The organism is Photobacterium sp. DNB23_23_1 (assembly GCF_052873815.1).
This window is the reverse complement of sequence record NZ_JBNNXT010000007.1, coordinates 115,344-173,014: the sequence shown is the minus strand read 5'-3', so window position 1 is coordinate 173,014 and position 57,671 is coordinate 115,344. Positions and strand designations below refer to the sequence as shown.

39 protein-coding genes and 1 other annotated feature (2 of these 40 cut by a window edge) are annotated in these 57,671 nt (G+C 51.4%); of the genes, 12 read left to right on the top strand and 27 right to left on the bottom strand.

What is annotated here, in order from left to right; genetic code table 11:
• From ACVA53_RS07030 to hemL, 12 genes are all read right to left on the bottom strand, one after another.
• A protein-coding gene (locus ACVA53_RS07030; protein ID WP_446504781.1) for a beta-N-acetylhexosaminidase crosses the window boundary here: on the bottom strand, positions 1-1,388 show its 5' portion. It extends 544 nt beyond the left edge of the window; the window shows 1,388 of its 1,932 coding nt (coding positions 1-1,388); it begins with the start codon at positions 1,386-1,388; the stop codon falls past the left edge of the window.
• Positions 1,389-1,395: 7 nt separating this feature from the next.
• Positions 1,396-2,271, bottom strand: coding sequence for a BadF/BadG/BcrA/BcrD ATPase family protein (locus tag ACVA53_RS07025; protein WP_446504786.1), 876 nt, complete (start codon positions 2,269-2,271; stop codon positions 1,396-1,398).
• Positions 2,272-2,275: 4 nt separating this feature from the next.
• Positions 2,276-4,009: a glycoside hydrolase family 9 protein gene (locus tag ACVA53_RS07020; protein ID WP_446504780.1), complete on the bottom strand. Its 1,734-nt coding sequence runs from the start codon at positions 4,007-4,009 to the stop codon at positions 2,276-2,278.
• Between the two features lie 10 nt (positions 4,010-4,019).
• On the bottom strand, positions 4,020-5,015 hold the full coding sequence (locus ACVA53_RS07015) for an ABC transporter ATP-binding protein (protein WP_255042967.1): 996 nt from the start codon (positions 5,013-5,015) through the stop codon (positions 4,020-4,022).
• A 22-nt stretch (positions 5,016-5,037) separates the two neighbouring features.
• On the bottom strand, positions 5,038-6,009 hold the full coding sequence (locus ACVA53_RS07010) for an ABC transporter ATP-binding protein (RefSeq protein ID WP_255042966.1): 972 nt from the start codon (positions 6,007-6,009) through the stop codon (positions 5,038-5,040).
• Entirely contained in the window at positions 6,009-7,031 is a 1,023-nt protein-coding gene (locus tag ACVA53_RS07005; protein ID WP_446504779.1) for an ABC transporter permease, read from the bottom strand. The genes ACVA53_RS07010 and ACVA53_RS07005 overlap by 1 nt, the downstream gene beginning before the upstream one ends.
• A 2-nt stretch (positions 7,032-7,033) precedes the next feature.
• On the bottom strand, positions 7,034-8,020 hold the full coding sequence (locus ACVA53_RS07000; protein ID WP_255042964.1) for an ABC transporter permease: 987 nt from the start codon (positions 8,018-8,020) through the stop codon (positions 7,034-7,036).
• Positions 8,021-8,153: 133 nt separating this feature from the next.
• A complete protein-coding gene (locus ACVA53_RS06995) occupies positions 8,154-9,833 on the bottom strand; it encodes an ABC transporter substrate-binding protein (protein ID WP_446504778.1) in 1,680 nt (559 codons plus the stop codon).
• Positions 9,834-10,440: 607 nt separating this feature from the next.
• Complete coding sequence (locus ACVA53_RS06990) at positions 10,441-13,833, bottom strand: response regulator (RefSeq protein ID WP_446504777.1); 3,393 nt, start codon at positions 13,831-13,833, stop codon at positions 10,441-10,443.
• A 308-nt stretch (positions 13,834-14,141) separates the two neighbouring features.
• Positions 14,142-15,161: a 16S rRNA (guanine(1207)-N(2))-methyltransferase RsmC gene (gene rsmC, locus ACVA53_RS06985; RefSeq protein ID WP_255042961.1), complete on the bottom strand. Its 1,020-nt coding sequence runs from the start codon at positions 15,159-15,161 to the stop codon at positions 14,142-14,144.
• Between the two features lie 101 nt (positions 15,162-15,262).
• Positions 15,263-16,348 (bottom strand): AI-2E family transporter, encoded by a 1,086-nt coding sequence (locus tag ACVA53_RS06980; RefSeq protein ID WP_255042960.1) that lies wholly within the window; start codon positions 16,346-16,348, stop codon positions 15,263-15,265.
• A gap of 322 nt (positions 16,349-16,670) precedes the next feature.
• A complete protein-coding gene (hemL, locus tag ACVA53_RS06975; protein WP_255042959.1) occupies positions 16,671-17,969 on the bottom strand; it encodes a glutamate-1-semialdehyde 2,1-aminomutase in 1,299 nt (432 codons plus the stop codon).
• 280 nt (positions 17,970-18,249) lie between these two features.
• Between hemL and clcA the strand changes: the two genes are divergently transcribed.
• Together clcA and erpA are read left to right on the top strand one after the other, a co-directional pair.
• Positions 18,250-19,653 carry a H(+)/Cl(-) exchange transporter ClcA gene (clcA, locus tag ACVA53_RS06970; RefSeq protein WP_255042958.1) on the top strand — a complete coding sequence of 468 codons (1,404 nt, stop codon included), beginning with the start codon at positions 18,250-18,252 and terminating at the stop codon, positions 19,651-19,653.
• Positions 19,654-19,712: 59 nt separating this feature from the next.
• A complete protein-coding gene (gene erpA, locus ACVA53_RS06965; RefSeq protein ID WP_107350759.1) occupies positions 19,713-20,054 on the top strand; it encodes an iron-sulfur cluster insertion protein ErpA in 342 nt (113 codons plus the stop codon).
• A 114-nt stretch (positions 20,055-20,168) separates the two neighbouring features.
• Here erpA and ACVA53_RS06960 read toward each other — a convergent pair whose 3' ends face one another.
• The gene (locus ACVA53_RS06960; RefSeq protein WP_446504776.1) at positions 20,169-21,488 is read right to left on the bottom strand and encodes a peptidoglycan DD-metalloendopeptidase family protein; all 1,320 of its coding nucleotides are present in this window, start codon (positions 21,486-21,488) and stop codon (positions 20,169-20,171) included.
• Positions 21,489-21,615: 127 nt separating this feature from the next.
• Between ACVA53_RS06960 and tyrS the strand changes: the two genes are divergently transcribed.
• Positions 21,616-22,803 carry a tyrosine--tRNA ligase gene (tyrS, locus tag ACVA53_RS06955; protein WP_255042956.1) on the top strand — a complete coding sequence of 396 codons (1,188 nt, stop codon included), beginning with the start codon at positions 21,616-21,618 and terminating at the stop codon, positions 22,801-22,803.
• A 110-nt stretch (positions 22,804-22,913) separates the two neighbouring features.
• Here the strand turns inward: tyrS and ACVA53_RS06950 are convergent, their stop codons facing one another.
• The 9 genes from ACVA53_RS06950 to gltB (ACVA53_RS06910) form a co-directional block, all read right to left on the bottom strand.
• Positions 22,914-23,330 (bottom strand): VOC family protein, encoded by a 417-nt coding sequence (locus tag ACVA53_RS06950; protein WP_255042955.1) that lies wholly within the window; start codon positions 23,328-23,330, stop codon positions 22,914-22,916.
• A gap of 197 nt (positions 23,331-23,527) precedes the next feature.
• A complete protein-coding gene (locus ACVA53_RS06945; RefSeq protein WP_255042973.1) occupies positions 23,528-24,139 on the bottom strand; it encodes a TRIC cation channel family protein in 612 nt (203 codons plus the stop codon).
• Between the two features lie 120 nt (positions 24,140-24,259).
• A complete protein-coding gene (btuF, locus tag ACVA53_RS06940) occupies positions 24,260-25,084 on the bottom strand; it encodes a vitamin B12 ABC transporter substrate-binding protein BtuF (protein ID WP_255042954.1) in 825 nt (274 codons plus the stop codon).
• A complete protein-coding gene (locus ACVA53_RS06935; protein WP_255042953.1) occupies positions 25,085-26,041 on the bottom strand; it encodes a cobalamin biosynthesis family protein in 957 nt (318 codons plus the stop codon). It lies immediately after the preceding gene.
• Position 26,042: 1 nt separating this feature from the next.
• Positions 26,043-26,741 (bottom strand): 5'-methylthioadenosine/S-adenosylhomocysteine nucleosidase, encoded by a 699-nt coding sequence (gene mtnN / locus ACVA53_RS06930; RefSeq protein WP_446504775.1) that lies wholly within the window; start codon positions 26,739-26,741, stop codon positions 26,043-26,045.
• Between the two features lie 105 nt (positions 26,742-26,846).
• Complete coding sequence (locus ACVA53_RS06925) at positions 26,847-28,259, bottom strand: FAD-dependent oxidoreductase (protein WP_255042951.1); 1,413 nt, start codon at positions 28,257-28,259, stop codon at positions 26,847-26,849.
• Between the two features lie 12 nt (positions 28,260-28,271).
• A complete protein-coding gene (gene gltB / locus ACVA53_RS06920) occupies positions 28,272-32,735 on the bottom strand; it encodes a glutamate synthase large subunit (RefSeq protein WP_446504774.1) in 4,464 nt (1,487 codons plus the stop codon).
• Positions 32,736-33,077: 342 nt separating this feature from the next.
• Entirely contained in the window at positions 33,078-34,553 is a 1,476-nt protein-coding gene (locus ACVA53_RS06915; RefSeq protein ID WP_446504773.1) for a glutamate synthase subunit beta, read from the bottom strand.
• A complete protein-coding gene (gene gltB, locus ACVA53_RS06910) occupies positions 34,546-39,093 on the bottom strand; it encodes a glutamate synthase large subunit (protein ID WP_446504772.1) in 4,548 nt (1,515 codons plus the stop codon). Before gltB (ACVA53_RS06910) ends, ACVA53_RS06915 begins: the two co-directional genes overlap by 8 nt.
• A gap of 613 nt (positions 39,094-39,706) precedes the next feature.
• On the opposite strand from gltB (ACVA53_RS06910), the gene ACVA53_RS06905 reads away from it, so the two are divergent.
• The 4 genes from ACVA53_RS06905 (at position 39,707) to ACVA53_RS06890 (ending at position 45,727) form a co-directional block, all read left to right on the top strand.
• Complete coding sequence (locus ACVA53_RS06905) at positions 39,707-40,651, top strand: TIGR01212 family radical SAM protein (protein ID WP_255042947.1); 945 nt, start codon at positions 39,707-39,709, stop codon at positions 40,649-40,651.
• Positions 40,652-40,740: 89 nt separating this feature from the next.
• Complete coding sequence (locus ACVA53_RS06900) at positions 40,741-42,660, top strand: sensor domain-containing diguanylate cyclase (RefSeq protein WP_446504771.1); 1,920 nt, start codon at positions 40,741-40,743, stop codon at positions 42,658-42,660.
• 128 nt (positions 42,661-42,788) lie between these two features.
• The gene (arcB, locus tag ACVA53_RS06895; protein WP_255042945.1) at positions 42,789-45,149 is read left to right on the top strand and encodes an aerobic respiration two-component sensor histidine kinase ArcB; all 2,361 of its coding nucleotides are present in this window, start codon (positions 42,789-42,791) and stop codon (positions 45,147-45,149) included.
• A 2-nt stretch (positions 45,150-45,151) separates the two neighbouring features.
• Entirely contained in the window at positions 45,152-45,727 is a 576-nt protein-coding gene (locus ACVA53_RS06890) for a hypothetical protein (protein WP_255042944.1), read from the top strand.
• Positions 45,728-45,820: 93 nt separating this feature from the next.
• On the opposite strand, the gene arcA is transcribed toward ACVA53_RS06890, so the two are convergent.
• A complete protein-coding gene (gene arcA / locus ACVA53_RS06885; RefSeq protein ID WP_255042943.1) occupies positions 45,821-46,540 on the bottom strand; it encodes a two-component system response regulator ArcA in 720 nt (239 codons plus the stop codon).
• A gap of 394 nt (positions 46,541-46,934) precedes the next feature.
• On the opposite strand from arcA, the gene ACVA53_RS06880 reads away from it, so the two are divergent.
• A complete protein-coding gene (locus tag ACVA53_RS06880) occupies positions 46,935-47,336 on the top strand; it encodes a DUF3293 domain-containing protein (RefSeq protein WP_446504770.1) in 402 nt (133 codons plus the stop codon).
• Between the two features lie 71 nt (positions 47,337-47,407).
• Positions 47,408-47,917 (top strand): putative 4-hydroxy-4-methyl-2-oxoglutarate aldolase, encoded by a 510-nt coding sequence (locus tag ACVA53_RS06875; RefSeq protein ID WP_255042942.1) that lies wholly within the window; start codon positions 47,408-47,410, stop codon positions 47,915-47,917.
• A gap of 220 nt (positions 47,918-48,137) precedes the next feature.
• Here the strand turns inward: ACVA53_RS06875 and ACVA53_RS06870 are convergent, their stop codons facing one another.
• On the bottom strand, positions 48,138-48,596 hold the full coding sequence (locus ACVA53_RS06870; RefSeq protein ID WP_255042941.1) for a hypothetical protein: 459 nt from the start codon (positions 48,594-48,596) through the stop codon (positions 48,138-48,140).
• Between the two features lie 114 nt (positions 48,597-48,710).
• Positions 48,711-50,447 (bottom strand): bifunctional isocitrate dehydrogenase kinase/phosphatase, encoded by a 1,737-nt coding sequence (aceK, locus tag ACVA53_RS06865; protein ID WP_446504769.1) that lies wholly within the window; start codon positions 50,445-50,447, stop codon positions 48,711-48,713.
• 308 nt (positions 50,448-50,755) lie between these two features.
• Positions 50,756-50,875 (top strand) — a sequence feature (Thr leader region).
• Between the two features lie 71 nt (positions 50,876-50,946).
• Between aceK and thrA the strand changes: the two genes are divergently transcribed.
• Genes thrA through thrC form a run of 3 tightly spaced genes read left to right on the top strand, consistent with a single transcriptional unit; the run spans position 50,947 to position 55,650 of the window.
• On the top strand, positions 50,947-53,406 hold the full coding sequence (thrA, locus tag ACVA53_RS06860; protein WP_446504768.1) for a bifunctional aspartate kinase/homoserine dehydrogenase I: 2,460 nt from the start codon (positions 50,947-50,949) through the stop codon (positions 53,404-53,406).
• Between the two features lies 1 nt (position 53,407).
• Positions 53,408-54,364 carry a homoserine kinase gene (gene thrB, locus ACVA53_RS06855; protein WP_446504767.1) on the top strand — a complete coding sequence of 319 codons (957 nt, stop codon included), beginning with the start codon at positions 53,408-53,410 and terminating at the stop codon, positions 54,362-54,364.
• Positions 54,365-54,366: 2 nt separating this feature from the next.
• Entirely contained in the window at positions 54,367-55,650 is a 1,284-nt protein-coding gene (gene thrC, locus ACVA53_RS06850) for a threonine synthase (protein ID WP_255042937.1), read from the top strand.
• Positions 55,651-55,724: 74 nt separating this feature from the next.
• Here thrC and ACVA53_RS06845 read toward each other — a convergent pair whose 3' ends face one another.
• Positions 55,725-56,933 carry a dicarboxylate/amino acid:cation symporter gene (locus ACVA53_RS06845; RefSeq protein ID WP_255042936.1) on the bottom strand — a complete coding sequence of 403 codons (1,209 nt, stop codon included), beginning with the start codon at positions 56,931-56,933 and terminating at the stop codon, positions 55,725-55,727.
• A gap of 477 nt (positions 56,934-57,410) precedes the next feature.
• Positions 57,411-57,671, bottom strand: partial view of an autonomous glycyl radical cofactor GrcA gene (grcA, locus tag ACVA53_RS06840; RefSeq protein WP_255042935.1) — the 3' portion only. It continues 117 nt past the right edge of the window; 261 of the gene's 378 nt are visible here — the last part of the coding sequence; its start codon lies beyond the right edge, outside the window; the stop codon is at positions 57,411-57,413.

Sequence of the window (57,671 nt, the reverse complement as noted above, 5' to 3'; positions counted from 1 at the left end):
TCCTCATAACCATGTTTTTCCATTAGAGCACGGCAAGCGGGACTATCAGCCCATACGCCCGAAGGTACTTCATCGGCACCGATGTGAAGGTATGGGGCAGGGAAAAGATCACAGATTTCATCCAGGACATTGGCAATAAAGGTATAGGTGCCCTCCAGAGCTGGCGACAGGATATTGTCGTTGTAGCCTTGGATGCTGCGGTAAATCGACTTGTCATCGGGATCGGTCAGCAGGGCTGGCAACGACTTGATGGCTGCTCGGCTGTGTCCCGGTATGTCTATTTCAGGTATTACCATGATGCCGCGGTCGGCGGCGTAACGAATAATGTCGCGGGCTTCTTGTTTGCTGTAGTAGCCGCCATAACGCTGGCTAATGGTGGTAAATTGCGGCTGGATAAGCTCGTTGGGCCCTCGCCAGGCGCCCGTCTGGGTCAGTTCTGGGTAGGCATCTATCTCAATCCTCCAGCCCTCATCATCCGTAAGGTGCCAATGGAAGATGTTGAATTTGAAGCGCGCTAGCTGATCAAGTAAAAATTTGATCCTCTCGACGGGATGAAAATGGCGGGCGCAATCAAGCATCATGCCGCGGTGGGCAAAGTGTGGCTCGTCACAGATTTCCACCATAGGAATATGATAGGCCATGTCTGCCTGATGACTGGGTTGTGACGGCAGCAATTGCAACAAGGAAGCGGTGGCATGGCTGAAGCCGCTTTCGGTACTGGCCATGAGCCAAATATCGTCTTGTTCAACCAGTAGTTGATAGGCGCTGTCCGCGAGGTGTTCGCGGTATTGATAATGGATGCTACCCGCGGCGTGAACGGCCACCTTTTCATTAAGCAGGTTTTCAAGCTCTGTGCTTATCCAGCGGCTGCTCCCCTCAGCAAGAGGAGTGTCAATCTCAATAGCAGTGTGTGGGGTCAGGGCAAAAAGCCCTCCCAGTGGCTTGAGGTGCTGCGGGGCAGGAATAATATTGATTTCTGCTGCGGCCTCAAGTGCTGTGGTATGACGTTTGAGTTGAGGGTGTTGCAAGCCAAAAGCGGTGATCTCGACGGGCAGCGGATTAATCAACGACGTCGAATTACCGCTGCAGATAAAGGCATCGATGATCCCGTCATCCAATAGGCTGAAAGGCTTGGTACCAACAGTAAACTCGGTATAGAAGTGGCCATTTGGCTTCAGTGCTTCCTTGCGGCCGGAAGTTAAAATATTGTAGCTTCCGGTTTGTTCCAGCTTGCCATGAGTCAAGCTGGAGGAATCAATCCAGCGGCCAAACGTAAAATGCAGTGACCACTGAGCCAGCGGTTTATCTGATAAGTTGTGCAACGTCAGGGCCAAGCGGGACTGATCTTGCTGCTGTTCTATGACGACAAAATCGAGACGAAAACTCATAGCAACCTCACAAAGGGTAAAGGTTGTGGTTAGCGCGGGCCATTGCCAGCGCACCATCCATAGCATCACCCTGAGGAGCGGTGATACGCTGTTGCAAAGGGGGGATCAGCCAAGGTGTGATCCGCTCGGCAATGCTGCCCATCAGGCAGATTTTTTCGGCACCACGGTTGGTGAGGGCCTTCATCCACATTTCAATATCGGATGCTGTTTGATTGAGTAGCTCGATGCCGAGTGTATCTCCTTGATAAGCATGTGAAAAAATAGTGGGTGAAAACTGCCCGTAATCACAAGGACGGGCTGTTTTTGACCAGCTGACGATAGAATCGATATCTTGATTGAAATGGCTAATCACATGCTCAGCCAGTGGTGTGATTGGACGGAGTCCATCATGTGCCAGCAGGGTCTGCTGGATCAGGCGAAGCCCCATTACGGCACCACCACCTTGATCTGAAATAGGAAACTCGCGGCCGCCAACCACATGTTGCTCATTGTCTTTGAGTAGGATCCCGCATGATCCCGTACCGGCGATGAGAATGGCACCGTCCTCTCCTCCCCAAGCACCAAGGCAGGCCCCGTAGGCATCAGTATTGAGGGTAACGGTCGCAAACGGATGCGGTAGCGACATGAATTCATACCAAGCCGATTGCTGTTCGGCACCGGCAAGGGCCAGGCCGACGGACATGGATGAGAAGCTGTCTTTACCCAGCCCAGCCGAAGCTGCGGCAGTGGCAATAGCATCGACGATGGAGGCCATGGCGAGCTTGGTACCAAGTATGATATTGGCGCTGCCCGTTTTGGCCTCGCCCAATACGTGGCCGTTGTTGTCTGTGATCCTGGCACGGCAAGAGGTACCCCCACCGTCGACCCCGACGAAATAGAGAATTGAATCAGTCATTGTGTCGCTCCTTATACTGCAGCGCTACGGCCAACAAATACCAAGCTGCATGAGGAATCCATTGTTCTCCCCAACGCCAGTTTTGCAATATATCCTGATGTTGAGGGGCTGGGTTGAATGCGATGTCATGTTCGTTGTCAAATCCCGAAGTGATACCGTTGCATACCCCACCACGGGCATTGAAGAAACCCTGCTCCGGTAGGTAGTCCGGGTTGTTGCGGCCATGACCATCAAGCATCGATATGTCAAAAGGATTTAAGCCCAGCAGCCAATCCAGCAATTGCTGGCCATAGGCTTTTAATTGTGGTCGCAGTGACTGGCATGCGGCGTTGCCCGCAGCGAGGAATGCCATGCTGGCAAGGGAAGCCAAGCGGGCATTTTCACCCTGCCACCAGTAGCCAGTCTCGTTGTGGTGGGGAATGAAAAATGCTGACGCTTTACTGCCATCCAGTGGCTTGGTGTACTGGCGCGGATAGCCAAAGGGGTTGGTGACTTCATGGGTAATATCTAATTCGAATGCGACGGCATTGGCAACCACACAGCTCAATGTTTGTTGGCGTTTTGCTTCCGGCTCAACCGCCAAGTAATGAAGTAGGCTGATCACCGGTAACCCGGCTTCAGCCGCGTGAAAGTAGGGGCGAGAGCCATCACCGTTGGCGGACCAATAATGATTTTGCTGCGAATCGCTGTGTTGACGCTGGGCCAGCTTGTCGGCCCACAGGCGAGCTTGCTTGAGGAAGTCGCTATTGTCGGTGGCACGGAATAACTCTACCGCCGCCAGCAGAGCACAATATTCATCAATGATATTTTCACAGCCGTCATCGAGGTATTGTTGGTTGCATTCGATCAGGTGCCAATAGCCATGTTCGGCTGCCGTGAGGTAACGGGCGCTGTTAACCGCAGGATAACCGATTTGTGATGCGGCAGGGCCTTGTAGGATCCGGCAAGCAGCGGCTAGAGCGGCTATGGCTACGCCTGCTCCTTGGCGGAAGCCTGCTTGGTAGTCAGTCGTTTTGTTACCGCTTTGATGGGCATAGCTACAAATCTCACGTTGGTCGGTTTGCTTGCTCCATTTATCGAATACCGTGGTATAGAAGAAGCCTCGTTCAGATTGCATATTCATCAGAAAATCGGCGCCATGTAGGGCTTCTTCCAGTAGGCGAGTGCGGGTGAAAGCGGAAAATGCTGGTTCCTCGGACAAGGCGTCGAAGGCGGTCAGCATATTCCAGACCACCATAGGGATTTGCTGGGGGTTAAAATAGTTGCTGAAAGAGAGGTGGCTGAGGTACTTGCTAACATCGCCTGAAGCATCATACCAGCCACCACGGACATCGACCCGGGTGTCGGTGCCCAGTAGCGGAATCGTTTGGTCAGCAAGATCAAACTTACCGCCACAGCGTTGGGATTTAAAATAGTGCAGGACATCGCTGAAGGTGCGAGTCATCAATAGCCCCTCGGCGATAGCAAATGGTTCAGACAAGTTGTCACCGACACGTAGTTGGTATTTCCCACACTCGGTGAGTGCGGAGAAATCGACTGTGTAGGTGAGCCCTGTATGCCATTGATCGACCGGACCACAGGTCTCAAGAGGCAGCTGCATAATAGGTTGGTGGCTGCGACGACATAACAGTTCGGCATGCAAGACATCAATCGCTGATGCCGATTGGATAACCGCCTGCTTGTGGCCATATTGCTCGTAGCCTAAATGATTAATTAACAGCTGCATGTTTCCTCCATCAATTCTCGTACAGGTAACAACGTACGAAGTGGTTGTCGGAGAGTTGGGTGATCCCGGGTAGCTGTTCGCGGCACTTGTCTGTTGCATGTGTGCAGCGGCCGGCAAATGGGCAGCCAAGACTCTCTGGTGTCCATAGAGGAATTTCCCCTTTGTTGCCTTTGAGCTTTTCGTGGATCGATTTCTTCGGATCCGGTACCGCGGACACCAACAGTTGGGTATAAGGGTGCTGTGGATCGTGGATGATTTCTTCTGTGTCTCCCCACTCGACCATATGACCGACATACATGACGGCCAGATCTTCGGCGATATAGCGGGCTGTTGCGATATCGTGGGTGATATACAGCAGTGCCATCTCACGTTCGAACTTCATTTCTTCCATCAGGTTGAGGACGCCGGCGCGGATAGAGACATCCAGCATGGAAGTTGGTTCGTCAGCCAGCACAACTTCGGCGCCGACGGCAATATTCCTTGCTAAGTTAACGCGCTGGCGTTGGCCTCCGGAAAGCTGATGCGGGTATTTCGCCGCCGTTTCCTTTGGTGGGATCAGGCCGACCTGTTCAAGCAGATCGTAGACCCTTTCTTCCAGCTCCTTTTTGTTGCCTTTGCTGACCTTGTTATGGATCAGCAGGGGACGGGCAACATGGTGGAAAATGGTATGTGTTGGGTTCAACGAGCCGAATGGGTCTTGCCATACCATCTGGATCCCTTGGCGGTACTGCATGAGATCGGCTTTTTTCTCAATGGTAGCTATATCGCGCCCGTAGTACTCGATTTTACCGCCAGTTGGGGCGTACATCTTGGCTATCATCTTGGCCGTGGTCGACTTGCCTGAGCCAGATTCCCCGACGACGGCCAAACCGCGACTTTTATACATTTTGAATGACACGTCGTTGATGGCACGCATCATGGATTTTTTTAGCGAGTTGCTGTTAACCGAGAAGTCCTTGATTAGGTTCTTCCCTTCAATAATTGGTTGTCCGGTTGGTTTGCTCATAATGCTTCCTATTCCTTAATATCTAACTGCTTTTGTTAAATAGGTGGCAGTTACTAAAACGGCTGGGTTCCAGCTGACGGAGCTGAGTCGCTTGACTGAAACAGGCATCATGGGCCTTGCTGCAGCGGGCCTGGAAGCGACATCCAGTAGGAACTTCCAACAAGTTGAGCGGGTTGCCTGGGATCCCTTTCAGGCGGGGTTTTGGTCCGGTCAGTGGAGGGAAAGAGCTCCCCAGTCCTTCGGTATAAGGATGGAAAGGGTCTTCGAGGATCTGCTTGGATGGCGCGACCTCAACCAACTCACCGGAATACATGATGCCGATACGATCGGAGAACTCGACCATCAACGACAGATCATGGGTAATGAACAGGATGGAAAAGCCAAACTCTTCTTTCAGGGCGTAGATCTTCTGCAGGATCTCACGCTGTACCACCACATCGAGGGCCGTGGTCGGCTCATCCATGATGATCATCTTCGGATTCAGAGCCAAAGCAATGGCTATGACCAGGCGTTGGCGCATACCACCGGAGAACTGGTGCGGGAAGTCACGCAATCGGCTTGGGTGAATGTCCACGATTTCCAATAGACCTTCTGCTCGGCGAACTGCCTGCTGGCGGGTCATAGCGGTATGGCGCATGATCACATCACAGAACTGCTCTTCCAGCGTTAGGACCGGGTTCAGGGCGTTCATCGCACTTTGAAACACCATCGAGATCTCACTCCAGCGGAAGGCGGACATCTGCGCTTCGTTGAATTTCAGAATGTCGCCATGACCGTCGAAGATAACCTCGCCACCGGTAATGAATGCTGGCGGCTTATGCAGGCGCATCAAGGAGAAGGCAACGGTGGATTTACCACAGCCCGATTCGCCTGCCAGGCCAAAGATCTCGCCTTTGCCGATATCAAAGCTGACGTTGTTTACTGCGCGTACATCACCGGCATCGGTAATGTAGTCAACACACAGGTTGCGGATAGAAATTTGTGGGTTGCTCATTATTTCTCTCCCCCTTCAAGGGCTGGCTGAGGTGTGATAGTTGCCTCAGCTTTCTGGTTTTCTTTTGCCATGTTTTTCCAACGGCGCATGCCTTTGTGCGAGCGCAGCTGCGGGTTGGCGATTTCATCAACGGCGAAGTTCAGCATTGCCAGGCCGATAGCTATGAATGTCAGGGCCAGACACGGTGCCAATAGTTCCCACCAAGCGCCGACTAGCATGGATGACGAGGTTTGTACGTTGTAGAGCATGATGCCCCAGCTGATGGAGTTCGGGTTGCCAAGGCCAAGAAACGACAGCGTAGCCTCCATCATAATGGCGAGCATGACGGAACCGATGAAGCTTGCACCGACAATGGAAATCAGGTTCGGAAGAATTTCGACAAAGATAATGCGAGCTGAAGACTCCCCCAGCACTTCTGCAGCCTTGACGAATTCTTTTTCACGCAAGGAGAGTGTCTGCGCCCTGACGACACGGGCACCCCATGCCCATGAGGTCATCCCGATCACGATGGCGATAGTCAGCGGTCCGGCTTGGCCAATAAAGGCGGCAATCACGAACAGCAGCGGTAGCTGGGGGATCACCAACATGATGTTCATAGCTGCCGACAGGATGTCATCGACCCGACCACCGAAGTAACCAGCAGAAACCCCAATGACGGTTGCTAAAAAGCACACCATAATACCGGCACCGAAGCCTACGGCGAGTGAGGTACGGGCACCGTAAACCACCTGCGACCAGACATCACGGCCCATACGGGTTGTGCCGAGGACGTGGTCCGCATCCTTTGACATGCGCAGGGTACGTTTGCTGTCAGCCAGGTTTGTGGCAACCCAGCCGTCAGGGTTATTTTGGGCTGCCTTTACGACAAAAGCTGGGTATTCGTGCGGGTTACCGGTGCGCTTGTCCGGTGCATAATCAGTGATGACTGGGGCAAATATCGCACCAAAAAGAAAGGTGGCGATAACGATCAGGCCAAACAGGGCCTTAGTATTACTGGAAAGTAGCTTGATGAGTCCATTCATGATTATTTGCCTCCCTTACGCAGGCGCGGATCCAGAGCAACAATAAGAATGTCGGCCATAAAGTTGAAGAACAGCATGAACATAGTCATGATCAGCAGCTGGCCTTGCAGTACTTGATAGTCGCGTTGATTAATAGCGTTTAGCAATACGGTGCCAAGGCCTGGGTAGTTGAAGATCATTTCGATGATCAGCTGTCCGCCAATGGCCATACCGATAGCCATCGACAGGGCGGTGACACTTGGCAGCATGGCGTTCCGGGCAGCGTACTTGAAGACTATGCGGTTTTCACTCAGGCCCTTACCTTTTGCCATCGTGATATAGTCTTCATTTAGCAGGTTGATCATGTTGTTACGCATATTGATCAGGAAGCCGCCAATCTGGATGATCGTGGCACAGAACAGTGGAAGCACGGCGTGGTAACCCACATCTAAGTAGAAGTCCCAACTGGTCCAGTCAGGCGTTCTTCCTGGGGTATAGGCGTAAGTCGACGGGAACCATTTGGTCCCGATCGCAAAGGTGTAGAGTACCAACATGGCAACGACTACGGGCGGCACTGCCTGTACAACCAACATACCCGGTGAAATGAAGGCGTCGTATTTGCTGCCGCGCTTCCAGGCTGCAAAAATTCCCAATGTTGAACCTAGACAGAAAGCTAAGATCACAGCGGTACCGGCTAGGAACAGCGACCAGCCAACGGCATTGCCCAGCATTTCGTTAACGGTCTGCGGGTAGGTTTGGATTGATATCCCTAAGTCCCATGACAGGATACCTTTGACGTAGATAAAGTACTGCTGGTACATCGGGCCGTCGACAAAGCCCAATAGCTCTTTCATCGCAGCAATACGTTCAGGGGTCACTTGAACTGCCGCATTGGCAAACATCATGGTGACCGGATCACCCGGCATTGCCCGGGGAATGATAAAGTTAATTGTTATTGCGAACAGGAGCGCAATAAAATAAAAACTAAGTCTTCGTACAAAAAATCCCATAACTCACACCTTAAAATATCCAGCTTCTTCAACCAGATTTCAGACACACTCTTCCCTGACCACTGGCCATCGTTATTTCTAAGGGGAAGGTTGAAGGGGCGGTGCGCAAGGTGCGCACCGCAAATTGCGAAAATTACGATTTAGGTTTTAGGTCAAGCACTTGCAGTAAACGCTCTTGGGTGTTGGTGATTGGCATTGGACGTCCTTTCGGATTGCTCTCGTTCCACCAACCAGTAAAGCGTGCTGTGTTGTACTGAGAGGTGTAAGCTCCTGACATCACTGGGATCGTTACCTGATTCTCGGCAATGATCTTCTGGATAGCGTGAGCCATCTTCACCTGCTCGTCGCGGTCAGCTGTTTTGTAGAATCCAGCTAACAGGTTATCCAGTTTCTCGTTATTCCAGTAGTGCAGGGCGAAACGAGGCATGCCTTCGTTTGCCTGGAAGCGAGAGTGGTATGCACTATCCCAGTATGTGTATGGATCCGCACCGTGGAAGTAGTTGGTGTATGCGACATCATATGTTGCATCTAGCATTGCTTGGTTGTAGACCGAGAAGTCAGGTGTGCTAGCCTTGGCATTGATACCCACTTCTTGAAGCATTTCAACACTTAACTGAACCGTATTGTTGAAATCTGTCCAGCCGTTTGGTGACTGAATCGATAGTTCGATGTTCTTGCCTGTCGGCGTTTCGACAAAGCCGTCGCCATTGGTATCTTTGAAGCCTGCTTTTTTGAGTAGTGCTTTAGCATTGGCGACATTGTAGGTCATGTATGGCTTGTACTTTTCGTACACAGCGTTATCAGACCATGAAGCAAATGCCTGGCCTAGACCTGACGCGTAGTCGTTCACAACACCGCCGCCGTAGAAGGCGATATCGATGATAGTTTCACGGTCGATAGCCATAGAGAAGGCACGGCGGAAATCAATGTTGTTGATTGCTTCGTGGTTGCCTTCTTTTGGCGAATTGTAGTTCATCACGAATGCTTGCGAACCGCCGGCAGGATACCAGTACTTGTTATCTGGGCTTGCTGCTGCGTATGTGCTGTCGACATCTGGAATGAAAGCGTATGTCCAGTCAAACTGGCCGCTTAGTACTTGACCAAGGAACTGATCGTTACCGCCAACCTGTGGTACGCGTAGGCAGTCAACCTCTAGGTTATCGTTATCCCAGTAGTTAGGGTTGCGGCACTGGGTGTATAGTTGAGGTGTGAAGGTGTCAATTTCAGTAAACGGACCGGTACCTACAGGGTTCTCGTTGGTGAAGCGCGTTGGATCCTCTACTTTGCTCCAGATGTGCTGTGGAACGATCGCTACTTTGGAAATCAAGTAAGGAACGTTGGAGTTAGCTTCTGCCAGACTGAAGATCACCTTGTTGCCTTTCGCTTCGACGTCTTTCAGGCGGGCATTGATACCCGTGCGGTCTAGCTCTGGGTTCTTTTTCAGCAATTCAAAGCTATATGCAACATCTTTAGCAGAGAACGTTTTGCCGTCAGACCATTTTACGCCATCACGAATTTCAAAGGTCACCTGCATCAGGTCGTCAGACATGTAATAGTCTTTCGCTAAACGCATAACAGGTTCGTTACCTTTTAGCTCATTAAATACCACCAATGGCTCGAACAAGAAGTCATAGGAGGTGTCCAATTGAGTCTGTAGGTAAGGGTTAAAGTTACGTACAAAAGTTGGATAGAATTTAGAAACAATGGTTAGTTCACTGCGCTCTGCAGCAGTCACCATCGGGGCGGCTAACATGGTTGACGCGGCTGCGACAACGGCTAGCGCTAACTGAGTTTTCTTTATATTGGCAAGCATAGCTGTTCCTTACTCTTTGCTTTTAGTTTCACTTATGGACAAAAACCCGTACCTACGGGGAGGAAGAACCTGCTTTATTCAAGCTGAGTAACGCACTCGAACAAATGGCCTTGCAGGCTCTGTGTGCCTTAAGGAAACTCCTGATTGGCAAAACGGTCAATCAGGCTGCCCGTCAAAAACGTTAAATTCGTTTAATCTTCCGTAAAAAACGTTAATAACGGACTGTGATCTAACGCTTGCCTATCTATTACGTGTGCTTAAGATCGCAATTTACCTATCGGCGTTTCATACTGATAAATTTATTCATTATTATTTAATTGCTTTAAATCAGGTGCTTATGTGTTTAAATTTCGATGGGTTATGTAACGGAGTTAAAATCCCCCCTTAATTACGTGCGGAAAATTTATGGGTTGAGTTTGTTGTGATAACCTTCTCATAAACCGAAACTTTTCGGTAAAACAGGGGGGATTAGCCTGGCCTAAGGCGATTTTTGCGGAGTTTTTGGCCAGTGTATCACCGCTGAATATCGCTTTTTTTGCGTTTTTAGAGGGATAATTTGAGGCAAAAAAAAGCCTGCCCGAGGCAGGCTTTACACGTTCAGGTATTACTACTGGTTGATGATATGCTGCAGTTGCTCTTTCATTGTCAGCAGGTCTTTATAAGCAGCGGTATTGCGAGGGCTGCGCTCCAAGACAAAGTCAATGGTACTGAGCACGGTTCGCCAGCGCGGCGTTTTCGGTAGTGTTTCCAAGTGCAGGTATTTATCTAATGTGCGGGTTTGCAGGGTGCTGCGGTCGAGGTATACCCGCCACAGGCCACTTTCTTCAGCCAGTTCAAACTTGGTTTTCTGGGTTGACTCTTCCCACTGTGCCAGGGTTACCTTCATGATTTCGACTAACAATTCACGCAAGGCGTCATTCTTGCTCTTGCCGTTGTTATTGCCTTCCAGCTTATCGGCCAGTGAGCAGAACTCGTCACCGAGGTGGCGTAGCTTTTGTAAATTATCCTTATTGCGGTTGAAAGCAAAGCCTGACAGGACGTCGACGGCATTTTCGAGCACTTCTATTCGGTGGCTGCTGGTTTGGCCCTGATTATCAAAGATAAACATCCGCTGCAGTCCCGACTCTTCTGGCAGGTTAATGACATCGGTATCAAGTGATATTAGGCTGTCGCCAACCTTGAACATCAAGCTGCCATGGAAGTGGTGGCTTCGGCTGATATCCTGGGGGAGGTGGGTGGCCAGAATATCTTCGATATGGTGGCGTTCCACTTGCTCCGGAGAGCGATTGAAAAGCTTGCCAGCAGCGGTGTTAGCATAGCGAATACGCCCTCCACTTTGAACGCAGAGAATGGCTTCATTGGAGGACTCAAGCAAGCCAAGTAGGCGGTTCTGGGTTTCCAATAGGCTATTCTCCACTTGTTCCCTACGCTCGATCTCTTCAGCAAGACGTTGGTTCTCTTGTTGTTGTCGCTCGGTTTGTCCTGCCTTGAGGTGGGCACCAATACGGGCGGTCAGCTCTTCTTTGTTGAAGGGTTTGGTCAGGTAGTCATTAGCCCCGGATTCAAATCCGCGGATCCTATCCTGCACTTGTCCAAGCGCCGAGAGCATAATGATCGGCAGCTCCAGCATACTGTAGCGCTGCCGCAGTTGCTCACAGACCTCGTAGCCTGACATTTCGGGCATCATGATATCCAGCAGCATCAATGCCGGTTGGTGGCTTTCAACTAGCGTCAGGGCTTGCGGGCCACTTTCTGCGGTGATCACCCGGTATCCTTCCAGGCGGAGAAAGTTATGGAGAACCTGCAGGTTCACTGGCTCATCGTCGACAATGAGGAGTAGATCGCCATCAGGGCTCTCTTCAATCTCTTCCAGTTCACAGGCGTATGTTTCTGGTGATGGGATTTGGAAGTGGTTGTTGCGATTGGACACTTCTCTGCTGGCAATATCGCTGTCGGATGCCAGGTTCAGTGTGAAGCTGAATGTGGTGCCAATCATCGGTTGGCTACTGACATAAAGCCGTCCACCCATTAGTGCAATAAGCTGGCGGCTGATCGACAGGCCCAGGCCTGAGCCTTGGCGGTAGTTACCTGATTGGGTGTTGGCTTGGATCAGCGGCTCGAAAATATGCTCTAGCTGTTCGGCAGGGATCCCTTGGCCGGTATCAACTACCTGAATCCGGATCTGGGACTCCAGCATAGTCGCAGACAGGATGATTTTTCCTTCAGAGGTATATTTGATGGCATTACCGACCAAGTTATAGAGGACTTGCTCCATTCGCTGCTCATCCCCTTGTACCAACGGCAAATCATTGGGGATTTGATTGATGATCCGAACCGGTTTGCTGCCAAGCAGGTGGCTCGAGAGTTCAAGTACCAGCCTGGCGGCAGAGGCGACATCCACCGCTTGCTTCTGGATATCAAGATCTCCGTATCGCATCTTGTGGTAGTCGAGCAGGTCATCGACCAAGTTAGTCAACCGCTGGCCGCTGTTGATCATGATTTCAAGCTGTCGGCGTTGTGAGTGCTGGACCGGGCCGTTGGCCCCTGCCAGCAGTGATTCTGCGATACCCACCATACCATGCAGCGGGGTGCGCAGTTCGTGTGAGGTGGTGGCCAGGAATTCATCTTTGAGCTTATCGGCGGTTTGCAGCTCTTTGTTTTTTTGCTGGATGATTTGGAGGTTTTGCTCCAGCTCATTGTTTTGTTGGCGGATCAGGCTCATTTTTTCCCTGACGGATGACTGCATCCGGGCGAAGCTTACCGCCAGACGACCTATTTCGTCACAACGTTCGGTCCCTTCGATTTTTTGATCCATATCCCCGGCCGAGACTTGTTCAGCTGCCCAGGTTAACCGGAGCAGGGGAGCTGTGATGGAATTCGACAGCCAATGCGAGGCGATGATCACCAGCACGATAGCCGTTAGCATGGCGACAAAGAAAATGACCTCCAGCTGACGGATCCTGGCAAACGCTTCTTCCTCGGGCAGTTCGACGACCAGTGCCCATGGGCTATCCAAAATGGTAAGCGGGGCAAAGGCACTAAGGACTGGTACACCATTGAAGTTGGCAAAGCTACCGACCCCGCTGTCTCCTTCTAGAGCCCGGTTGATACTGTTACTGGAGAAAGACGCAGGGTCGTCATCGGAGGTAGGTAGTCGGGAATGGTGATCTTGGCCAACCAGAAGGGTTTGTACCGAATAGGAATTATTGCCGGTATCGCTGAGGAAGTCTTGGATTGACTGGTTGCTTAACTTGAACAACACGTAGCTGTGCAAATAGCCCTGCTGGATGATTGGAGCGGCGAACCAGGCTGAGAGAGTTTCTTCACCTTGTGCTGGGCTGAAATCAGTAAAGGCCACTGGTACTTGGTCGGCCATGTCTTGGGCGCGTTCAGTTTTTTGCTGGATCGCTGAAAATGTCTGACTCAGCGCCGGGTAGGTTTGCGAAGCCTGAGGCAGATTGATACCGAAGATATCCGGGTTGTTGGCTGCATAGACAATGTTGCCGTTGATGTCGACCAGTAGAATATCACTGAAATTGGATCGCTTTAGGTATTCTTCGTAAGCCCAGTTGTAGCGCTTGTACATCAGCCGGTAGCGTTCGTGGCCGACATAGTTGCCGGTACTTTGCTCGCCGAGTGATTTGTTGGCCAGAGTTTCGGTGTAGTATCGGCTTCTGCCTGTAGTGTCTAGAACTTCCGAGATGTCCCCGAGCTGGTGGTAGGCGCCGACGAGGCCATAAAAGCGACCACCACTGGCGTTGGCCAGCTCTGAGCGGGCAAAGCTTTGTACCTCAGATTCCCGAGCAACAAAGAAGTTGTTGAGCTGTTTCTTTTTATTGTCGAGAAGGGAGGCAAGGTGGTTGGTACTTTGTTCGGCCAGATCTTTGGTATGTGAATGGAGAAAGAATAGGGCCGACAGTATTAACGGGGTAATACTCAATACTAAAAAAGCCAGCATCAAGGTGTGTTTGAGCCGCTTGAAACGGGTACTCTGCTGCATTCCGGTGCCTGAAATTACTTGTGATACAAAGCTGCAATCAAGGTATGCCCTTGATATATAGATGTTGAACTGGATGTTGGTGCTTTACCGGTAATTGACAAAATTAACGGGTCGCTAGTGCGGATTGAACACCATAACTGCCAGTTATACTGTGTTTTTTTTTAGAGGCAAGAAAGTGGATGTGGAAGCGTGTTCCGACACACAGATTTGACGTTTATGACGTCAGAAATGGGGTGGTTATTGTCCTAAATATACAGGTGTGTAAGTTAATGTGGTCAATGGCCGGGGGAAGCCCCGGCCTTAGTCGGTTATTTTTTTGCGGCGTAAATGCTGAACTTGTTGTTTTTAGCTGTTGTTTCGCAGTTACCCAAACTTTCTTCGATTAGCGGCGGGTAACGGAGGAAGCTGTTGGCAACAATGATCAATTGACCATCTTGGCGAAGGTACTGTGGTGCCTTGGCGATAAAGTCTTCGGTGGCCGCATAGAAGGTCTTCAGCCCGGCATGGAACGGCGGGTTGCTGATCAAATAGTCGTAAGGGCCTTTCAGCGCTGCAAAAACGTCAGTTGCAGTAAAGGTGGCTTCGAGCTGGTTGACCCGGAAGGTCTCCTCGGCTGACGCAATGGCCAGGGCGCTGATATCACACAGTTCCAGCTCGATAGACGGGTTCTTTGTTTTCATCACGGCACCAATGACCCCGGCACCACAACCGAAGTCCAGAACGCGGCCACGCAGTGACGGCAGGGTTTCCAGCAATAGCTTTGAGCCCTGGTCAAATTCACCGTGGCTGAATACGCCCGGCAGCGAGCGGATGGTTAGTTCGGTGCCTGCAATTGACAGCGGATAGCTGCGGAACCAATCTTTAATTTCGAATGTTGATGGCGCTTGTTCACACCGTCCCCAGTAAAAGCTGCAGCGGCGAGCCGAGTCATACTTGGTTACCGCACCATATGAAGCGAACATCTTTTCGATACTACGAACACCACTGCGATTTTCGCCCACCACACAGATTTCAGTTTCCGGCCCAAACTTTGCCAACAACATGGCCAGTAGGTATTCGGCTTCGGCTTTGGCTTTCGGCCAATACAATAGGATCATGTCGATGTCGGCATCGTCGCTGAACTCTGCACCGAAAACGGTTCGAATGGCAGTGTGAGCTGACATGCGGCGGGCGTAGCCGAAATTGGTGGTGAAGATCGTTACCGACGAGGCGGTTTGCGATAGCTCGACGGGAAAAGTGTCGGCTAGCTCACCGGCCACCAAAACCTTGCGGTTTTCAAAAAATTCCAATTGGCGGGCAGCAACCTGACTGGCAGCACTGTATGACATAACGACCTCAAGAATGGATGAAAGCAGTGTTGGGGCGCGAATTGTTCCACAAATTCACTCATAAGAAAAGCGAGCTGGGGCTATCGCCCCAGCCAAATAGGTTAGTGCTGGTCTTGGTTGTGCAGGAAGTCTTGGAATTCGGCCTCATAGAGCTTGAACAGTACCAAGGTGACGGCAAAGATGATCGGACCGTAGATCAGACCGATTAAACCAAACATATGCAAACCTCCAATGATAGAGAAAAAGATCAACAGTGTACTCATGCCTGAGCTGCCCTGCATCAGTAGTGGGCGCAGGAAATTGTCGATTGAGCCAACCACGATGGCGCCCCAGCCAATCAGGAATACAGCCCACTCCCACTGACCTATTAGCAGTAGGTAAATACTGGCCGGTAGCCAGATCAGCGCGGTGCCGACCACAGGGATCAACGAGGCGAAAGCCATCATCGAACCCCAGAATAACCCCTGGAAGCCCGCCATCCACATGGCGAAACCACCGGCAAAGCCTTGGGCAAGGGCGGTTAGGAAAGAGCCTAATACCGCGGACTTGGCCACTTGCTCGACTTCATTGAGTACTGCATCTTCCTGGCTGCGTGACAGTGGCAGTACATGGCGGATAGTCTGAACTATCTTGTCATGGTCGCGGAGCAGGAAGAACAAGACAAACAGCATCAGCATAAAGTTGATCAGGAAATTGGTGGCATCACCTAGTAAGCGGGCGCTGACATTGAGCAATTGGGCGCCAAACTTTGATGAGGCTGCTGCTATTTTCTGGACCATTACCTGGGTATCGACCGGCTCGAACGGTGAGTATTTTTCAACAAGGGTAAGTAACTTGACCACATAGGGATGGGCCAAGACTTCCTGAACGCCACCGGAGGTCAGCCACGTATAGCTTTCCTTGGAAAAGGTGGTGCCCTGATGGATGATTGAGCTGAATACCACCAGCATTGGGATCACGATGATAAAAGTCAGCAAGGTACAAGACAGTACCGATGACAGATTGGGCGAACGAGGCATCACCCTGTCCAGCTTTTCATGCAGTGGGTAATAAAGCAGTGAAATAATAAAAGCCATCACGATAGGGCCGATATAGGGTTCTATCAATGTATAACTGGCGTAGGCGGCCATAGCCAACGCGGCGACAAGCATCCAGTGGCGCGATTCAATTTTGAATGGTTTGGGCACTGTATATCCCTTTTTGATTGTTTTAGTGGGGCTGTTGTTGTTGCAGTTTGGGTATTATGATTGCACCACATTGCCTGTATAGCAATCATATTGGTGATAATATCTGTCTGATTTTACAAGCGGGGAAGCGTGTCTATGGGGTGTTGTGATTGTGGCTGTGAGACCAAGAAAAAACGGCGGGCTCCATTCGCTGCTTGGGTGTTGCTGGCACTGATACTGCTAGCATTATTCTTTTGGCAGTAGTCATTGTCGAGGAAGCAACAAGCCGCTCAGAAAGCGGCTTGTGTCTATGGTCGCTGGCAGTATTTATGCTTACTGTGAATTACGCAGCAGCTTCTTCTGCCAAGGTCTTGAAGGCATACTCAGCTGCACTTAGCGTAGCTTCAATTTCCTTGTCACCGTGGGCTAGGGAAGTAAAGCAGGCTTCGAATGCTGATGGGGCTAGGTAAACACCTTTCTCCAGCATCAGGTTAAAGAAACGTTTGAAACGCTCGACATCACATTTGGCTACATCGTCATAGCAGTTCACTGCGTCCTGATCGGTAAAGAAGAAACCGAACATCGCACCCACTTGATTGGTGTTCAGCGGGATACCGTATTTGTCAGCCAGTGCCTGGAAGCCTTCCGCTAGGCGCTGGGTGGTGTTGGCAAGCTGTTGTTCATGGCCTTCTTGAGTTAGAACGGTTAGGCAGGCGTGACCTGCAGCCATAGCAACAGGGTTACCAGACAGTGTACCCGCTTGGTAAACCGGGCCTGTCGGGGCGACATATTTCATCACTTCACGACGTCCGCCGAAAGCACCGACTGGCATACCGCCGCCGATGACTTTACCCAGCGTGGTTAGGTCCGGTTTGATGTTGTAGTAACCCTGGGCACCGCCGTGTGAAACACGGAAGCCCGTCATCACTTCATCAAGGATCAATAGCGCGCCAAACTCGTCACAGATCTCACGTAGGCCTTCAAGGAAACCCGGTACCGGTGGGATACAGTTCATGTTGCCAGCGACTGGTTCAACAATGATACAAGCGATTTGTTCTGGATTCTCGACAAAAGCTTCGCGTACTGAGTCTAGGTTGTTGAAGGTACAAGTCAGGGTGTGCTTGGCAAAATCAGCCGGTACACCTGGAGAGCTTGGCTGACCCAGTGTCAGCGCACCAGAGCCTGCTTTTACCAATAGGCAGTCTGCGTGGCCGTGGTAGCAACCTTCGAACTTGATGATCTTATCGCGGTTGGTGAAGCCACGGGCCAGACGGATGGCGCTCATGGTTGCTTCGGTACCCGAGCTCACCATACGAACCATTTCCATAGATGGAACTAGTTGGGACACCATCTCTGCCATGGTGATTTCCATCTCGGTTGGCGCACCAAAGCTCAGGCCTTGCTGTGCTGCCTTGATCACCGCATCGCGGATCGCGACATGGTTATGACCAAGAATCATCGGACCCCATGAGCCAACATAGTCAATATAGGCTTTGCCATCGGCATCGAAGATATAGGCGCCGTCTGCGCGCTCGATAAATAGCGGGCTGCCGCCTACCCCTGCAAAGGCACGAACTGGTGAGTTAACGCCACCCGGGATGGTCTGTTGTGCTTTGGCAAATAAATCAGCTGACTTGCTCATTATGATGTCCTGTTATTGAAGGTTGTCCTATTTGAACTGTCGGCATTGTACCTAGGCTCTGTAGGGCTTTCAATTGGTGGCGCAGGAACTCTGATCTGGCGCAAGGCTGGTGGGGGGATAAAAGTGCTGTGCATCACTGCAAAGCTAGTTTCCAACATTGAATATGTAAAAAAAACAATCGGTCAGCTATGCTAGTTTGAGGCGCCTTCCCCATATTTTAGAGCGCCCCTTTCTAACGCTCCCCCGGCTCCGGGATGATTTCACGATTACGGCATTTTTGATGACAGAGAAAAACCAAGGTACTCCTGCGCCTGAAAGACTGCAACCTAGCGGGCTGGTACGGCGCTTTTTATCGCGTGACAAAACCCCTGTATCCGTCCTTTTCCTTTCTGCGCTGGTGGGGCTGGGGGCGGGCTTATTATCGACCTTGTTTGAAATTGCGGTGCACTGGGTGTCGGAGCAGCGCACAGAATGGCTGCGCCATGAGATCAGCGGTATGCTGCCGCTGTGGTTGTCAGCGTTTCTGATCAGCGCCCTACTGGCTTTGGTGGGCTATTTCCTTGTCCACCGGTTTGCGCCGGAGGCGGCAGGATCGGGGATCCCGGAGATCGAAGGGGCGATGGATGACATTCGGCCGGTACGCTGGTGGCGGGTATTACCGGTTAAGTTCATTGGTGGTCTGGGGGCGCTGGGTTCGGGTATGGTGCTGGGCCGGGAAGGGCCATCGGTACAGATGGGGGGGAACATAGGTCGGATGGTGTCAGACTTATTCCGACTTAAAGATAAAGAAGGCCGCCATGCACTATTGGCCTCGGGCGCCGCAGGCGGCCTGGCCGCGGCGTTCAATGCACCGTTGGCTGCCATTATGTTCGTGGTTGAGGAAATGCGGCCGCAATTTCGCTACAGTCTGATTTCGATTAAGTGTGTGATGATCTCGGCCATTGTGGCCAATATTGTGTTCCGCAGTATTTCTGGCCAGCAAGCTGTGATCACCATGCCGCAATACGATGCACCGTTGCTGCGTTCGCTGTGGTTGTTTTTGTTGCTCGGGATGGCCTTCGGCATTTTCGGTGTGACTTTCAATAAGCTAATCACCCTGAGCCAAGATATGTTTGCCCGTATCCATTGTAATGATCGTCGCCGCTATTTACTAACCGGTACCTTGCTCGGCGGAACATTCGGTTTACTGTTGCTTTATGTCCCGGAGTTGACCGGAGGAGGGATCAGCTTGATCCCCAGTGCGACAAATGGTGAGTACGGGATCAGTGTACTGTTGATTCTATTTCTGGCTCGAGTGGCAACCACGTTGCTGTGTTTTGGCTCTGGGGCGCCCGGTGGGATCTTCGCTCCGATGCTAGCTTTGGGCACCTTGTTTGGTACTTTCTTTGGCGCTATCGCCCAGCATTTATTTCCGGATCTCGGTCTTCAGCCGGGTATGTTTGCGATTGCCGGCATGGGCGCGTTGTTTGCCGCTACCGTCCGGGCCCCGATCACCGGGATTTTGTTGGTGATCGAAATGACCAATAACTACGATTTGATCTTGCCATTAATTATTACGACCCTTGGGGCAACGATGCTGGCACAGGTATTGGGTGGTCAACCCATTTACTCCCAACTTCTGCATCGGACTATAGAAAAGGAAAAAAAGGCTCAACGAGAGCAGTCTACGGTGGTCAATACTTGAACGAGATAGTCAGGTATTAGATAATGGCGGGCATAACCGAAAGTATTGAGAGGTTTTAAATGAGCGATGCTAATCTGCCGCTGAGTTTTTCCGATGTTGCAGCAAATAAAGTGAAAGCGCTTATTGCCGAGGAAGAAAACCCGGAGCTGAAGCTGCGTGTTTACATCACCGGCGGTGGTTGCAGTGGTTTCCAATACGGCTTCACATTTGACGAAAAAGTCAATGAAGGCGATACCACGATTGAAAATAGCGGAGTCACACTGGTTGTTGACCCGATGAGCCTGCAGTACCTGATCGGTGGCACGGTTGATTACACGGAAGGGCTGGAAGGTTCCCGTTTCTTCGTGAACAACCCGAACGCGACAACCACTTGTGGTTGCGGTGCATCGTTCAGCGTTTAATTGCGCTTGAAGCAGTAATGCTGCTTGAGTAATAGCTGAAAAATGGCGATTAGAAAGCCGCTCCTATTGGAGCGGTTTTTTTTATTGGGTAATGTGGATCTCAGCCACAACCGGTTAGGTGCGGTTGCCTAGCAGCGGACTGTTGTCGGCAATAAACTGGCTGAAGTGGTTCAGCTGCGCCATACGTTCTTTGGCAAATTTCTGGAATTGGGACTTTTCCTTGCCGCTCAGTGAGCGGGCCTGAGGCAGTTTTACCGTTCTCGGATTTTTGTGTACACCGTTGACCAAGAATTCATAATGCAGGTGGGCACCAGTCACGCGGCCGGTACTGCCCAAGGTACCGATGGTTTGTCCCTGCTTGACACGCTGGCCGGTTTTGACTTTACGTTTGGTCAGGTGCAGGTACTTGGTGATGTAGGTAGAGCTATGGCGGATGAATACATAGTTACCATTGAATTTGTTGTAGCTCGATTGCATCACTACCCCATCGCCTGCCGCCCAAATCGGGGTGCCGACCGGGGCGACGTAGTCAGTACCGCGGTGGGCGCGAACTTGCCCGGTTACCGGGTGGAGACGATTAGGGTTGAAGTTCGAACTGACGTAACGGAAATTGATTGGCGAGCGTAGGAAGGCCTTGCGCATTGCCTGTCCTTTTTCGTTATAGTACTGACCGTCTTCGCTGCGAATCGCTGTGAATGTTTGACCTAGGTTGGTGAAGGTCGCAGCCAGAATGTTGCCCCGGCCAATTGGTTCACCTTCAACTAAGCGCTCTTCAAAGAGTACCGAGAAAGTATCACCGGAGCGTATGTCCAAGGCAAAGTCGATATCCCAACCGAAGATCCCGGCAATTTCCATTATTTGGTTGGCGGTTAGCCCGGCTTTGTCGGCGGCATTCCAGAAGCTGGAAGTGATCACGGCCTGAGCAAAATTGATCTGTAGGTCGACGTCCTTGATCTCTTTATTCGAGTAGAAGGTGTCAGCGGTGCGGGTGATCACCAAGCTATCGGTCGCACTTTTCGGCTGGATCAGCTGAACGAGCTGGTTGTCTTCGTCAAAACCGAAACGCAGTTTGTCGCCCGGACGTAGGGTCGTTAAGCTCTTGGTGCCCTCGTCGGCATTGACCAAGTGGTAAAGTGTCGCTGGAGACAGGCCAACCTTATTAAATACCACCGCGAGGCTTTCGCCAGACTGCACTTCGTGCTCTTTCCATCTCAGTGCCGGGATAGCTGGCTTTTCGTCGCTCGCCATAGGTCGCAGCTGATTAGTATCGAGGGAGATCTCGAGCGGGTAGAGTTTACCTATTTCGAATTTTCGCTCGGGGTGGCCGCTGCTTTCTGAACTCGGCCATAATAGTAACACCACGAGCAGCGCGCTGATCACGGTGATAAGAGTTTGGTGCATCTTTGGCAACTGGCGGAGTATCGGTACTTGCATGTGGTGTTTTTTTGCTATTTCGTAAAAAATAAGACACCCCTTAGTCTAACTGGTTTCAAATAACATCGCTATTCAAGTAAGATTGAGGATTATTACTTTTTTGCCAATTCTGTGGGAGCGAACAAGAATGGCCAGCATTGAACAAGCTTTAGCTGAGATTAAGCGTGGTGTGGATGAGTTGATTCCGGAAGAGGAGCTGATTGCCAAGCTGAAAGAGAACCGTCCTCTACGAATCAAACTGGGTGCCGATCCAACTGCACCGGATATTCACTTGGGTCACACCGTGATCCTGAATAAACTGCGCACGTTCCAGGAGCTAGGCCATGATGTCACGTTCCTGATCGGTGACTTCACCGGTATGGTAGGTGATCCAACAGGCAAAAATACTACCCGCCCACCGCTAACTCGCGAAGACGTTCTGCGTAACGCTGAAACTTACAAAGAGCAGGTATTCAAAATTTTGGATCCGGCCAAGACCAAGATTGAATTTAACTCGAGCTGGCTGTCTGAGCTAGGCGCGGAAGGTATGATCCGTCTGGCTGCAAACCAAACTGTTGCCCGTATGCTTGAGCGTGATGACTTCAAAAAGCGCTACAACGAAGGCCGTCCTATTGCGATTCACGAGTTCATGTACCCATTGCTTCAGGGCTATGACTCCGTCGCGATGGAGACCGATGTTGAGCTGGGTGGTACTGATCAGAAGTTCAACCTGCTGATGGGTCGTGAGCTGCAGAAAGCCAATGGCCAAAAGCCGCAAGTTGTTCTGACCATGCCACTATTGGTGGGTCTGGATGGCGTTAAAAAGATGTCCAAGTCAGCACATAACTACATTGGTGTGACGGATGTACCTAGCGAGATGTTCGGTAAAATCATGTCGATTTCTGATGATCTGATGTGGAACTATTTCGAATGTCTGTCTTTCCGCCCGCTGGCAGAAATTGACCAGTTCCAAGCGGATATTGCTAGTGGCAAGAACCCACGTGATGTGAAGATCTTGCTGGCGAAAGAAATCATTGCCCGCTTCCACAGCGAAGCTGATGCTGATGCTGCCGAGCAAGAGTTCATCAACCGTTTCCAGAAAGGTGCGATGCCAGAGGAAATGCCAGAGTTCGAATTCGAAGCTGGTATTGCAATTGGTAACCTGTTGAAAGATGCGGGCTTGGTTAACTCCACGTCTGATGCGATGCGTATGATCCGTCAGGGTGCAGCGAAAATCGATGGCGACAAGGTTGAAGATACCAAGCTGGTTCCAGCGGCTGGTACTGCGGTTTACCAGGTTGGTAAGCGTAAGTTTGCCCGTGTAACCCTGAAGTAATCAAGGTCTACACGAACCCATATTAAAAAGGCGCCTCAGGCGCCTTTTTTGATCAAACTGCCAATAGCCAATAGCCAATAGCCAATAGCCAATAGCCAATAGCCAATAGCCTATATGCTATAGTCGTTACGCTGAGTGTCATCCTGGCTCAGGTATTCAATGAACTCCCACTCTATCCCATTGGGATCCCAAAAATAAATGCGCTTTCGCCAAGGGTGCGACGTCTCCATCTCATTTTCTTTATACCCGGCGGCCAGTAAGCGTGCTTTGACACTTTCGATATCATCAGTCACCAAACCAATATGATTAATGCCACTGTCTCGGTACGGTGTGCGATCGACTGACTCTCGTTCGACAACTTCCTGCAGGGCAAGGTAGCTTAGTTCGGTACCGATATGGCACCAGCGGTAGAGATCGCCTTGGCCGCAATGGCGGATGGCGAATGACGGTAGGGCGGTTTGGATAAATTCGACAGTGCGGTCTATATTACCGACGGTAATATTGGCATGTTCTACATAGGGGAGCATAGGCACCTCGGCTTTTCGTTAAATAAGGCCTTTGTTAAATAAAGTTTTTTGCTTATTTAAATGTAGCTCGCCCTCTGGGTAAGTAAAGTTATTTGCTTACTTAATGGTTTGATTCATTGTGATCAGGCAAAAAAACCGCCAGAGTGACGGTTTTTGTGAAATTGCATAAGCTATTTAACTTGATGTTTCTATTTATATCAATGCCTTATGGCGAAGGTTGGCAGTGAAAGGTGCCAGCGTATCGCTGCCAGGCGGATCGTCAGCGTGGTGATAATGCCTGCTAGGGTTGCAACCGCACTGTCGACATTTGCTGACAGGGACACAGTGTGGATAATCCCGCCGAGGATACAGGCAGTGGCATACACCTCGGTTCGCAATACCATTGGGATCTCCCTGGCCAGTACATCGCGGATCACCCCGCCGCCACAACCAGTCATGACGCCCATGATCACCGCGACCATCGGTGTCGCACCGAAGCGCAGTGCCTTCTCGACACCAATAGCCACAAATACCGCAAGGCCGATGGCATCGGATACTGGCAATATCCACCACGGCATCTGTCGTGGACGGCGAATTGCCAGCATGCTGATCAAGCAGGTAATGAAAATCACCCAGAGGTAGTTGGTATCGGTGATCCAGAAAACAGGCGTGGCCCCCAGAGCCATATCGCGGATAGTCCCCCCGCCGATTGCGGTGACGCTGGCCAGCACCACGACCCCGAACGGGTCCATCCGGAGTCTGCCTGCCAGTAATACGCCCGAGGCGGCAAATACGGCCGTTCCGAACATATCGAGAACATAAATGAGCATCATGATACCTGCTGAGTCAGAGAATATAGGGTGATCGCGCAGATTGTACGACGAATAAACTGGCTGACAACTCGCTGATACCGCTTTGTGAGGTGACTCACATTGATTGTTGATAGCGTGTTACAAGCGGCTCTGTCGTACCTGATCTAGGTACTGGCAGATCTCCTCGGCAGCCATAATTGTCCGGGGAGTTGGCCGGTTCAGCCAGTCTGATGTAACCGTAAAAATGTGCTGTTTTTCAACGGCGGGTAACTGTTGGCGCCAATTGTCCCATACTGAAGGATCGGCTGCGGCATGCGAGGTGCCGAAGATTACCTCCGGCTGGCGGACAATGACCTGCTCGGTTGAGATCTGCGGATAGGCTGCGGCACTGTTGGCAAAGATGTTTGACCCGCCACAGACGGCAAATACTTGGCTTGGCCAGTTGTCACCCGCTATGGTGATCATCGGGTTGTTGCTGAGCTGGTAGAAATAGCTGACTGTGTTTTTTTTCTGATACGCTAAACGCAGAGTGTTTAGCCGTTGGCGGAAGTCATTGGCATTGAGCTGGGCCTGCTTGGGTGAATCGGCATATTGCCCCAACTGTTCTAGGGTGCTGGCAATATCTTCTAGTGACTTGGGGTCGGAATAGAATACTTTGAAGCCCAGCTGTTCCAGCCTGGTCATTTCGCGGGTAGGGTTTCCCCCTTTCCAGGCCAAGATCAGATCCGGCTGCAGGGTGACGATCCGCTCCATTTTGATACCGCGATAGTTGGCCACTCGTTCGAGGGACCTGGCGGCTTCCGGATAGTCACTGTAGTCGCTGGCAGCGATGAGCTTATCACCCAGCCCCGCAGCATAGGCCATCTCGGTCGTGTGTGGCGACAGGCTGATGATGGTTTTTACGGGCTGGGCCGCTGTGAGGAAGGCCGGAATTAACAGTAGACAGAAAACAGCTAATCGCACTTAAACAGCTCCTTGTAGCATTAGCAATAGCAGGCTTTGGACGGAAATCCAGATCCATAGTCGCTGGTTAGCGAGGCGATCAATTTGACTCAGGTGCAATGCTGCTGGGGCTATTTTGCCACCCAGTTTGGGCCGCTCCATTTTTATCTGATCATAAATAACCGGGCCGCCCAGTGACAGCGACAGTTTGTGGCCAGTCGCCGCTAATAGCCAGCCTGGGCCGGGAAGTTGCCAGCTTTCCCCTTGTTGTCTGAGCCCCCGCAATGCCACTCTCCCGTTGTGGCCAATCATCAGAAATAGCGCAAATAGGCGAAGTGGAACAATATCCAGTATGGCAAGGGCTGTGGTAGCCGGTTGGCCAAAATGGCGGAACTGCTGCCTGCTGGGGGACCAGCAGCGGCTTAGTTCGACGGCTAAGCGATACAAGATAGCCCCGATCCCGCCTGCCAGGGCGTACCAGAACAAGACGCCAATGACCAAGCGCCCGTATCCTACCAACAAGGTTTCGGCGCCGGCTTTACCCAGCCCTAGCAATGACAGGTTGCCGGTATAGCGGTTTAATTTGGAGTCAAGCAGCGCCCGGCATTGCAGCTTGTCCTCTCGGCTATAGGCGTGGACAAACTGTTTGCTGAACTTATGCATATTGCGCCAGTCCAGAGCAACCCACAGCAATAATAAGTGGAAAGTGACATCTATCCAGACCAACTGGTAAAGGCAAATAAGGACAATCAACACGGTCAGCCATAGCAGCGACCAAGAGAGCAGGCCAGACAAGCGCTTTTGTTGCGGGGCATCACTAGGTTTATTGACTTTGCTGGCAAGAGTTAAAGCAAGCTGGCGCCAGATTTGCAATGGGCTGAGCTGTGAGGGAATCGGAAAGAGCCATTGCAATGCCAGTGCACCCCACAAAGCGAGTAGGGTGCTGTTACCGGCGATAAGTGCAATGGCGTCGGTCATCTTAATGGTTCAGTAGGTCAACCATCTTGGCAACCATTACCGATGAGCTTTGTGCTGCTACCGGTAGGAACTCTTCAAAGCTCATTGGCGATTCTTTGTCGGCGACATCAGAAATTGCACGAACAACCACGAACGGCACGTTGAACTGGTGACAAGCCTGGGCAATCGCCGCCGCTTCCATCTCAACTGCGATAACTGTAGGGAAGTTGTCACGGATGAAGGCTTGTTTTTCTGCTGAGCAGACGAAGGCATCGCCAGTGCAGATCAGGCCACGTACTGCGTGGATATCGCCCATGGTTGCCAGTGCTTGCTCGGCCACGTCCATCAACTTGGTATCAGATACGAAAGCGGCTGGTTGTTGTGCCATTTGACCGATTTCGTAACCGAATGCCGTGACGTCGGCATCGTGGTAACGGACCTCTGTCGAGATCACTACATCACCGACGTTCAAGCTGCTGTCGAAACCACCGGCAGAGCCTGTGTTTAGCACGACATCTGGCTGGAAGATCTCTAGCAGTACAGCGCTACCCACAGCGGCAGCAACTTTACCGATGCCAGATTGAAGCAGAACCACATCATGTCCATTGAGTGTACCGGTGTAAAAAGTACAGCCTGCCTTGTGGTGAGTGTTGCAGTTAGCCAGTTGATCTTTAAGGATGGCAACTTCTTGCTCCATCGCGCCGATAATGCCGATTTTCATCAATACAGTCTCTTATTTGGTAACAAGCCCCCATTGAGGGGGCGTGGGAGTGGCTCAATTGTAACATGGTGGACAGCCACAATGCCAAGCTGCCAACCCGGTTAGTTACACATTGAGGTAGTCGAGGATCCCATCTGCGGCGCGGCGTCCTTCGTCAATGGCGGTTACCACCAAATCCGAGCCACGGACAGCATCACCGCCGGCAAAAATCTTCGGGTTGGTGGTTTGGAAGGCATAACTCCCGTTTTCAGGTGCTTGGATCCGGCCCCACTGATCGAGATCAACCCCGAACTCGGATAGCCAGGGCATGGCGTGGGGTTGGAAGCCGAAGGCCATGATAACCGCATCGGCGGGTAGGGTATGCTCACTGTCCGGCACGGGCTCTGGACGGCGGCGGCCTGCGTCATCGGGGTCACCGAGAGCCGTCTTGACCATCTTGACGCCGCAGATATGGCCATTGCTATCGATTTCCAAACCGGTCGGCTGCAGGTTGAACTGGAATTTCACGCCTTCCTCGCGGGCGTTTTTTACCTCACGTTTTGAGCCAGGCATATTGGCTTCATCGCGACGGTAAGCGCAGATAACCTTGTTGGCTCCCTGGCGTACCGAGGTCCGGACGCAGTCCATGGCGGTATCTCCCCCTCCGAGGACCACCACGTTTTTACCTGCCATATCAATAAACGGTTGTTCGCCCTCAAGCCCCATTACCCGGTAGGTGTTGGACACCAAGAACGGCAGCGCATCGAAGACACCTGGCGCCTCTTCGTTGTCCAGGCCTGCTCGCATGTTTTGGTAGGTCCCGACACCGAGGAATACGGCATCATACTCAGCAATCAAATCGGCTAGCTCGATATCTTTACCAACGTCGGTATTGAGGCGGAACTCGACCCCCATGTCGGAGAATACCTTACGGCGGTTGATCATCACCTTTTTTTCCAGCTTGAACGACGGGATGCCGAAGGTCAGCAGTCCGCCAATTTCCGGATAGCGGTCGAATACCACGGGTTTGACCCCGTTGCGTACCAAGATATCAGCACAGGACAGGCCTGCAGGGCCAGCCCCTATGATCGCTACCTTCTTGTCGGTCCACTCGACATGGGACATGTCCGGCTTCCAGCCCATCTCGAATGCTTTGTCAGTGATATATTTCTCAACATTACCGATAGTGACGGCACCGAAGTCATCATTCAGGGTGCAAGACCCTTCACACAGTCGGTCCTGCGGGCAGACCCGGCCACAGACTTCGGGCAAGGTGTTGGTCTGGTGCGCTAGCTCAACCGCTTCGATGATCCTGCCTTCATTGGCGAGCTTGAGCCACTGGGGGATATAGTTGTGAACTGGGCACTTCCATTCACAATACGGGTTACCGCAATCGAGGCAGCGGTCTGCTTGGGCGCTGGCCTGTTGCTGGGTGAAGGGCTCGTAGATCTCGACAAACTCAATCTTGCGCACTTTGAGTGGCTTCTTGGGTGGGTCGATACGCGCAACATCGATAAATTGGTATATGTTCTGGCTCATCGGACTCCCTCCCTATTGTGCTTGTACGCGCAGCTCGGCGGCTGAGCGACTTTGGTGGCCGAGCAAGGTGTTGACATCGGCAGCCTTTGGTTTCGCCAGATAGAAGCGCGGGATCCATTGGTCGAATTCGGCCAATATTTCCTGTGCCCGATCTGAGCCGGTTAATTCTAAGTGTTGGTCAATCAGTCCGCGAAGATGCTCCTGGTGTATCTTCAACTTGGCTAGCGGCAGGGCTTCGACCAGCTCAGGATTGACCCGTCCGGCAAAGTCGCCGTCTTCGTCCAGGATGTAGGCAAAGCCACCGGTCATCCCAGCCCCGAAGTTGACTCCGGTCTTGCCGAGAATCGCCACAATCCCCCCAGTCATGTATTCGCAGGCATTGTCTCCAGCGCCTTCGATAACGGCAATGGTGCCTGAGTTCCTGACCGCAAATCGCTCACCGGCTTTACCGGCGGCAAACAGCTTACCGCCCGTTGCGCCATACAGGCAGGTGTTGCCGATGATGGTCGCGTGGTTGGACTTGAATGCCGAGCCAATAGGCGGGCGAATCACGATTTTTCCGCCGGTCATCCCTTTACCGACATAGTCGTTGGCATCACCGGTTAGGAGCAAGTTAAGTCCGCCAGCATTCCAAACGCCGAATGACTGGCCAGCGGTGCCGGTCAGGTGGAGGTTGATTGGCGTTGAGGCCATGCCTTGATTACCCCAGCGCTTGGCAATTTCCCCCGACAATCTTGCCCCCACCGAGCGGTCGGTGTTGCGAATATCCTCGAAGATATCGGCACCGCTGCGCGCTTCGATCGCAGGCAGCGCCTGCTCGAATAGGGTGATATTGAGCGGTGCATTGTCGAATGGCGTGTTACTTTCGCTACAGTATAGCGTCTTGCCTTTCAATGGCTCTGAGGTTGCCAATACCGGGGTGAGATCCAACTTGCTCTGCTTGGCGGTATAGCCGTCGATGACCTCGAGCAGCTCGGTGCGGCCAATCAAGTCGGTCAGCTTTTCGACGCCCAGTTCGGCAAGGAGCTCTCGGACTTCTTGGCCCAGGCCTATGAAGTAGTTCATGACTTGCTCTGGCAAGCCTTTGAAAAACTCACGGCGCAGGGTTTCATCCTGCGTCGCAACCCCGGTGGCACAGTTGTTGAGGTGGCAGATCCGCAGGTATTTACACCCTAGCGCTACCATCGGCGCGGTACCAAAACCAAAGCTCTCAGCCCCGAGAATAGCCGCCTTAACCACATCCAGCCCGGTTTTCAGGCCACCATCCACCTGCAGGCGGATCTTGTGGCGCAGACCGTTGGCAACCAAGGCCTGTTGGGTTTCGGCAAGGCCCAACTCCCACGGGCTACCGGCATATTTGACTGAGGTCAGTGGGCTGGCACCGGTACCGCCATCGTAGCCGGAAATGGTAATAAGATCGGCGTAGGCCTTGGCGACCCCGGTGGCGATGGTACCGACTCCGGGCTCGGATACCAATTTGACCGAGACCATGGCGGTAGGGTTAACCTGCTTGAGATCGAAGATCAGCTGGGCCAGATCTTCAATTGAGTAAATATCATGGTGGGGCGGTGGCGAGATCAGGGTGACACCCGGCACCGCATAACGGAGCTTGGCTATTTCGGTGGTGACCTTGTGGCCCGGCAGCTGTCCGCCTTCACCGGGCTTGGCACCTTGTGCCACTTTGATCTGGATAACATCAGCATTGACTAGATAGTGTGGGGTGACGCCAAAGCGACCTGACGCCACCTGCTTGATACGGGAATTTCGCTCGCTGTTGAAGCGACGCGGATCCTCACCGCCTTCACCTGAGTTGGAGCTGCCCCCCAAGCGGTTCATCGCAATGGCCAGCGCTTCGTGCGCTTCTGGACTCAGGGCGCCGATGGACATGGCAGCAGAGTCAAACCGCGGATAGAGCGCCGACGCTTCTTCGACCTTGTCGATAGCAATAGGGGCTTGGTCCGGTTTGAGTTTGAGTAAGTCGCGAATCGCGGCGACAGGCCGCTCGTTCACTTGCTTGGCAAAAACTTGGTAGTCGTTATAGTCACCTGATTTGACAGCGTGTTGTAAGGTGCCGATAACATCCGGGTTGTAGGCATGGAATTCACCGCCGTGGACGTATTTCAGTAAACCACCATGTTCGATAGGCTTGCGTTTGAGCCATGCTCGGCGAGAAAGATTGAATAAATCTTGCTGGAAGTCGGCAAACCCTGCGCCCTGGATCCGGCTTGATACGCCGTGGAAACAGAGATCGACAATGTCATCATCAAGGCCTACTGCCTCGAATAGCATGGCGCAGCGGTAGGAAGCAATGGTCGAGATCCCCATTTTGGACATGATTTTGTACAAGCCCTTGTTGATACCATTGCGGAAGTTGAGCATCACGTCGCGATATGGCTTGGTAATAGCATTACTATCAACCAATTGGCCAAGGGTCTCATAGGCAAGGTATGGGTATACTGCGGTGGCCCCGAAGCCAAGCAACACGGCAAATTGGTGTGGGTCGCGCGCAGTAGCGGTTTCGACAACAATGTTGGTATCACAGCGCAGCTGTTGGGTGACCAGTCGATTTTGGACCGCTCCCACAGCCATCGCGGCCGGAATGGGGAGCTTGCTGGCATTAATGCCGCGGTCTGACAGGACAATGAGTACCGTACCGCTGCGGACCAAGCGTTCAGCCTGATCGCAGATATCAATGATTGCCTGCTTGAGATCTTTCTCGTCGGGGTTGAAGTTGATGTCGATAATACTGTTGCGGTAGTGCTGGTTGTCGAGCTCCAGCAGTTGCACCAAGTCGGAATAGAGCAGTACTGGCGAGCCAAAGGAGACCCGGTAGGCGTGACTATCGGTTTCACAGAAGACATTGATTTCACGGCCGATACAGGTTGCCAGTGACATCACGTGCTTTTCTCTGAGCGGGTCAATCGGTGGGTTAGTGACCTGAGCAAACATCTGACGGAAGTAATCGGTGACAGCCCGTTCGCGTGACGACAATACTGCCATCGGCGCATCATCGCCCATTGAGCCAGTGGCCTCCTGCCCGTTTTCACCGATCACCCGTAAAACCTGATCAATTTCCTCACGGTTCATGGCAAATTGTTTTTGGCTGGTGCCGAGTTCGGTATCATCGAACGAGCGACTGCCGACTTGTTCGTCGCCTAGCTCTTCGAAAGGAACCAAACGTTTGACATGACTATCCATCCATTCTTTGTAAGGGTGGCGTCCCATCAGGTCGTTATCAATGTCGGCAGAATGCCAGATTTTACCGAACTTGGTGTCGATCACCAATAACTCACCGGGGCCTACCCGGCCTTTTTCGGCGACTTCATCGGGGGCGTAGTCCCAAATCCCGACCTCGGATGCGAGGGTGATCAACTTGTCTTTGGTGATGATGTATCTTGCCGGACGCAGGCCGTTACGGTCGAGATTACAGGCCGCATAGCGACCGTCGGACATCACGATACCGGCTGGACCATCCCATGGCTCCATGTGCATGGAGTTAAAGTCATAAAAAGCCCGTAATTCGGGATCCATGTCCGGGTGGTTCTGCCAAGCCGGCGGGACGAGCATCCGCATCGCGCGGAACAGATCCATGCCGCCGGACAGGAACAGCTCGAGCATGTTATCAAGGCTAGAGGAGTCCGAGCCGGTTTCGTTGACAAACGGAGCTGCGGTTTGCAGATCCGGCAGTAACGGCGAGGCGAATTTGTAGGCGCGTGCCCGGGCCCATTGGCGATTACCGGCAATGGTGTTGATCTCACCGTTGTGGGCCAGATAGCGAAACGGCTGTGCCAACGGCCAGCGAGGCTGGGTGTTGGTTGAAAAACGCTGGTGGAACAGGCAAATCGATGACTCGAGCCGGATGTCTCCCAAATCCTGGTAGAAACGGGGCAGATCCGCTGGCATGCATAACCCTTTGTAAACCGTCACTTGGGTCGACAGGCTACAGATATAAAAGTCGGGGTCGGCGGTGATGCGTTTTTCGATCCGGCGCCGGGCAATGTAAAGCCGACGGTCGATATCGCGTGGCTTCCAGCCTGCAGGGGCATTGATGAACACCTGCTCGATATTGGGGAGAGTTTCGGTCGCGATTGGGCCCAGTACTTGTGGGTTGATGGGGACTTGCCGCCAGCCAGCCAGTGACAAGGTTTCCTTGGCGAGCTCTTCGCTGATAATGGTCCGGGCCTGTTCGGCAAGTACCGGATCCTGACTGAGGAACAGCATGCCGAGGGCGAATTCACGCGACAGTTTCCAACCTTTTTCATCGGCAACAATACGGTAAAAGCTTTCGGGCTTTTTCATCAGCAGCCCACAGCCATCACCGGTTTTGCCATCGGCGGCGATCCCGCCACGGTGGGTCATACGGTCAAGGGCGGAAATGGCGGTCCGGACAAGCTTGTGGCTGGTTTCTCCTTCGATGTGGGCAATTAACCCAAAACCACAGTTATCTTTATCCAGCATGGGGTTATACAGTGTCATTGCAACTCTCCCTAGCATCTGCCTGAATAAGCAGGAATACTGCATTTTTTGACGGTCATCCTGACCATCGATGACAACCTTTGCGCGCACCACTGGTGGTTTCTTTTGATTATCGGGGCAGCAAAGGCACCTTTTGCTTCCAGCGACCTTTCAAGTTAACGGCTATTTACATAAAGGTCAAACTATAAACATTAAATTAACATTGTAAGCGGGCACCGATATTGCGGGGAAATTAGGGCGGGTTACAGTGAATAATTATGATAGGGGGATCTTCTAGGGAATAAAAAACCGGCCACTTGGGCCGGTTTGGATTACATATTCTGAAAATAGTTCGCGTTAGCCCTAAGAGGCATCCGATAGCATCAAGGAATCAGCCTTGGCTTCAAGGTTGCTGTTACCCATTAGGTAGGTATCAATCTCTCGGGCTGACTCGCGGCCTTCGTTGATACAACGAACAACCAGTGACTGGCCTGTACGCATATCTCCGGCAGCAAATACGCCTTTTTGGTTGGTCGCAAACCCTTGCGTTGCAACATTACCACGGTCATCGAGTTTGATATCCAGTTGGGCGAGGACACCGGTTGGTTCCGGGTGCAGGAAGCCCATTGCCAAGAACGCCAGATCACAAGGGATGATACGTTCAGAGCCGGCAACTTCTGTAAAGCCCGGACGCTCACCCGGTTTTGCTTCTTCCCACTGGATATCGGCAATACGCAGTGCTTTCACGTTGCCAGTATCATCGCCGATGAATTCCTTGGTCAGGATATTCCAGTGACGATCACACCCTTCCTCATGGGAGGTAGAGGTTTTCATGATCATCGGGTAAGAAGGCCATGGCTGGTTGGCCGGTCGCTTCTCTGGCGGGATAGGCATAATTTCGACTTGGGTAATGCTTGCCGCCCTGTGACGGTTAGAGGTACCGACACAGTCAGATCCGGTATCCCCCCCCCCGATCACCACCACATGCTTGCCGTTGGCATGGATTTCATCGGTTTTCAGATCCATGTCGTTGGCGCGACGGTTGTTCTGAGCCAGAAACTCCATCGCAAAGTGCACGCCTTTGAGCTCACGGCCTGGAATAGGCAGGTTGCGTGGTACGGTTGAGCCACCGGTTAGCAGTATGACATCAAACTCCTGACGCAGTTGCTGGGCGTTAATGTCCACACCGATATGGGCGTTGACTTCAAATTTGATCCCGGCATCCGCCATCAGGCCAATTTTGCGATCAATGATGTCCATGCCCAGCTTGAAATCAGGAATGCCGAAGCGCAGTAGGCCGCCGACTTTTTCATCACGTTCGAAGACAGTGACGCAGTGGCCAGCGCTGTTAAGCTGTTCCGCCGCGGCAAGGCCGGCAGGGCCAGAGCCGATAATCGCAACGGTTTTTCCGGTACGAGAGCGTGGTGTCTTGGGTTTGGCGTATCCTTCGCGGTACGCCGTTTCGACAATAGTCTTCTCGATATTACAAATTGTGATTGGGTCTTGGTTGATACCCAGTACACAGCCACTTTCACAAGGGGCTGGGCACACACGGCCAGTAAATTCCGGGAAGTTATTGGTCGAACTCAAGATATTCCACGCTTCCTCCCAGCTGTCGCGGTAAACCGCGTCATTGAACTCCGGGATGATGTTACCGATCGGGCAGGAGTTGTGGCAAAACGGAACGCCACAATCCATACAGCGTGAAGCCTGCGTATTGATCTTGTCGCCGAACTCCTCGTTGAGAACAAACTCCTTGTTGTCCTCTATGCGGACGCTCGGATCCAGCTTCTTTGGCAGCTCGCGGCCAAACTCTAAAAATCCTGTAGGCTTACCCATTGACGGCCTCCAACTCTTCCTTGTTTAGTGCTTCTTCCTTGCGCTTCTGTAGCACTGCCTTGTAGTCCCTCGGCATGACTTTCACCATCTTCTCGAGATTGGCCTCGAAGTTAGACAGGAAGGTTTCTGCCACAGTACTACCGGTTAGTTCAGCGTGCTTGGTGAGCATGTCGAACAATAGCTCTTTGTCTTCTTGCTCAAGCGGGTCGAGATCAACCAGCTCTGGGTTGAGCTTGGTGTCGAAGTCTTCGAACTGATCCCAAACATACGCTACACCGCCACTCATACCGGCTGCGAAGTTACGGCCTGTTTGGCCAAGAATAACGGCCACACCGCCAGTCATGTATTCACAACCATGGTCACCCACGCCTTCAACGACAACTTTGGCACCGGAGTTACGAACACAGAAGCGCTCGCCAGCCATTCCGCGGATGTAAGACTCGCCCGAGGTCGCGCCGTAGAAACAGACGTTACCCACCACGATGTTATCTTCCGGGATGATGTCAGACTTGGCATCAGGATAAAGTACCAGCGTACCGCCCGACAGGCCCTTGCCCCAGTAGTCGTTGGCATCGCCTTCGACCTCGAACTTAACGTTTTTAGCCAAGAAGGCACCGAAGCTCTGGCCAGCTGAACCGGTGAACTTAACGTTCATCGGCTGCGGTAGGCCTTTATCTTTGTAAATCTTGGAGATCTCGTTCGACAGCATGGTACCGGCACTGCGGTCGGTATTAATGATGTCAAATTCGGCATCCACTTGCTTGCCTTCATACAAGGCAGGTGCTGCTGCTTCTATCAGCTTGCGGTCGAGTACCGCTTCGAGGTTGTGGTTCTGCTCACGCTGGTTGTATACGCCGTCTTCGTTACGGGCTGGTTCGACAAACAGTACCGGGCTCAGGTCCAAGTTCTGGTACTTCCAGTGGCCGATGTTATCACGGATCTTCAGCTTGTTTGACTGGCCAACCATCTCTTCAATAGTGCGGAAGCCAAGCTCTGCCATGATTTCACGCAGACCTTGTGCCATGTACTGGAAGAAGGTGACGACATCTTCAACACGGCCGTCGAAACGCTCGCGCAAGGTCTTGTTCTGAGTGGCGATACCAACTGGGCAGGTGTTTTTGTGACACTTACGCATCATGATACAACCTTCAACCACGAGGGCTGCGGTTGCGACACCCCATTCCTCGGCCCCCAACAGGGTTGCGACGGCAAGGTCACGCGGTGTCTTCATCTGGCCATCGGTTTGAACCACGATACGGTTACGCAGACCGTTCTTTAGCAGTGTCTGGTGGGTTTCGGCCAAGCCAAGCTCCCACGGTAGACCGGTATGGCGAATCGATGACATTGGTGATGCACCAGTACCGCCATCGAAGCCAGCAATGAGCACGACATCTGCTTTCGCCTTGGCAACACCAGAGGCAATCGTACCGACACCGGCTTCCGATACCAGTTTGACGTTGACTCGGCCGGCACGGTTGGCGTTTTTCAGATCATAGATCAGCTGCGCCAAATCCTCGATAGAGTAGATATCGTGGTGTGGCGGAGGTGAAATCAAACCGACGCCCGGTGTTGAGTGACGGGTTGCCCCGATCCAGTCATCCACCTTGTCGCCTGGTAACTGACCGCCTTCACCCGGCTTGGCACCCTGTGCCATCTTGATCTGAATTTCGTCAGAGTTGGTCAGGTAGTAAGAGGTCACACCGAAGCGGCCAGACGCCACCTGCTTGATGGCTGAACGCTCCCAGTCACCGTTGTCTTTTTTCTCGAAGCGAGCAGGATCTTCACCGCCTTCGCCCGAGTTAGACTTGGCACCGATACGGTTCATTGCCACTGCAAGGGTCGAGTGCGCTTCGTAAGATATTGAGCCAAAGCTCATGGCTCCGGTCGCAAAACGCTTGAGGATGCTCTCGATTGGCTCGACGTCTTCCAGTGGAATAGAGCCGGCTGGATTCTTGATAAATTCAAGTTGGCTACGCAACGTGGCCGCATCGTCGCCCTGGGCGTCGACGGCATTGGCGTATTCTTTGAACTGGGCAAAGTCCTTGTTACGGGTTGATTGCTGCAGCAAAGAGATGGTTTCTGGGTTGAACAGGTGTTTTTCACCACGCTGTTTCCACTGATAGACACCACCGACATCCAGCATCTGGATTGGCACTTCGCGTGTTGGGTAGCCCAAACGGTGACGAATCAGGACTTCCTTGGCGATGTCATCGATGGTCAGGCCCTGGATACGGGAAACCGTACCGGTGAAGTACTTATCGACAACTGATTTGCTGATACCCAGTGCTTCGAATATTTGTGCGCCGTGGTAGGACTGCAGGGTTGAGATCCCCATTTTGGAGAAGATCTTCAGCAGGCCACCATTCACCCCTTTGCGGTAATTGTTGAACAGCTCTTCGGTGGGGACTTCCGGATCAAGTTTACGCTTGCGCTGTAGGTCAACAATGGTTTCCGTCACTAGATACGGGTTCACGGCATTGGCGCCATAGCCGATCAGAGTGGCAAAGTGGTGAGTTTCACGAGCATCACCGGTTTCGACCACGATGTCACACTTGGCACGCAGGCCTTTACGGATCAGATGGTGGTGGACAGCGCCGACAGCCAGCATCGCAGGAATAGCGGCGTGGTTTGAGTTTACGGCACGGTCGGTCAGGATGATGACTGAGTAACCGTCAATCACTGCATCTTCCGAATACTGGCAGATACGCTTCAGCGCACGCTCCAGTTTGCCTTCCTCACCGCTGGCACGGAATACGATATCCAGCGTCTTGGCCTGCAAGTACTCGTTATCGATAGCACGGAGCTTTTCAAGCTCGGCATTGCTCAGAACCGGCGATTCAATTTCAACCTTTTGGCAGTGCTCTGGTGTCTCGGTCAGTAGGTTGTGATCTTTACCCAGGTAGGTGTTGAGTGACATCACCATGCGCTCGCGGATCGGGTCGATCGGCGGGTTGGTGACCTGGGCAAACAACTGCTTGAAGTAGTTCGACAGGTGCTGTGATTGGTGTGATAGCACGGCCAGCGGCCAGTCGGCACCCATGGCGCTGAGTGGCTCGTAGCCAGTTTTTGCCAGCGGCACGATGATTTCGTTGACTTCCTCCGAGCTCATCCCGAAGGCTTGCTGGTGGTGCAGCAGGCGCTCAGGTGTTGGCTGGTGGTGCATATTGTCCGCTTCCGGCAGGCTTTTCAGCGTCAGCAGGTTGTCTTTGACCCACTGTTCATAAGGTTGAGCAGAAGCAATAGTGTCTTTGACCTCTTCGTCAGAGATAATACGACCTTGTTCTAGGTCGGCAACGAAGATACGGCCCGGCTGCAGGCGGCCGCGGAACTGCACATTCTCAGGCTCGATTTCAACTACGCCCGATTCTGATGCCATGACGAGGAAGTCATCTTTGGTCACGGTATAGCGCGATGGGCGCAGGCCATTACGGTCAAGGGTTGCACCAACCTGAACGCCGTCGGTGAAACAAACAGACGCCGGGCCATCCCAGGGCTCCATGACATTGGCATGGTACTGGTAGAAGGCACGGCGCTTCGGATCCATCTTTTTATTTTCTTGCCATGCTTCCGGGATCAACATCATCAGCGCATGTGGCAGGCTACGGCCAGACAGAACCAAGAGTTCCAGTGCCATATCGAAGTTGGATGAATCCGAGCTGCCTTCCTGACAGATTGGCAGCAGCATGTCGATTTCTTGCTGGCTAAATAGCTCTGACTCAAGAATCGCTTCACGGGCCTTCATCCAGTTTAGGTTACCGCGTACAGTGTTGATTTCACCGTTATGGGCGATGTAACGGAAAGGTTGGGCTAGACGCCACCTTGGAAAGGTATTGGTCGAAAAGCGGGAGTGTACCAGCGCCAGTGCGGTGACCATCGATGGGTTCTGTAGATCAAGGAAGTACTGCGGTACTTGCTCGGTCGTTAGCTGGCCCTTATAGACTAATGTCTTGTATGACAGGGAGTTGATATAGAAGTCATCACCGATGTTGGAGATGCTCTCAAGGCAGACTCGAACCGTGTAGTTACGCAGTACGTAAAGCTTGCGCTCAAGTACCGCTGGCTCCATGCTGGCACCGCCAGTAATAAAGACATGTTCAAACTGGGGCTCGGTGCTTAGCGGATCTTCGCCAATCATTGAATTATCAACGGGCAGCACACGGTAACCAATCACTTCTAGGTCAAGTCGTTTGGCATTACGCTCCAGGATGTCACGGCATTGCTGACGTTTGTATTCATCTTTGGGAAATAGCACCACACCCACGCCGTATTGCTCGAATGCTGGCAGACGGATCCCTTGCTTGACGGTTTCTTCAAGCAGGAATTCATGGGGCTTTTGCAGCAATATACCGGCACCGTCACCACTGCACGGGTCACAGCCTTGACCGCCTCGGTGTTCCATCCGAGCTAGCATATCAAGGGCTTGGGTGACAATTTCGTGGGACTTACGGTTCTTTAGGTGGGCCACAAAGCCGATACCACAGGCATCGTGCTCCATTTCAGGCACATAAAGTCCCTGAGCATTCAGCTCTTGATCTGTCATAGATACTTCCTTCCAGTTTCAACAGGTACCAATCCTGGCACCTGAGTTATCCCTAATTTTGGTTATACATCCTTTTGGCCTAAGTGGACTCCTGTCCGGCCGTTGAGGATGGGTTTGCTGTGGGATGATGTAGTCAATCAATAGCAAACTTCATTCTGTAGCACTCATGCTCTGGTATGCAAAAGCGCTGCAGTTTTGAGGGGGAGCAACATAAACCACTAAATATTTGCAGAGTTTAGTTACTTTTGTTGTTCATAAATTGCACACAGCTGTAACTATCCTACAATTTTGATTGGTTAATTACCAACAAAAATTATCCATTGCCAGTAACATCTCAGCATCAGTATGAATTAATTGCTTAATTGGATGCGTATCTATTCGAAAATAGCTATCTATGTGCATAGCGAAACTTTGGATCTTGGTTTTTGTGTGGTTACTTGAATGAGTGCTAGACCAAAGTAGTACAAGGTGATGTTGTTGCTAATTTTCATTCTTTTTCTCAGCCTAAACGTGGTGAAAAAAACGCCTTTATTGTTCTCGCACAACTTTTGACAAAACCAATGGTGCTAACCTGTGCCGCTTTTTTCGACCCCTTAAATGACTAGGTGACAAGATGCAGCTGCATGAGCTCGTGAACACATTAGGCCAAGACCTACAGCGTCGCTACGGAGAAAAGGTGCATAAACTGACCTTGCATGGTGGCTTCAGCTGCCCAAACCGTGACGGTACTATTGGCCGTGGCGGTTGCACCTTTTGCAATGTAGCCTCTTTTGCTGATGAGCAGGCTCAGCACAAACCGATCACCGAGCAGTTGTCTCAACGTGCAGGCGAAGTCGACCGTGCCAAGCGTTACCTCGCCTATTTCCAGGCCTATACCAGCACCTACGCAGAGGTGCAGACATTAAAAGCCATGTATGAAGAAGCCTTGGAAGCCGCTGACATTGTTGGATTGTGTGTCGGTACCCGACCTGACTGTGTGCCTGATGAAGTGCTTAAGCTACTGGCGGGTTACCGTGAACAAGGTTATGAGATCTGGCTAGAGTTGGGCTTGCAGACCGCCAACGACAAAACCCTCAAGCGGATTAACCGAGGCCATGACTTTGCGTGCTACGAGGCCATTACCAAGCGGGCGCGGGCATTGGGGCTGAAAGTCTGTGCCCATCTGATTGTCGGTTTGCCGGGGGATACCCGTGAGGATAACCTCGATACTGTTCGTAAGGTGGTTGATGCCGGTGTGGATGGTATCAAGCTGCACCCACTGCATATTGTTGAGGGGAGCATTATGGGACTGTCGTGGAAAGCCGGTCGACTGGCCGAACTGAGCCTTGAGGATTACACCGAAATCTCGGCAGAAATGATCCGCCTGACCCCGCCTGAGGTGGTTTACCACCGGGTCTCAGCCAGCGCCCGTAAGCCAACGTTACTTGCCCCCGAGTGGTGTGAAAACCGTTGGTTGGCGATGACAGAGATCGGCCGTAATTTGGATCAGCATGGTGGCCAGGGTACTGCGCTGGGTAAGCCATTTGAATATACGCCGCCGGTACGTCAAACAAGCTAAAACATGGGGCCAGACGGCAGGGCTGTCATAGCGGTTGCAGCAGTAAGTGTGTTAGATTACGAGTAAAATGATGTTAACTACGAAAATCAATGCATACTTCCTGTCAGGAACGCTCTGTTAGTCCTTTGTCGCTTACAATGTTAACCCTACTGGCCCGCTGCGGGGGATGCCAGCTGTGGGGATTTATCGGCCGCTTGGCGCCCACGGGCTTGGCGGTTTTTGCGCCAACCTCTTATGCTTCATCCTCTTCCCATTGGTTTCAGGCCGATAACTCGGCTTTGCTTTTTTCGTTGTTGATCCTCGTACTGGCTATCGGTGGTGGCTTGCTGGCCTTGCTGCTGCATCACCTTGAAGCTGGCTCTTTCCGCCGTTTACACGGTCAACTGACCCTCATGCCCATTGCCGTTGCTGTAGTCCGTAAGAAAGACGGCCACTTGGTTTATGGCAACAAGCCCTGTCGCCAGTTACTCGGGGTCCGTAAGCTCAACGATCGTTACCTCTACCCTGATGGCCTCTGTGATCAGATGGTGTGTGACCGCCTTCGCCCCTTTGCCGGCCTGAAAAGCTTCAAGGAAGTGAATGAGGCTAGGTTTCAGTGCAACGACACGTTGATCCCTTTGTTGATATCAGGCCTGTCGATCCGTTGCCAGTGGCAGTCTTGTTGGCTGCTGTTTATCGATTCGTCCCGCTCCAATCATGGTGAAAAAGTGAAGATGGAAAATGAGCAGCGGATCTTCCATCAGGTGCTTAACTCTTTGTCCGAGCTGGTGTATTTCAAAGATAAATCGGGTGTTCTTATCGGTACCAATAAGGCGTTTGACCGTTTTTGGCGCGGGCGTGTAGATGAAGGGATTGCCGAAGAGTTAGGGATCGGCTCGCTCGGTAACAGCGCTTTCCACACCTGGACCACTGCGCCGGATGGCTCGAGTCGACTGTTGGAGACCAATTGTAATTTATTACTAGGCGATAGTGGGGAGGCCATTGGTACTCTCAGTATTAGCCACGATGTGACTGACTGGCATGAGATGCAGGAAGTGCTGAAAAGTGAGATTGAAAAACGGGAAGTGACGGAGCAGGAGTTGGCCCAGCGCAATACGCTGCTCGATACCATCCTCAGTGCCAGCCGGGATCCTATCGCCTTATATAATGAACACGGTGTATATGTCGGCTGTAATGAGCCGTTTGCCCGCTCGCTCGGCTACACTCAGCAATCCCTGCTAGGGAAATCTTCTGCTGATGTACTGGAACCCGATAAGCTGGCACTTTTCCGCCAGACAGATCAGCAGGTGATCCAGCAGGGGCTCAGTGTTAAAACGGATGATTACGTTATTCTCGAGGACGGAACGCCAATTTGGTACGAGGTGCTCAAATCACCTTACCGGGATCCAACTGATGGTACCACCGGTGTGCTGATGATGGCGCGGGACGTGACTGAGCGCAAAATGGCCGAGCAGCAACTGGCTGATGCCATTATGGAACTGCAGGAACTCAGCTTTATCGATAGCTTGACCAAAGTCGCTAACCGCCGTAGTTTCGATGAGCAGCTGCGAAAAATGTGGTATAGCCATATCCGCGAAAAGAACCCGCTGACCTTGATCCTGTGTGACATTGACTACTTTAAGGCCTTTAACGATAACTACGGTCATCAGCAAGGGGACTTTGCTCTTCGTGAAGTGGCCAAGGTACTGCGCAGTGTGGTCAAACGCGAGACCGATGAGGTCGCCCGTTACGGCGGCGAGGAGTTTGCGTTTCTGTTGCCCAACACCAGCTTGGATGGCGGTGAGGTTGTCGCGACGGCAATCCATCAGGCTCTGGCCGAAAAGGGGCTGACCCATCGCTATTCTGATATTGCAACTACGCTGACGGTGAGTCTGGGCGTGGCGACGCTGATCCCTCAACCTAGCCAGGATTACGGAGAGCTGGTGGAACTGGCTGATGTGGCGTTATATAAAGCCAAAGCAGCAGGGCGGAACTGTACCATGACGATGTCTGAGAAAGAGGCTGGCTAGCCCATAGCGGCTCTTGGTATCACCGAGCAATCAAAGTGTGAAGGACGGCAGGCGAATGGGAAATGCCTGCTTGGGTTCTCGGTCGCTCGCCCCTATGATGGGACAGCGGCAGTGATTAGGAAGCAATAATGAAACAAATCAAAGTACTGGCACAATATTACGTTGATCTGCTAGTCAAACTCGGACTGGTAAGGTTTAGTTTGTTACTGGCATTGGCCCTCGTCGCCCTTGCCGTTGTGGTGCAAATAGGCGTCACCTTGGTGTTGCAGGGGGAAGTGCTAGATATTGATATTGTCCGCTCTGTCTTCTTCGGCTTGCTGATCACTCCTTGGGCTGTTTATTTTCTCTCGGTGGTGGTGGATCAGCTCGAAGAGTCCCGTCAGCGTTTGTCAAAGCTGGTCACCAAGCTTGAAGTAATGCGCTCACGAGATATGCAGCTCAATAAGCAGCTGCAGGATAATATTAGCAAGCTGAGTCAAGAAATCGAAGAGCGGGAAAAAGCCGAAGAGGCCCGCCAGGAAGCGATACGGGATCTGGAAAACGAGGTCTACCAACGCGAAAATGCTCAGCTAGAGCTGGCTGAACAAAGCGCCTTGCTCAAGTCTTTTCTCGACGCCTCGCCGGATCTGATCTATCACCGCAATGAAAAGGGCCAGTTCTCAGGTTGTAACCGGGCGATGGAAGAGCTGACCAACCGGACCGAGAAGCAACTGGTTGGCCTTACCCCTAGAGATGTATACAGCGAAGAGATCGCCCGTAAAATTACTGAGACCGATCAGCAAGTATTTCAGAATAATGTCCCACTGACCTATGAGCAGTGGTTGGAGTATCCTGATGGTCGCAAGGCTATATTTGAACTGCGCAAGGTGCCTTTCTATAGCCGTGATGGACGTCGCTTGGGCTTGATGGGTTTTGGCCGTGACATTACCGAGCGAAAGCAATACCAAGATGCCCAGGAAAAAGCGAGTCGAGACAAGACTGCATTCATTTCGACCATCAGCCACGAATTACGCACGCCACTTAATGGCATTGTTGGCCTGAGCCGGATGTTGCTGGAGACCAAGCTCGACCAAGAGCAGAGTGACTACATGCGCACTATTCATGTCAGCGCGATCACTTTGGGGCACATCTTCAATGATATCATTGACATGGATAAATCAGACCGCCGTCGCCTTGAGTTGATGCCCAAGCCTCTGGACTTTCATGACTTTGTCGCCGAGATGGAGAATATCTCGGCCTTGATGGCGAGCCAGAAAGGCTTGCGCTTTGATTTAGAAAGGCTGTCAGAATTGCCGGAGTGCATTGAAGTTGATGGTACCCGGTTGCGCCAGGTGCTGTGGAATCTGATCAGCAATGCGACCAAGTTCACCAAGGATGGCGGTGTGGTGATGTCGGTCAGTAGTGAAGTGGATGATCAGCAAGCTCATATTACCTTCGAGGTTGAAGATAGTGGGATAGGGATCCCGGCGACAGAGCTCGACAAAATTTTTGCCATGTATTACCAGGTGAAGGATGAGGACGATAATCTGCATGCGGTCGGTACCGGAATAGGATTGTCGGTTTCGCGTCAGTTGGTACAGATGATGGGCGGCGATATTACGGTCAGCTCGGAAGTCGGTGAGGGCAGTACGTTTACCGTGACGATTACCGTCCCACTGGTAGAGCTGGCGGTGGAAGAGGAAGCCTTGCCAGTCACCCCGCAGATCAGCCTTAATATCTTTATGGTTGAGGATATCGAGCTCAACATTACCGTTGCCAAGGCGTTGCTGGAAAGCTTGGGTCACGAAGTGACGGTAGCGATGCGTGGTGATGAGGCGCTATCGATGTTTGATCCTGAAGCCTATGATTTGGTGCTGCTTGATATTCAGCTGCCGGATATGACAGGCTTTGATGTGGCAGCCAAACTGCGCGAGCGGTTTGATTATCTACCAGCACTGGTGGCACTGACCGCTAATGTGATTAAAGATAAGAGTGAATATTTGGCCAAAGGTATGGATGATGCACTTAGCAAGCCGCTGAGCGTCAAGGCTATTACGGAAGTGATCCAGCGTTTGGTACTGACTTGCCCATTGGATGAGGAAGAAGGAGAAGAGCTGGTGATAGAAAATAAAAACTCGCAGATAGTCAGCGATGAGATGGTCAACACCTTGCTGGATTTGGAAATGCTGACGTCCTATGTGGAAATTGTCGGTACTAAGCCGGTGTATGACAGCATCGCGATGTTTGAGGACAAGATGCCGGAATACATTGCGATCCTCGACTCGAACATGACAGCCAAGGATCAGGATGGCATCAAGTTTGAAGCGCACAAGATAAAAGGCGCGGCGGGCTCTATTGGCCTCAAGCATATCCAGCAGGTCGCCCAGAAGGCTCAGTCTCCTGAATTGCCAGCTTGGTGGGAGAATATCAATGATTGGGTCGATGAAATCAAAGATGGCTACCACAATGATCTTAAGGTGCTCAAAGACTGGCTAGCCCAGCAGGAGTAAGCATGATGCGAACTGATGCAAAAACATTGCTGTTAGCTGCGGGGATTCTTTTCGTTGCTGGATGCGGTGACATGACAAAAGACAAAGAGGCGGAAGGTCAGCAGCCAACTGCTGCCGAGGAACAAGCCGAGCAGGTAGAGCCTCAGATTGAGGATGTGCCGGCCACTTTACCAGCAGAAGTTGATATCTGGCAGTCACCGCAAGAGCTGGTGTTGTCGGATGCTACCGTCTATCTGGGCAGTGAATTGTGGCTCAATAGTATGCCGGTGATCGGTGACGACGGTAGTCAACCTGCCAATAAGTTGCATGCCTCCATTCGCTTGCTGACGCGTGATATGAAGCCACTACCTAAAGGGGTGGAAATACTGCAGGTGATGGTAGCGCAGGAAGAGCAGCAATGGTTGGGGCAGGAGAACCTTGACGTTCGATCGGAAGGCGAAATGAGCTTGGAAGTAAGCTTGCGTGGGGGGCCTGAATGGCTACCGGGCAGCAAGGCTGATATTGCGGTAACGGTACTCTATCAAGGTCAAGAGCAGGTGTTAATTCAGCGCGGTGTGTTGATCAGCCAGGTGTTCTGATCGGGTGGGACTGTGAACAACGGCTTTACTTCAGCGAATACAAAAAAGGCTCCGGAAGGAGCCTTTTTTGTTATGTGTGCGTTGGATATGGAATTATTCTTCTTCCAGATCGCCGCAAAAACGATAACCTTCACCGTGGATCGTCGCGATAATTTCCGGGGTATCAGACACTGATTCGAAATGTTTGCGGATACGGCGGATCGTTACGTCAACGGTACGGTCGTGTGGCTTAAGCTCACGGCCGGTCATTTTCTTCAGTAGCTCGGCACGTGTCTGGATCTTACCTGGGTTTTCACAGAAGTGAAGCAGGGCACGGAACTCAGAGCGTGGCAGCTTAAACTGATCGCCGCTTGGGCTAACCAGAGAGCGGCTGTTGATTTCTAGCGACCAGTCGTTGAACTCGTAACGCTCAACCATGCGCTTGTCTTCCGTTGGCAAGCCTTGATTCATGGCACGAGTTAGCAGGTTACGAGCACGGATAGTCAGCTCACGAGGGTTGAACGGCTTGGTGATGTAGTCATCGGCACCGATTTCTAAACCGAGGATTTTGTCTACTTCGTTGTCACGGCCAGTCAGGAACATCAACGCCATATCGCCCTGCTCGCGAAGCTCGCGCGCAAGAAGCAGGCCATTTTTACCTGGTAGGTTGATATCCATGATCACCAAATGAACAGGGTGCTCAGAAAGCATCTGGTGCATTTCTGCGCCATCATTGGCTTCGAAAACAGTGTAACCCTCTGCCTCAAAGATGCTTTTAAGGGTGTTACGTGTTACGTGCTCGTCTTCTACAATTAGAATGTGAGGGGTTTGCATTGGCAGTACCTAATTTCTCAAAACGGAATCTGGTCAAAAACAGAATAGTAAAATTCTATATAAAAAATTCACATACAGGCAAAAACTTGGGAGAAATACGTGCTTTATTGTATTGCTCACAAAACCTGTTGGTACGCCATCCATTTATCCAGCTCATCAAGCAATGATGATTTTCGCTGAAAAAGCCCAAACTAAGGGGCATTGGCTACAATTTCCGTGGGATGGCGACGATTGTATTCACTTAACAGCTCGCTAACAATATAAGCGCTTTGTTTCCGGGCTGCTTTCGGGCACTTTATTGATTTACATCAAACAGAGTGAAGCGCATTACGACTCTTCACTTTGCTTAACATTCGCTACAAAAAAGTGCATCGTCTTTTGGGTGTCGTTCTTTATGTGTGAAAAAAACTCGCTGTGGTGTAGCTATCAGTCGATCGTCTTTAACATTAGGCAACACCCTGCTTACCATTACTTTGCAATTCTAACAGCATTTAACCCGAGAAGCATTGTTCTTAGTGATAAACGCAACCTAGTTCGCCATCGCCAGCTGGAACTGTCACTTAGGATGCAATGCGCTGAGATATTGCCCGTAAGCTGCCGTTCACCTGATGGGCAATGGCAGGAGCTGGGCTTTGTGGTTCCCATGACCCAAGAGGCGGCATGCCGGGAAGCTGCTCGCTGGGAGCAGAATGCCATTTACTGGGTGGAAGATTACGAGCTGTTTTTAGTGCCGGTTTTGCTCGAAGGCGTACAGACACAAAGATTGGGTGATTGGTCTAGCTTTCTCTACACTTAACGTAGCCCCAAGGATCGGGGGATGACTCGGCCCAGAGAGGGAAGACCACAAAGATAATAAAGGAGCCTGCAATGAAAGATTTGACCCCGGATTTGTGCGATAACTTTGAACAGGATGTACGCTGGTTGCCGCTGAGCTTACAGAACTATGGCGGGCATAGCGTATTCTACGGCGAGGTGGTGACCTTGCGTTGCTTTGAAGATAACAGCATGGTGCGCGATATACTTTCCCGTAACGGTAAAGGGAAGGTGTTGTTTATTGATGGCCACGCCTCTTGCAGCAAAGCGCTGTTGGGCGATCAACTGGCGATACTGGCCCAGAAAAATGGTTGGGAAGGTATCATTATTAACGGTGCGGTGCGGGATGTCGGGATCATTTCTACTCTAGATATCGGCGTCAAGGCGCTGGCGACCTGTCCGGTCAAAACGGTCAAGCGACAGACCGGAGAGGAAAATGTGACTCTGACTGTAGCCCATACCCTGGTGTACCCTGGTGATATGTTGTATGCCGATCTTAATGGGGTGGTATTTAGCAAACAGCCACTGGATCTCTCGGTGATTAATACCAATCTGGATAAGTAGTTGATCAAGTATTTGCACTGGAAAAATCGTTGTTATCAAGGCAGATGTTGCAGTAACTAGTTGCTCTAATTACAGAATATCTAACGCAGAGAACAGCGATTTTAACTTGTAAGACTGATCAAATATTTATGTAGGTTGGTATAATACCTAGCCCTTGATATTTAACCATATCAAAACGCCTGGCAAAGCCAGGCGTTTGTCGATGAGTGGTGGTCGATCGCTAGAATCGAAAGCCGATACCGAACTGGTAGATTTGCTCAAGCCCTTCGTAGTCGAGGGTGGCATGTAAATTGAGCTTTTCCGTGACTTCATAATTACTTGTTACCTCGACACCCATTACTGTGTCTTGGTCTTGTGTTTCAGAAGTTACGGCACTTTGTAAACTCAGCTTAGGGGTGAAGCTATATTTCACGCCTGATAACATCCCACGGCTGGCCGCCTGGCTTTCGTTGCCGCTTTTCAGTCGGGTACTGAGGTAGACCTCGGTATTGTCTGAAATAGAATAGGCATAGCCGCTGTCGATTTGCCACAGATCGAACTGCTCTGCTCCCTTGGACTGGGATGACATAAACCACCCAGAAGATGAGTTATCGTCCAGTATTTGTAATAGTCTGCTTTCTGCTGCTGTTGTTGGTAACGCCACTACCAGCAGGGCAATTGTGATTAGCCATGTACGCATTCATCACCTTCCCTGTTTTTTTATTGTGTTTTTTTGTATTTATCCTTATCAAAATAATACTAGGTCAAGTAGTACATAATTGAAACAACGCTTTTTCATTGCTGAGACATTTTGTCAGTTTTCTAGTTGTCTTTTTTGGCCCGTCAGTCGTTGCTGACTGCTGTACGGGAAAACATCGTCAAATTGCCCTTCTTTGATATTGTGTTGCAGCTGCTGCCAGTAATGGGGTTCGAACAGATCACTGTGTAGTTCATTGAACAGCTGCCGTACCTTCGGGTTGATCAGCAGGAAGGTTCTGAATTCTTCGGGAAAAACATCATTGACTCCAACACTGTACCAAGGCTCTGCTGCCATTTCATCTTCCGGGTAACGTGGAGGCGGGATGTGGCGGAAGTTCATCTCCGTCATATAGCTGATTTCGTCGTAGTCATAGAATACCACCCGCTTGTGACGGGTCACGCCGAAGTTTTTAAATAGCATATCGCCGGGGAAAATGTTGGCGGCTGCCAGTTGCTTGATGGCCTTGCCGTATTCGTCGACCGCATGGCGCAGATCATCATCGTTGGCCTGTTCAACATAGAGGTTGAACGGGATCATACGTCGCTCTATGTAGAGGTGTTTGATCAGGATCTGCTTCTCGGTAACCTTGACGATTGAAGGGGCAACTTTAAGTAACTCTTCCAGTAATTCATCGCTGAAGCGTTCACGGTCAAAGCTGAAGTTTCGGTACTCTTGGGTATCGGCCATTCGGCCGACTCGATCATGCTCTTTTACCAACCGATACTTTTCCTTGACCACGGCATGGCTTATCTCTTTTTGTGGTGCAAATTTGTCTTTAATAATCTTGAACACGAATCCGTAGGACGGCAGGGTGAACACGGACATGACCATCCCTTTGATCCCCGGTGCCAAAACGAACTGGTCATCGGAGTGTTCGATATGGTGCAGGAATTCACGGTACAACTCGGTTTTACCGTGCTTTTGGCAGCCGATAGCGGTATAGAGTTCGGCCTTGGTCTTGTTGGGCATCAGTTCGTTCAGGAAGCGTACCAAGGCGGCTGGTGCGGGCGCGTAAACCATGAAATAAGAGCGGGCGAAACCAAACAGGATACTGGCCGCATCGACATCTACTAGGCAGGCATCGACAACCAGTTTGTTTTCGTCCGTGGTGAGAATAGGGAGCACGATAGGCAGATGGTGATGGTCGTCGAAGCGGATCCGGCCAACCAGATAAGCCGCCTTGTTACGGAAAAAAGGTTCACGGATCATCTCTATGACTGGGGGGGGATTACCGAATGCAGCTAGGTGGTGGCTGATGCGTTCGCCGAGCAGTTGGATGTCACGTTGTTTGTCCTCCCACTCCAGACTGAACGGCGTATCGTCAAGGATCCGCGCCAGCAAGGTATCGAGACTCGCGCCGGTGTTGTACAAACGGCTTAGGTTAGTTGGGTAGGTCGGAACCCGGTCTTCCTGCGAGCTATGAACAAAGAGTTTGTCGCGTTTGATATTGCGGTGCTCGAAGATCCGGCAATAGACGGAATTGAAAAAGCTCTCGGCAATATCGTAGCGGGGATAGTCGAGCAGAAGATCTTCGTAGGCGTTTTTCACTGCCATCAGGAAGGCATGGTTGGCATAGCGTTTGCCCAGCATAATGGTGATTTGGCTGGTAACAAGGCCAACATGGTGATCGTAGAACTTAATACGGGTTTTGAGCGCCTGCTGGACCGCCGGCCAATTCTGGCTTTCGAAACGTTCCTGTGCACCGGCGGTGACATCCAAAAATCGACCATACATGGCATCGAAACCTTGCAGTATCGTATGTGCGACAAGTTGTTCCATTGCTGCTGTCATCCGGGCTCCCTAATTCTACAGAAGTGAAGTTAGCCTATAAGTACCGGCACGGTGTCGCCTTTAATTGGCGGACTATTCCATTTTGATTAATTATTCACCGTTTCTACTATGCATGGAGTTTTGGGTAACTGCAATAATTTGATGCTAACTATACTGTTATGGTATGGCGATAACGTGCTAATTAGCTGCATTTTGATAGTTATTTCAACAAAAGGCGATAAGAATAAAGTTGACTCCGGTAGGTGATTACGGTAAACGTAAATGCATACATATTATCGAGTATCTGTTTAGGACAGCTATGTTTAACGCATTCAGCATGAATACAATCACCATTATTATTACCGGCACCATGGTTGCTGGGGTGGGCTGATGCGCAAAAGAATTGCAGAAAAGAGCCCACATCCCAAAACGATGTGGGCTTTTTTTTGACCAGATATTTCATCCTGGAGTGGCAACGTAGCGCTCAGGGGCACGTTTTAGGAAGTTGTGGGAGTAGGGAATGCGAGTATTTAAGTTTGGTGGTTCATCGTTGGCCGATGCTGACAGGTTTTCTCGGGCAGCAGATATCATTGCCAGTAATGCTCAGCAAGGGCCGGTATCTGTGGTGCTGTCGGCACCGGGAAAGGTCACTAATAAGTTGGTATCGGTCATTGAAAATAGCATCCAGTTTGGTGAAGCGGATGTACAATTGGCCGATCTGGAAGCGGTATTCAATGAACTGTTGGCAGGACTTAAAGCGGTTGAACCGGGTTTTGATAAAGCGGCTTTGGATACCAAATTAGCAAGCTCACTGGGCCAGTTACAGCAATACGTTCACGGTATTAAATTACTGGGCTTATGCCCTGATAATGTTTACGCCAAAATCATTAGCAAGGGAGAAAGGCTCTCGATTGTTATTATGCAGTCATTGCTGCAGGCTAAGGGCCATCAGGCCAGCTTGATAGATCCGGTTGCTTACCTGCTGGCGCACGGTGAATATCTGGAAGCTCATGTTGATATTGAAGCCTCGACCCAAAACTTCCGTCAAAATCCATTGCCGAAAGATCATATCAATATCATGCCGGGCTTTACAGCCGGTAACGAAAAAGGCGAATTGGTCACTCTTGGCCGTAATGGCTCTGATTACTCAGCGGCAGTATTGGCTGCCTGCCTGCGCGCAGAGAGTTGTGAAATCTGGACCGATGTCGATGGTGTTTATAGTTGTGATCCCCGTTTGGTACCTGATGCACGTCTACTGAAGTCTCTGAGTTACCAAGAAGCGATGGAGCTGTCTTACTTCGGAGCATCTGTCTTGCACCCGAAAACCATTGCCCCGATTGCTCAGTTCCACATTCCTTGCCTGATCAAAAACAGTTTTAACCCACAAGGTGCCGGTACCTTGATTGGTCTTGATACCGGTGAAGATAAGCTGGATATCAAGGGGATCACTACCCTTAAAGATCTGACCATGGTCAATGTGTCCGGTCCGGGTATGAAGGGTATGGTCGGTATGGCGGCCCGCGTGTTTGGTGCCATGTCTTCGGCCGGTGTATCGATTGTTCTTATCACTCAGTCTTCGTCAGAGTACAGCATCAGCTTCTGTATCGAGAGTGAAGACAAGCTGGCGGCTCAGCGTGCGCTCAGGGAACATTTCGAACTGGAGCTGAAAGAAGGCCTGCTTGAGCCGGTAGAATTTATGGGCAACGTGGCTATCGTGACATTGGTCGGTGACGGTATGCGTACCTCCCGTGGTGTGGCGTCGCGCTTCTTCACCTCGCTGTCGGAAGTGGATGTCAACATTGTGGCCATTGCTCAGGGGTCTTCTGAGCGGGCGATCTCCGCGGTGATCCCGGATAACAAAGTGTCAGAGTCGGTAAAGGCCTGTCATGAGAACCTGTTCAATAGTCAGCATTTCCTCGACGTGTTCGTGATCGGTGTTGGCGGTGTTGGTGGCGAACTGGTGGATCAAATCCAGCGTCAGCAGGCCAAATTGGCCGAAAATGGTATTGTGATCCGGGTATGCGGCTTGGCCAACAGTAAGGGCTTGTTGCTAGACAACAATGGCCTGCCGCTGGACAACTGGCGTGATTCGATGGGCCAGGCCTCTGAGCCGCTGAGCCTCGCGCGGATGATCCAATTGGTAAGGCGACACCATGTGATCAATCCGATTGTGATTGATTGTACCTCCGATCAGGGGATTGCCGAGCAGTATGTCGACTTTCTATCGGCAGGTTTCCATGTGATCACTCCGAACAAGAAAGCCAATACGGCCAGCATGGCCTATTATCAGCAGCTCCGCCAGGCGGCACGTTCAATGCGTCGTAAGTTCATGTATGACACCACTGTAGGTGCAGGCCTACCGGTGATTGAAAACCTCCAGAACCTAATGGCTGCCGGTGATGAGCTCGAGCGCTTCTCGGGTATTCTGTCCGGTTCAATGTCCTTCATTTTCGGCAAGCTGGATGAAGGTATGAGTTTCAGTGAAGCGACGACAGTTGCACGTAACAATGGCTTTACCGAGCCGGATCCACGCGACGATCTGTCGGGGATGGATGTGGCCCGTAAGCTACTTATCCTGGCAAGGGAAGCGGGTATGGCTCTGGAACTGGAAGATGTGGTTGTCGAGCAGGCTCTACCGCCGGGCTTTGATGCCAAGGGCTCTGTTGATGACTTCATGGCCCGACTGCCTGAAGCCGATGCCTACTTTGCCAAACTGATAGAAGAAGCCGCGAGCGAAGGTAAGGTACTGCGCTATGTCGGTGAAATTACAGACGGTAAATGTGCGGTGAAGATGGCTGCCGTGAACCCGGATGATCCGATGTTTAAAATCAAGGATGGTGAGAATGCGCTGGCTTTCTACAGCCGCTACTACCAGCCAATCCCATTGGTGTTGAGAGGTTACGGTGCAGGTACTGAAGTGACGGCCGCAGGGGTATTTGCCGACTTGATGCGTACGCTGGGCTGGAAACTAGGAGTTTAAGATGAGTGTAGTGGTTTATGCACCGGCATCGATTGGTAATGTCAGTGTTGGTTTTGATGTGTTGGGCGCCGCGGTGTCCCCTATCGATGGTACCCTGCTGGGCGATCGAGTTTTGGCCGCAGAGGGTGAGCAGTCTTTCTCGCTGAACTGCGTCGGAGCATTTGTCGATAAACTGCCTAAACAAGCAGAAGAGAATATTGTCTACCGTTGCTGGCAGGTGTTTGCCCGTGAGCTTGATAAGAAAGGTGTAGAGCTCAAGCCTGTGGCCCTGACTTTAGAAAAGAACATGCCCATCGGCTCAGGCCTTGGATCGAGCGCCTGCTCTATTGTGGCAGCGCTTGATGCGCTTAACCGCTTTCATTATCAGCCGCTTGATGAGACTGAGTTATTGGCTCTGATGGGTGAGATGGAAGCGGAGATCTCCGGCAGCTTGCATTATGATAATGTAGCCCCCTGCTATTTGGGGGGCTTACAATTTATGGTCGAGGAGCTGGGTATTATCAGCCAGTCGGTTCCTTGTTTTGATGACTGGTACTGGGTGATGGCTTACCCAGGCATCAAGGTGCCGACTGCGGAAGCGCGGGCTATTTTGCCATCCCAGTACCGTCGTCAGGATGTCATTGCCCATGGCCGCTATTTAGGGGGCTTTATCCATGCTTGCCATTCAGAGCAGCCAGCGCTGGCCGCAAAAATGATCAAAGATGTGGTAGCCGAGCCATACCGTGAACGTTTACTTCCCGGTTTTGGCAATGCACGGCAGTATGCGCTGGAAGCTGGCGCTCTGGCTAGTGGGATCTCTGGCTCGGGGCCTACCATGTTTACCGTGTGTGATGACCTCGAAGTCGCAAAACGTATTGCACGATGGTTGCAAGATCATTATGTTCAGAATGAAGAAGGATTTGTCCATGTCTGTCGTTTGGACGGACAGGGCTCAAAAGTAACAGGAAGTGAGCTGTAACCATGAAGCTATATAACCTAAAAGATCATCAAGAGCAGGTTTCTTTCGGCCAGGCGGTACGTCAAGGTCTCGGAAGTAACCAAGGCTTGTTTTTCCCGGCGGAGCTGCCGTCTTTCGACAATGTCGATGCGTTGCTGGAGCAAGATTTTGTCAGCCGGAGTACCGCAATTCTATCGGCGTTTATCGGTGAGGAGCTGGCCGTTGATACTGTCTCCCAGATGGTCGGCAATGCGTTCCAGTTCACTGCACCGGTTAAGTCGGTCAAGGAAGGGGTGTACGCCCTTGAGCTGTTCCATGGCCCGACACTGGCCTTCAAGGATTTTGGTGGCCGATTTATGGCCCAGTCACTGGCCGCCGTTTCTGACAGCGATGGCAAAATCACTATCCTGACAGCGACATCCGGGGACACCGGTGCTGCTGTGGCCCACGCCTTCTACGGTATGGACAACATCAAGGTGGTTATCCTGTATCCGAAGGGTAAGATCAGCCCGTTGCAAGAAAAATTGTTCTGTACTCTAGGCGGTAATATTTCTACCGTTGCTGTCGAAGGTACATTTGATGACTGCCAGTCATTGGTTAAACAAGCGTTTGATGATGCTGCGTTGCGTAAGGAAGTTGGCCTGAACTCAGCTAACTCAATCAACATTAGCCGTTTGATGGCGCAGGTTTGCTATTACTTCGAAGCCGTTGCTCAATTACCGAAAGAGCAGCGAGAAGAACTGGTCATCGCGGTACCGAGTGGTAATTTCGGTAACTTAACTGCGGGTCTGCTGGCAAAAGCCATCGGCCTGCCAGTGAAACGCTTCATTGCCGCCACCAATGTCAATGATACCGTTCCGCGTTACCTGCAGACTGGTGAGTGGGCGCCGGCACCAACGGTACCGACTATCTCCAATGCTATGGATGTGAGCCAGCCTAACAACTGGCCGCGTATCGAAGAGCTTTGCCGCCTCAAAGGCTGGGGCCTTGATGAACTTGGCTACGGGGCTGTCGATGATGAGCAGACGGCTGAGACGTTGCGCCAGATGGAGCAGGAAGGTTACCTGTGCGAGCCGCACGGTGCCATTGCCTATCGTGTATTGAACGAGCAGCTGGCCGAAGGCGAAACCGGTTTATTCCTGTGTACCGCTCATCCCGCCAAGTTCAAAGAAGTGGTTGATGAGATCCTGGGCAAGGATATCGACCTGCCAGCTCCATTGGCTAAGCACAATGCCATGGAGTTGTTGTCGGTCGAGCGTGATAACGACTTTGACCAGCTGAAGGCGGTACTGCGTAGCGTCCAGTAAGGCGAACTCTTATCTCGCAAAACGAAAAGGGAGCCGAGGCTCCCTTTTTTAGTACTTGATGTTATCGCATTTGATTAGGCGACTTGCTCGCTGCTAGTGGCATCGGTTTCAGTGCCAGTCACACCCGTCTCCCCACTCACCGCTTCGTCAGCAAATTTGTCGACCCATAATGCTAGCGCACCGTCACCGGTGATGTTACACGCGGTACCGAAACCGTCTTGTGCCAGGTGCAGGGCGATTTGCAGACCTATCATGGCTTCGGTAAACCCCATCATAGAACCGAGTAAGCCAACAGCGGCCATGACGGCACCACCCGGTGCACCCGGAGCGGCAACCATAGTGATGCCCAGCATGCCGATAAACGGCAAAGCTTCAATGAAACTCGGAACGGTGGCGTTCCCTGTTACCAAAATAACCGCAACGCAGACAGACGTGATGCTAATTGCTGAACCTGACATGTGGATGTTGGCACAAAGCGGCACCACGAAGTTGGCAATTGGCTTCTTTACACCGTTTGCTTGAGTTTGGCGCAAGGTTACCGGCAGGCTGGCCGCAGAAGACATGGTACCAATCGCTGTTATATAAGCCGGCAGCATGTTCTTTAAAAGCTTAAATGGTGAACGGCCCAGCAGTGCGCCTGTTGTTAGGAATTGTAGGCTTAGCCATAACCAGTGCAGAGCAATGATGAGTACGAGTACGAAGGTAAAGGTTTTCAGGGTTGAGAACACGGTACCTTGTATTGTCATATCGGCAAATACACCCGAGATGTAGAACGGCAGTGATGGCACCATGACTTTTGAAAGGAACAGCTCGATGATGTTGCGGCCTTCGTCGCTCAATTTGCGCATGGTGTCGCTATTGGTCGCCGTGATCCCTAAACCAAAGATAAAGGCAACAGCGAGGGCTGTCATCACCCCCATAATTGGTGGGATCTTCAGATCAATCAATGGCGATAAGGTACGTACTGCATCGCTAACCTCGCCCGGGCTATGCAGTACGGATGGCAATACCTGGCTGGCAACCAAGTAAGCCATTGCACCAGCCCCCATGGTCGATAGATAGCTCAGGCCGACTGTTTTACCGAGTAGTTTGCCGGAGTTTTTCGGTAGGTTGGCAATGCCGCTAGTAACAAAAAATAGAATCAACAAAGGAATAGTGAAACCAATCAGCTGGCTGATCAGTGCTTTCATGGTAATAAGAATTTGCACTAGTAAATCAGGAGCAAACAGGCCGACAAGAATACCTGCCACAATACCTGCAAGAAGTTTTAGAATAAGTTTCATCGTCAAAGTTCCGATTGAGGAGTTTGAAAAATATTAAGGGTTTAATGCGTTCTAATTTGGCGGAGGGTGTTGTATCACTTCCCGGTAAGGGATGCCAAAAAAGCGGGCTTTTTATGTCGTACTAGCAGCAAAATTAAAAGTGTTTGCAGGTATTCCCTTCATAATGGTTAATTCTTTGACATAAATTAAGGTGATGAACTTCTGCTAGTAACATTTGGCGGGTTTTGCGTGCTAGCAAGCAAAAAAAGTAGCAGGGAAATAGTCTGCTATTGACAGAAGTGTAGATTTATTTTCTGATTTTTTACTTAATTTAATGGTTGTTCAATACTTTTTGCCTGTGGGTACAGATATTGGGTGGCAGGCAAGGCTGATCAAATATTTATGTAGCTTGGTATAAGCGGTGTGGGTTGAAACGGTGAAAGACGGGCGTAAAAAAACGGCACTCGTAGGTGCCGTTTTTGCTAACAGAAGCTGTAATTACAGGCTGTTAGTGAAAGTACGAGCGATAACGTCGCGCTGCTGCTCGGTAGTTAGAGAGTTGAAGCGTACCGCGTAGCCAGATACACGGATAGTCAGCTGTGGGTATTTTTCTGGGTGGTTAGCTGCATCTTCCAGTGTTTCACGCTTAAGAACATTAACGTTCAGGTGCTGACCGCCTTCGATCTTAGCGGGTGCTTCGATAGCGACTTCGCGCGACTCGTACTCACCTAGTTCCGCAGTCGGGATCACTTGGTCTGC

Coding starts and splice junctions, on each gene's coding strand:
- ACVA53_RS06945 (WP_255042973.1), bottom strand. CDS start 24,139: ATGCTCATTTATGTTCTCGATATGTTCGGAACGGCCGTATTTGCCGCC.
- ACVA53_RS06870 (WP_255042941.1), bottom strand. CDS start 48,596: ATGCGTACATGGCTAATCACAATTGCCCTGCTGGTAGTGGCGTTACCA.
- ACVA53_RS06925 (WP_255042951.1), bottom strand. CDS start 28,259: ATGAGCCAGAACATATACCAATTTATCGATGTTGCGCGTATCGACCCA.
- ACVA53_RS06900 (WP_446504771.1), top strand. CDS start 40,741: ATGCATACTTCCTGTCAGGAACGCTCTGTTAGTCCTTTGTCGCTTACA.
- ACVA53_RS06915 (WP_446504773.1), bottom strand. CDS start 34,553: ATGGGTAAGCCTACAGGATTTTTAGAGTTTGGCCGCGAGCTGCCAAAG.
- tyrS (WP_255042956.1), top strand. CDS start 21,616: ATGGCCAGCATTGAACAAGCTTTAGCTGAGATTAAGCGTGGTGTGGAT.
- ACVA53_RS07020 (WP_446504780.1), bottom strand. CDS start 4,009: ATGCAGCTGTTAATTAATCATTTAGGCTACGAGCAATATGGCCACAAG.
- ACVA53_RS06950 (WP_255042955.1), bottom strand. CDS start 23,330: ATGCTCCCCTATGTAGAACATGCCAATATTACCGTCGGTAATATAGAC.
- clcA (WP_255042958.1), top strand. CDS start 18,250: ATGACAGAGAAAAACCAAGGTACTCCTGCGCCTGAAAGACTGCAACCT.
- ACVA53_RS06995 (WP_446504778.1), bottom strand. CDS start 9,833: ATGCTTGCCAATATAAAGAAAACTCAGTTAGCGCTAGCCGTTGTCGCA.
- thrB (WP_446504767.1), top strand. CDS start 53,408: ATGAGTGTAGTGGTTTATGCACCGGCATCGATTGGTAATGTCAGTGTT.
- gltB (WP_446504772.1), bottom strand. CDS start 39,093: ATGACAGATCAAGAGCTGAATGCTCAGGGACTTTATGTGCCTGAAATG.
- ACVA53_RS06880 (WP_446504770.1), top strand. CDS start 46,935: ATGTGTGAAAAAAACTCGCTGTGGTGTAGCTATCAGTCGATCGTCTTT.
- hemL (WP_255042959.1), bottom strand. CDS start 17,969: ATGAGCAAGTCAGCTGATTTATTTGCCAAAGCACAACAGACCATCCCG.
- ACVA53_RS07015 (WP_255042967.1), bottom strand. CDS start 5,015: ATGAGCAAACCAACCGGACAACCAATTATTGAAGGGAAGAACCTAATC.
- ACVA53_RS06890 (WP_255042944.1), top strand. CDS start 45,152: ATGATGCGAACTGATGCAAAAACATTGCTGTTAGCTGCGGGGATTCTT.
- ACVA53_RS06905 (WP_255042947.1), top strand. CDS start 39,707: ATGCAGCTGCATGAGCTCGTGAACACATTAGGCCAAGACCTACAGCGT.
- ACVA53_RS06990 (WP_446504777.1), bottom strand. CDS start 13,833: ATGCAGCAGAGTACCCGTTTCAAGCGGCTCAAACACACCTTGATGCTG.
- ACVA53_RS07010 (WP_255042966.1), bottom strand. CDS start 6,009: ATGAGCAACCCACAAATTTCTATCCGCAACCTGTGTGTTGACTACATT.
- thrA (WP_446504768.1), top strand. CDS start 50,947: ATGCGAGTATTTAAGTTTGGTGGTTCATCGTTGGCCGATGCTGACAGG.
- aceK (WP_446504769.1), bottom strand. CDS start 50,447: ATGACAGCAGCAATGGAACAACTTGTCGCACATACGATACTGCAAGGT.
- ACVA53_RS06935 (WP_255042953.1), bottom strand. CDS start 26,041: ATGACCGACGCCATTGCACTTATCGCCGGTAACAGCACCCTACTCGCT.
- arcA (WP_255042943.1), bottom strand. CDS start 46,540: ATGCAAACCCCTCACATTCTAATTGTAGAAGACGAGCACGTAACACGT.
- ACVA53_RS06845 (WP_255042936.1), bottom strand. CDS start 56,933: ATGAAACTTATTCTAAAACTTCTTGCAGGTATTGTGGCAGGTATTCTT.
- ACVA53_RS07000 (WP_255042964.1), bottom strand. CDS start 8,020: ATGGGATTTTTTGTACGAAGACTTAGTTTTTATTTTATTGCGCTCCTG.
- mtnN (WP_446504775.1), bottom strand. CDS start 26,741: ATGAAAATCGGCATTATCGGCGCGATGGAGCAAGAAGTTGCCATCCTT.
- ACVA53_RS07005 (WP_446504779.1), bottom strand. CDS start 7,031: ATGAATGGACTCATCAAGCTACTTTCCAGTAATACTAAGGCCCTGTTT.
- erpA (WP_107350759.1), top strand. CDS start 19,713: ATGAGCGATGCTAATCTGCCGCTGAGTTTTTCCGATGTTGCAGCAAAT.
- ACVA53_RS06875 (WP_255042942.1), top strand. CDS start 47,408: ATGAAAGATTTGACCCCGGATTTGTGCGATAACTTTGAACAGGATGTA.
- gltB (WP_446504774.1), bottom strand. CDS start 32,735: ATGACACTGTATAACCCCATGCTGGATAAAGATAACTGTGGTTTTGGG.
- ACVA53_RS06960 (WP_446504776.1), bottom strand. CDS start 21,488: ATGCAAGTACCGATACTCCGCCAGTTGCCAAAGATGCACCAAACTCTT.
- thrC (WP_255042937.1), top strand. CDS start 54,367: ATGAAGCTATATAACCTAAAAGATCATCAAGAGCAGGTTTCTTTCGGC.
- rsmC (WP_255042961.1), bottom strand. CDS start 15,161: ATGTCATACAGTGCTGCCAGTCAGGTTGCTGCCCGCCAATTGGAATTT.
- arcB (WP_255042945.1), top strand. CDS start 42,789: ATGAAACAAATCAAAGTACTGGCACAATATTACGTTGATCTGCTAGTC.